The organism is Nocardia sp. NPDC006630 (genome assembly GCF_040611495.1).
GTDB lineage: Bacteria > Actinomycetota > Actinomycetes > Mycobacteriales > Mycobacteriaceae > Nocardia.
The window spans coordinates 458,183-515,012 of the sequence record NZ_JBEXOK010000003.1 but is presented as its reverse complement, the minus strand read 5'-3'; the positions used below and the strand labels follow the sequence as shown (position 1 = coordinate 515,012).

Annotated in this window: 56 protein-coding genes (2 of these 56 cut by a window edge); 31 read left to right on the top strand and 25 right to left on the bottom strand. The window is 67.2% G+C overall.

Features of this window, described 5'->3' with window-relative positions:
• The 10 genes from ABZX86_RS10480 to ABZX86_RS10435 all read right to left on the bottom strand — a co-directional run.
• A protein-coding gene (locus tag ABZX86_RS10480) for a hemolysin family protein (protein ID WP_355122613.1) crosses the window boundary here: on the bottom strand, positions 1-604 show its 5' end (the start). It extends 773 nt beyond the left edge of the window; 604 of the gene's 1,377 nt are visible here — the first part of the coding sequence; the start codon lies at positions 602-604; the stop codon falls past the left edge of the window.
• Positions 605-911: 307 nt separating this feature from the next.
• A complete protein-coding gene (locus ABZX86_RS10475; protein ID WP_355122113.1) occupies positions 912-2,348 on the bottom strand; it encodes a GuaB1 family IMP dehydrogenase-related protein in 1,437 nt (478 codons plus the stop codon).
• Between the two features lie 117 nt (positions 2,349-2,465).
• Positions 2,466-2,930, bottom strand: a complete 465-nt coding sequence (locus ABZX86_RS10470) for a hypothetical protein (RefSeq protein WP_355122111.1) — start codon at positions 2,928-2,930, stop codon at positions 2,466-2,468.
• Between the two features lie 207 nt (positions 2,931-3,137).
• Positions 3,138-3,773, bottom strand: a complete 636-nt coding sequence (locus tag ABZX86_RS10465) for a hypothetical protein (protein WP_355122109.1) — start codon at positions 3,771-3,773, stop codon at positions 3,138-3,140.
• 104 nt (positions 3,774-3,877) lie between these two features.
• Positions 3,878-5,281: a DEAD/DEAH box helicase gene (locus ABZX86_RS10460; protein ID WP_355122611.1), complete on the bottom strand. Its 1,404-nt coding sequence runs from the start codon at positions 5,279-5,281 to the stop codon at positions 3,878-3,880.
• Between the two features lie 25 nt (positions 5,282-5,306).
• Positions 5,307-6,248 (bottom strand): M48 family metalloprotease, encoded by a 942-nt coding sequence (locus tag ABZX86_RS10455; RefSeq protein ID WP_327139997.1) that lies wholly within the window; start codon positions 6,246-6,248, stop codon positions 5,307-5,309.
• Positions 6,249-6,290: 42 nt separating this feature from the next.
• Positions 6,291-6,692, bottom strand: coding sequence for a BlaI/MecI/CopY family transcriptional regulator (locus tag ABZX86_RS10450; RefSeq protein WP_327139996.1), 402 nt, complete (start codon positions 6,690-6,692; stop codon positions 6,291-6,293).
• A gap of 77 nt (positions 6,693-6,769) precedes the next feature.
• Positions 6,770-7,591, bottom strand: a complete 822-nt coding sequence (locus ABZX86_RS10445; RefSeq protein ID WP_355122609.1) for an ABC transporter ATP-binding protein — start codon at positions 7,589-7,591, stop codon at positions 6,770-6,772.
• Positions 7,592-7,653: 62 nt separating this feature from the next.
• Complete coding sequence (locus ABZX86_RS10440; protein ID WP_355122607.1) at positions 7,654-8,697, bottom strand: iron chelate uptake ABC transporter family permease subunit; 1,044 nt, start codon at positions 8,695-8,697, stop codon at positions 7,654-7,656.
• A 74-nt stretch (positions 8,698-8,771) separates the two neighbouring features.
• A complete protein-coding gene (locus tag ABZX86_RS10435; protein ID WP_355122107.1) occupies positions 8,772-9,809 on the bottom strand; it encodes an iron ABC transporter permease in 1,038 nt (345 codons plus the stop codon).
• Between the two features lie 113 nt (positions 9,810-9,922).
• Between ABZX86_RS10435 and ABZX86_RS10430 the strand changes: the two genes are divergently transcribed.
• From ABZX86_RS10430 to ABZX86_RS10395, 8 genes are all read left to right on the top strand, one after another.
• On the top strand, positions 9,923-10,630 hold the full coding sequence (locus tag ABZX86_RS10430; RefSeq protein ID WP_355122105.1) for a hypothetical protein: 708 nt from the start codon (positions 9,923-9,925) through the stop codon (positions 10,628-10,630).
• A gap of 81 nt (positions 10,631-10,711) precedes the next feature.
• The gene (locus ABZX86_RS10425; RefSeq protein WP_355122103.1) at positions 10,712-11,758 is read left to right on the top strand and encodes an ABC transporter ATP-binding protein; all 1,047 of its coding nucleotides are present in this window, start codon (positions 10,712-10,714) and stop codon (positions 11,756-11,758) included.
• Between the two features lie 37 nt (positions 11,759-11,795).
• Entirely contained in the window at positions 11,796-12,842 is a 1,047-nt protein-coding gene (locus tag ABZX86_RS10420) for an extracellular solute-binding protein (protein WP_355122101.1), read from the top strand.
• 2 nt (positions 12,843-12,844) lie between these two features.
• Positions 12,845-14,572, top strand: coding sequence for an iron ABC transporter permease (locus tag ABZX86_RS10415; protein WP_355122099.1), 1,728 nt, complete (start codon positions 12,845-12,847; stop codon positions 14,570-14,572).
• Entirely contained in the window at positions 14,569-15,489 is a 921-nt protein-coding gene (locus ABZX86_RS10410) for a DNA repair exonuclease (RefSeq protein ID WP_355122097.1), read from the top strand. Before ABZX86_RS10415 ends, ABZX86_RS10410 begins: the two co-directional genes overlap by 4 nt.
• Positions 15,490-15,516: 27 nt before the next feature.
• A complete protein-coding gene (locus tag ABZX86_RS10405; protein ID WP_355122095.1) occupies positions 15,517-16,065 on the top strand; it encodes a hypothetical protein in 549 nt (182 codons plus the stop codon).
• Between the two features lie 72 nt (positions 16,066-16,137).
• Positions 16,138-16,410, top strand: a complete 273-nt coding sequence (locus ABZX86_RS10400; protein WP_355122093.1) for a YciI family protein — start codon at positions 16,138-16,140, stop codon at positions 16,408-16,410.
• A 78-nt stretch (positions 16,411-16,488) separates the two neighbouring features.
• Positions 16,489-16,995: an excalibur calcium-binding domain-containing protein gene (locus tag ABZX86_RS10395; protein ID WP_355122091.1), complete on the top strand. Its 507-nt coding sequence runs from the start codon at positions 16,489-16,491 to the stop codon at positions 16,993-16,995.
• A gap of 236 nt (positions 16,996-17,231) precedes the next feature.
• Here the strand turns inward: ABZX86_RS10395 and ABZX86_RS10390 are convergent, their stop codons facing one another.
• From ABZX86_RS10390 to ABZX86_RS10375, 4 genes are all read right to left on the bottom strand, one after another.
• Complete coding sequence (locus ABZX86_RS10390) at positions 17,232-17,753, bottom strand: DUF6879 family protein (protein ID WP_355122089.1); 522 nt, start codon at positions 17,751-17,753, stop codon at positions 17,232-17,234.
• Between the two features lie 102 nt (positions 17,754-17,855).
• Positions 17,856-18,071, bottom strand: coding sequence for a helix-turn-helix transcriptional regulator (locus tag ABZX86_RS10385; protein WP_355122087.1), 216 nt, complete (start codon positions 18,069-18,071; stop codon positions 17,856-17,858).
• Entirely contained in the window at positions 18,068-18,574 is a 507-nt protein-coding gene (locus tag ABZX86_RS10380; RefSeq protein ID WP_355122085.1) for a DUF6879 family protein, read from the bottom strand. Before ABZX86_RS10380 ends, ABZX86_RS10385 begins: the two co-directional genes overlap by 4 nt.
• Positions 18,561-18,890, bottom strand: coding sequence for a hypothetical protein (locus ABZX86_RS10375; protein ID WP_355122083.1), 330 nt, complete (start codon positions 18,888-18,890; stop codon positions 18,561-18,563). The genes ABZX86_RS10380 and ABZX86_RS10375 overlap by 14 nt, the downstream gene beginning before the upstream one ends.
• Before the next feature lie 146 nt (positions 18,891-19,036).
• Here ABZX86_RS10375 and ABZX86_RS10370 point away from each other — a divergent pair, with 146 nt between their 5' ends.
• The 7 genes from ABZX86_RS10370 to ABZX86_RS10340 all read left to right on the top strand — a co-directional run bounded on the left by ABZX86_RS10370 (position 19,037) and on the right by ABZX86_RS10340 (position 24,499).
• Positions 19,037-19,246 (top strand): hypothetical protein, encoded by a 210-nt coding sequence (locus tag ABZX86_RS10370; protein ID WP_355122081.1) that lies wholly within the window; start codon positions 19,037-19,039, stop codon positions 19,244-19,246.
• A gap of 179 nt (positions 19,247-19,425) precedes the next feature.
• Complete coding sequence (locus ABZX86_RS10365) at positions 19,426-19,815, top strand: PaaI family thioesterase (RefSeq protein WP_355122605.1); 390 nt, start codon at positions 19,426-19,428, stop codon at positions 19,813-19,815.
• A 158-nt stretch (positions 19,816-19,973) separates the two neighbouring features.
• A complete protein-coding gene (locus ABZX86_RS10360; RefSeq protein ID WP_355122603.1) occupies positions 19,974-21,368 on the top strand; it encodes a HAMP domain-containing sensor histidine kinase in 1,395 nt (464 codons plus the stop codon).
• 56 nt (positions 21,369-21,424) lie between these two features.
• Positions 21,425-21,727 (top strand): urease subunit gamma, encoded by a 303-nt coding sequence (locus ABZX86_RS10355; protein ID WP_355122079.1) that lies wholly within the window; start codon positions 21,425-21,427, stop codon positions 21,725-21,727.
• 6 nt (positions 21,728-21,733) lie between these two features.
• Positions 21,734-22,045 (top strand): urease subunit beta, encoded by a 312-nt coding sequence (locus ABZX86_RS10350; RefSeq protein WP_355122077.1) that lies wholly within the window; start codon positions 21,734-21,736, stop codon positions 22,043-22,045.
• Entirely contained in the window at positions 22,045-23,766 is a 1,722-nt protein-coding gene (locus tag ABZX86_RS10345) for an urease subunit alpha (RefSeq protein ID WP_355122075.1), read from the top strand. The genes ABZX86_RS10350 and ABZX86_RS10345 overlap by 1 nt, the downstream gene beginning before the upstream one ends.
• A gap of 64 nt (positions 23,767-23,830) precedes the next feature.
• Positions 23,831-24,499, top strand: coding sequence for an O-methyltransferase (locus tag ABZX86_RS10340; protein WP_355122073.1), 669 nt, complete (start codon positions 23,831-23,833; stop codon positions 24,497-24,499).
• Here ABZX86_RS10340 and ABZX86_RS10335 read toward each other — a convergent pair whose 3' ends face one another.
• Positions 24,500-25,054 carry a PadR family transcriptional regulator gene (locus ABZX86_RS10335; protein ID WP_355122071.1) on the bottom strand — a complete coding sequence of 185 codons (555 nt, stop codon included), beginning with the start codon at positions 25,052-25,054 and terminating at the stop codon, positions 24,500-24,502.
• Between the two features lie 96 nt (positions 25,055-25,150).
• Between ABZX86_RS10335 and ABZX86_RS10330 the strand changes: the two genes are divergently transcribed.
• Both ABZX86_RS10330 and ABZX86_RS10325 read left to right on the top strand, forming a co-directional pair.
• Positions 25,151-25,549, top strand: coding sequence for a nuclear transport factor 2 family protein (locus ABZX86_RS10330; RefSeq protein WP_355122069.1), 399 nt, complete (start codon positions 25,151-25,153; stop codon positions 25,547-25,549).
• A gap of 52 nt (positions 25,550-25,601) precedes the next feature.
• Positions 25,602-26,012, top strand: coding sequence for a YchJ family metal-binding protein (locus tag ABZX86_RS10325; protein WP_355122067.1), 411 nt, complete (start codon positions 25,602-25,604; stop codon positions 26,010-26,012).
• 135 nt (positions 26,013-26,147) lie between these two features.
• Here ABZX86_RS10325 and ABZX86_RS10320 read toward each other — a convergent pair whose 3' ends face one another.
• Entirely contained in the window at positions 26,148-26,816 is a 669-nt protein-coding gene (locus ABZX86_RS10320) for a TetR family transcriptional regulator (RefSeq protein WP_355122065.1), read from the bottom strand.
• A gap of 121 nt (positions 26,817-26,937) precedes the next feature.
• On the opposite strand from ABZX86_RS10320, the gene ABZX86_RS10315 reads away from it, so the two are divergent.
• Together ABZX86_RS10315 and ABZX86_RS10310 are read left to right on the top strand one after the other, a co-directional pair.
• Entirely contained in the window at positions 26,938-28,404 is a 1,467-nt protein-coding gene (locus ABZX86_RS10315; protein WP_355122064.1) for an MFS transporter, read from the top strand.
• 90 nt (positions 28,405-28,494) lie between these two features.
• Complete coding sequence (locus ABZX86_RS10310; protein ID WP_355122062.1) at positions 28,495-29,385, top strand: SDR family NAD(P)-dependent oxidoreductase; 891 nt, start codon at positions 28,495-28,497, stop codon at positions 29,383-29,385.
• Positions 29,386-29,425: 40 nt separating this feature from the next.
• On the opposite strand, the gene ABZX86_RS10305 is transcribed toward ABZX86_RS10310, so the two are convergent.
• Positions 29,426-29,848 (bottom strand): hypothetical protein, encoded by a 423-nt coding sequence (locus tag ABZX86_RS10305; RefSeq protein ID WP_355122060.1) that lies wholly within the window; start codon positions 29,846-29,848, stop codon positions 29,426-29,428.
• A 263-nt stretch (positions 29,849-30,111) separates the two neighbouring features.
• Between ABZX86_RS10305 and ABZX86_RS10300 the strand changes: the two genes are divergently transcribed.
• Positions 30,112-30,357, top strand: coding sequence for a hypothetical protein (locus tag ABZX86_RS10300; protein WP_355122058.1), 246 nt, complete (start codon positions 30,112-30,114; stop codon positions 30,355-30,357).
• Between the two features lie 175 nt (positions 30,358-30,532).
• Here the strand turns inward: ABZX86_RS10300 and ABZX86_RS10295 are convergent, their stop codons facing one another.
• Together ABZX86_RS10295 and ABZX86_RS10290 are read right to left on the bottom strand one after the other, a co-directional pair.
• Positions 30,533-30,736, bottom strand: coding sequence for a DUF397 domain-containing protein (locus ABZX86_RS10295; RefSeq protein ID WP_355122056.1), 204 nt, complete (start codon positions 30,734-30,736; stop codon positions 30,533-30,535).
• The gene (locus ABZX86_RS10290) at positions 30,726-31,631 is read right to left on the bottom strand and encodes a helix-turn-helix transcriptional regulator (protein WP_355122055.1); all 906 of its coding nucleotides are present in this window, start codon (positions 31,629-31,631) and stop codon (positions 30,726-30,728) included. Before ABZX86_RS10290 ends, ABZX86_RS10295 begins: the two co-directional genes overlap by 11 nt.
• Positions 31,632-31,821: 190 nt before the next feature.
• Between ABZX86_RS10290 and ABZX86_RS10285 the strand changes: the two genes are divergently transcribed.
• From ABZX86_RS10285 to ABZX86_RS10255, 7 genes are all read left to right on the top strand, one after another.
• On the top strand, positions 31,822-32,148 hold the full coding sequence (locus tag ABZX86_RS10285) for a hypothetical protein (protein WP_355122053.1): 327 nt from the start codon (positions 31,822-31,824) through the stop codon (positions 32,146-32,148).
• Positions 32,149-32,302: 154 nt separating this feature from the next.
• The gene (locus ABZX86_RS10280; RefSeq protein WP_355122051.1) at positions 32,303-35,167 is read left to right on the top strand and encodes a tetratricopeptide repeat protein; all 2,865 of its coding nucleotides are present in this window, start codon (positions 32,303-32,305) and stop codon (positions 35,165-35,167) included.
• A gap of 26 nt (positions 35,168-35,193) precedes the next feature.
• Positions 35,194-35,580 (top strand): hypothetical protein, encoded by a 387-nt coding sequence (locus ABZX86_RS10275; RefSeq protein WP_355122049.1) that lies wholly within the window; start codon positions 35,194-35,196, stop codon positions 35,578-35,580.
• Positions 35,580-38,072, top strand: coding sequence for an Hsp70 family protein (locus ABZX86_RS10270; protein ID WP_355122047.1), 2,493 nt, complete (start codon positions 35,580-35,582; stop codon positions 38,070-38,072). The genes ABZX86_RS10275 and ABZX86_RS10270 overlap by 1 nt, the downstream gene beginning before the upstream one ends.
• Before the next feature lie 106 nt (positions 38,073-38,178).
• Positions 38,179-38,811 carry an urease accessory UreF family protein gene (locus ABZX86_RS10265; protein ID WP_355122045.1) on the top strand — a complete coding sequence of 211 codons (633 nt, stop codon included), beginning with the start codon at positions 38,179-38,181 and terminating at the stop codon, positions 38,809-38,811.
• A 70-nt stretch (positions 38,812-38,881) separates the two neighbouring features.
• Positions 38,882-39,595 (top strand): urease accessory protein UreG, encoded by a 714-nt coding sequence (ureG, locus tag ABZX86_RS10260; protein WP_327139946.1) that lies wholly within the window; start codon positions 38,882-38,884, stop codon positions 39,593-39,595.
• A gap of 141 nt (positions 39,596-39,736) precedes the next feature.
• Positions 39,737-40,387, top strand: a complete 651-nt coding sequence (locus ABZX86_RS10255; protein WP_355122043.1) for an urease accessory protein UreD — start codon at positions 39,737-39,739, stop codon at positions 40,385-40,387.
• Positions 40,388-40,477: 90 nt separating this feature from the next.
• Here the strand turns inward: ABZX86_RS10255 and ABZX86_RS10250 are convergent, their stop codons facing one another.
• From ABZX86_RS10250 to ABZX86_RS10230, 5 genes are all read right to left on the bottom strand, one after another.
• Positions 40,478-41,254 (bottom strand): hypothetical protein, encoded by a 777-nt coding sequence (locus tag ABZX86_RS10250; RefSeq protein ID WP_327139944.1) that lies wholly within the window; start codon positions 41,252-41,254, stop codon positions 40,478-40,480.
• A 185-nt stretch (positions 41,255-41,439) separates the two neighbouring features.
• Complete coding sequence (locus ABZX86_RS10245) at positions 41,440-42,435, bottom strand: hypothetical protein (RefSeq protein ID WP_355122042.1); 996 nt, start codon at positions 42,433-42,435, stop codon at positions 41,440-41,442.
• A 94-nt stretch (positions 42,436-42,529) separates the two neighbouring features.
• Complete coding sequence (locus ABZX86_RS10240) at positions 42,530-43,972, bottom strand: NAD(P)/FAD-dependent oxidoreductase (protein ID WP_355122040.1); 1,443 nt, start codon at positions 43,970-43,972, stop codon at positions 42,530-42,532.
• Positions 43,973-44,177: 205 nt separating this feature from the next.
• Complete coding sequence (locus ABZX86_RS10235; RefSeq protein ID WP_355122038.1) at positions 44,178-45,062, bottom strand: tat pathway signal sequence; 885 nt, start codon at positions 45,060-45,062, stop codon at positions 44,178-44,180.
• A 184-nt stretch (positions 45,063-45,246) separates the two neighbouring features.
• Positions 45,247-45,453, bottom strand: coding sequence for a hypothetical protein (locus tag ABZX86_RS10230; protein WP_355122036.1), 207 nt, complete (start codon positions 45,451-45,453; stop codon positions 45,247-45,249).
• A gap of 176 nt (positions 45,454-45,629) precedes the next feature.
• On the opposite strand from ABZX86_RS10230, the gene recC reads away from it, so the two are divergent.
• From recC to ABZX86_RS10210, 4 genes are all read left to right on the top strand, one after another.
• Positions 45,630-48,968 carry an exodeoxyribonuclease V subunit gamma gene (gene recC, locus ABZX86_RS10225; protein WP_355122034.1) on the top strand — a complete coding sequence of 1,113 codons (3,339 nt, stop codon included), beginning with the start codon at positions 45,630-45,632 and terminating at the stop codon, positions 48,966-48,968.
• A gap of 43 nt (positions 48,969-49,011) precedes the next feature.
• The gene (locus ABZX86_RS10220) at positions 49,012-52,869 is read left to right on the top strand and encodes a UvrD-helicase domain-containing protein (protein ID WP_355122032.1); all 3,858 of its coding nucleotides are present in this window, start codon (positions 49,012-49,014) and stop codon (positions 52,867-52,869) included.
• Between the two features lie 130 nt (positions 52,870-52,999).
• Positions 53,000-54,883, top strand: coding sequence for an exodeoxyribonuclease V subunit alpha (gene recD, locus ABZX86_RS10215; protein ID WP_355122030.1), 1,884 nt, complete (start codon positions 53,000-53,002; stop codon positions 54,881-54,883).
• A 347-nt stretch (positions 54,884-55,230) separates the two neighbouring features.
• The gene (locus ABZX86_RS10210; protein WP_355122028.1) at positions 55,231-56,715 is read left to right on the top strand and encodes an NAD(P)/FAD-dependent oxidoreductase; all 1,485 of its coding nucleotides are present in this window, start codon (positions 55,231-55,233) and stop codon (positions 56,713-56,715) included.
• Between the two features lie 17 nt (positions 56,716-56,732).
• Here ABZX86_RS10210 and ABZX86_RS10205 read toward each other — a convergent pair whose 3' ends face one another.
• Positions 56,733-56,830, bottom strand: the final stretch of a protein-coding gene (locus ABZX86_RS10205; RefSeq protein ID WP_355122027.1) for a hypothetical protein. Its footprint extends 364 nt past the window's final position; the window shows 98 of its 462 coding nt (coding positions 365-462); the start codon falls outside the window, past its right edge — the gene reads right to left on this strand; its stop codon occupies positions 56,733-56,735.

Below are 56,830 nucleotides of genomic sequence, written 5' to 3'. Positions count from 1 at the left end.
CGAGCACACCGTGCAGCGCGGACGTGCGCACCAGCGAACCCAATTCCTGCGGTGACCGGGCCGAACGCAGCTCCTCGGCCGGTTCGACACCGAGCCGCCGGACCGCCCAGTTGGCGGTGCCGTTCAGGAAATTGATCATCCAGCGGAAGGCCGTCGAGAACCACATCATGGGTCCGGCGGTCCAGCGCGCGGTGGCCAGCGGTGAGGCGATGGCTATGTTCTTCGGCACCAGCTCGCCGTAGATCATCGAGAACGAGGTCGCGATGATCAGGGCCAGCGCCAGCGAAATGCCGTGCGAGGTACCGATATCCACGCCGAACGCGTTGAAGATGGGCTCGAGCAGCCGCGCCAGCACCGGTTCGGCGATATAACCGGTGATCAGCGTGGTGATGGTGATGCCCAGCTGCGCCCCGGAAAGTTGGAACGAGAGCGTGCGGTGCGCCTGCCGCACCTGCCGGGCCCGGCGGTCGCCCTCGCGGGCGTGCGCCTCCACGGTGCTGCGTTCCAGGGCGGTGAGCGAGAATTCCGCGGCGACGAAGAGTGCCGTGCCTGCGGTCAATGCGACAAAACCGAGCAGACTGAGAACGGTGAGCAGGGCCGACACGGTCAGCACCACCCGGCCGTCTGAAGATCTTGGGGTGAGATCACTGGGGCTGGGGCAACGATGGCGCCGGGTTTGTCACCCGGCTCGGTAGAGGAGCCCTCCTGAGTGGCGCCCTCGGACGCGGGTGACAACTGGTTCCTTTCGCATGGGGTGGGCCGTGAAACGGGTCGTCACGGTCCGGCGTCGATAATGCTACCGGCTGGTCGCGCGGGTTTCCGCGCGACCGCGCCGGACACAGCCGAACCCGGCGGGTTCCACGAGGGTTCCCGCCGGGTTCGGCTGCGGAGATCTACCGGTCGATGAGCGCTTACCAGCCCGACGGCAGCGGGCGGCCCTCGGCGAAACCGGCGGCGGACTGCACGCCCAGCACGGCTTTGTCGTGGAACTCACCGATGCTGCGCGCACCCGCGTAGGTGCAGGAGCTGCGTACGCCGGAGGTGATGTAGTCGAGCAGGTCCTCGACACCCGGGCGCTCCGGGTCCAGGCGCATGCGCGAGGAGGAGATGCCCTCCTCGAACAGCGCCTTGCGGGCCCGGTCGAAGGCGGAGTCGGCGGCGGTGCGGGCGGCGACGGCACGCTTGGAGGCCATGCCGAAGCTCTCCTTGTAGCGGTTGCCGTCCCGGTCGATGCGCATATCGCCGGGCGACTCGTAGGTGCCCGCGAACCAGGAGCCGATCATGACGTTCGAGGCGCCGGCCGCGAGCGCCAGCGCCACATCGCGCGGGTGCCGGACGCCACCGTCGGCCCAGACGTGCTTGCCGAATTCCGCGGCGGCAGCGGCACATTCGGCCACTGCGGAGAACTGCGGGCGGCCCACGCCGGTCATCATGCGGGTGGTGCACATGGCGCCGGGGCCCACACCGACCTTGATGATGTCCGCGCCGGCCTCGATCAGATCGCGGGTTCCCGCGGCCGAGACCACATTGCCCGCGACCAGCGGCACACCCAGATCCAGTGCGGCCACCGAGCGCAGCGCCTCCAGCATCTTCTGCTGGTGGCCGTGCGCGGTATCCATGACCAGCACATCCGCGCCGGCATCGACAAGAGCCTTGGCCTTGGACGGGATATCGCCGTTGATGCCGACCGCGGCCGCGATGCGCAGCTGGCCCTGGGCATCGACGGCGGGCTGGTAGATGCCCGCGCGAATGGTGCCGGTGCGGGTCATGACGCCCGCGAGGGTGCCGTCGGCGTTCACCAGCACGGCAAGACCGGAGCGGCTGCCCTCGAGCAGGCCGAAGACCTCACGCGGGGAGGCATCGGCGGGCGCGCTCACAAAATTGGTGTCGGCGACGGTGCTCAGGCGAGCGAAACGGTCCACATCGCTGCATGCGGCCTCGGTGACCACGCCGACGGGCTTGCCGTTCTCGACGATCACGACCGCGCCGTGCGCACGCTTGTGGATCAGCGCGAGCGCATCGGAGACCGACTGCTCCGGATCGAGCGTGACCGGAGTGTCCGCGGTCAGCGACCGGCTCTTCACGAAGGCGATGGTGTCGGCGGCGGCCTGGATCGGAAGATCCTGCGGCAGCACCACGATGCCGCCGCGGCGCGCCACCGTCTCGGCCATGCGGCGGCCGGCGACAGCGGTCATATTCGCGACCACGAGCGGGATGGTGGTCCCGGTCCCGTCACTGCTGGACAGGTCGACATCGAACCGCGACGCCACATCCGTCCGATTCGGGACGAGGAAGACATCGTCGTAAGTCAGGTCGTAGGGCGGGTTCTGCCCGGGAAGAAACTGCACGTTCGTAGCCGCCTCATGGTTTTGACGTGGGGTTTTCGTGTTATCCATGCTTCGGTGGCAGGTATATGGCACGAATCACCCGAAGGTTATCCGATGAGGTGGACACCCTTCGTGCGTTTACCTGATGTCACGCATGCAGCGACCCAGTGTAGTCGGCCCGCTCGGGAACAGTCGGAGCGTGGGCTCCTTGCCGCCGCGGATCAGGCGCCGGCCGGAATGAACAGCGCCTCGAACGGCGGCGCCGACCGCCACGGTGGTGTGACCTATGCCCTCGGTATCGGTGACGAACAACAGATCGCCCGGCCCGAATCTGCGCTCCTCACCGTTCGAGGTGGTCACCGCAAGTACCCCGCGCAGCAGCACCACCCATTGCCGTGCGGGCGCCGGGTGCGGCGCGCTGTCGAACCCCGCGCTGCGGAGGAAGGACACGCCAGCGGCCGACGGCATCCCGCCTACCGACATGGCGGGCACACCTGCCGCGAGAGTCTTTTCGGCCAGCGCGATTTCGGCCTCGACGAAGTGGGAGCCGCCCTCGACGATGCTGTCGATGCGGGTGTAGTGCAGAGTCTGCTCGTTATTCACGAGGACGACTGTGCGGGATCCGACCAGGGGGTGCGATTCCCTCTGGGGAATAGCCAGTGGCGCAAACCAAGTGGGCGGCATTGTGCCGACCGGATTGCCAGCTGTTTGCTCCAATGGATCGGCGGCAGCTGGCAATTGGCGTGTCGGCGTTGAATTCAGGTGTGTTGATGGCGATTCGCCCGGTGCCGGGCGCGTCGGGTAATCGGCTCAGAGTGAGCCGTTTTCGATGTCGCGCTTGAGGGCGGTCTGGTAGGCGCGGTGTGAGGATGCGCCGTTGTCGGCGGTGAACTGGATCAGGGCGGGGTCGGCGAGGAAGGTGATGTGCTCGTTGACCGTGGTGGTGCCGTCGCCGTTGTCGGTGAAGGTGATCAGCTGGTGGGTGGTGATATTCGGGATGTCCCAGCTGTCGGAGGTGTAGTAGTGCTCGGCGGCGTGGATGCGCTGCTCGGCCTGGGTGTGGCCGGGGAATGTGATCGGCCCCATCGGGATGTCTTCCAGCGCTGTGAAATCCAGTACCTGCGCATCGCCGTCATCGCACGTGCGATGAACGATCTCATCCTTCAGGAACGGGTGGCGGCCGAGGTCGTTGTGCAGATTCGAATACACCGACCACACCTTCGGCAGTGGGGCGCTGATCGTGATCGGCAGATCGACCACCACCGAGGAGCGCGCATCGGGCTTACCCTCTTCGGCTTGATACACCGCCCAACTGGCCTGCCACTCGGCCTTGTAGCCATTTTCCGAGTCGACGCACGAGGGCGACGGCGCGGTATCCGCTTGCGCCACAGGCAATCCCACACTTGTGCACGCGACGGCCAGTGCACACCCCATCATGAACTTCACGCGGCGGACTTTACCCGTCGGTGAATGCACCGGCAGCGCGAAGGGCCGCCGGGCTCAGAGCTGCTCCGGGTGGTAATTCGATGCGACAGTGCGGGGTTCGGCGGTCAGCGGCCCTTGCGAGTGGTATTGGTCTTGCGCTTCTTGGAGTGCTGACGACCACCGGTGCGGGGATCAATGCGGTGGCGGGGGCGTTCGGGAGGTGAATCGGTCGCGGCCGCAGCGGCTTTGGCGGTCGCCGCGATGGTGGCCGGATCTGCGAGTGCGTGGCCGGAGGGGCGGCGGGCACCGGTGATCTCGGCGAGGCGGCGGTCCGCGGGGCGGACTTCAACATCGGTGACGGAAACGCCTGCGCGGCGGGCCAGATCGGCCGCTTCCTGCCGGTCGTCCGGACTGACGATGGTGACCACCGTGCCGGAGGCGCCGGCGCGCGCGGTACGGCCGGTGCGGTGCAGGTAGTCCTTCGGATCGGCCGGGGGATCGACGTGCACGACCAGTGAGACATCGTCCACGTGGATGCCGCGGGCGGCGATATCGGTGGCGACCAGCACCGGCCAGGTGCCGTCCGCGAAGGCCGCGAGGGTGCGGGTGCGCTGGTTCTGGCCCTGGCCGCCGTGCAGTGCGGCGGCCGCGATGCCGACCTCGCGCAGTTTGCGGGCGAGCTTGTCCGCACCGTGCTGGGTGCGCACGAACAAGAGGGTCCGGCCCTTGCGGGCGGCGATTTCCGTGACCACCGGCCGCTTTTCGATCCGCCGCACATGCAGCGCGTAGTGCGCGATATCGGGAAGGTCGGTATCGGTCTCCGCGACAGCGGAATTCGAGGGTGCGGGCGTATTGGGCTGAGCGACCACCGCATGACTGACGGGGGAGCGCAGGTAGCGCTGCACCAGGGCATCGATGGCCTCGTCCAGCGTCGCCGAGAACAGCAGCTTCTGCGCTTCGCCGGGAACCCGATTGAGCACCGCTGTCAGTTGCGGCAGGAAGCCGAGGTCCGCCATATGGTCGGCCTCGTCGACGGTGACGATCTGCACATCCGAAAGATTCACGGCGCGACGGCCGATCAGATCGGTCAGACGCCCGGGCGTGGCGATGAGCAGATCGACGCCGCGACCCAGCTTCTCGTCCTGCGTCTTGATCGCCAGACCACCCACGGCCGAGGCGAGCCGCAGCCCGAGCGACAGCGACGGCTCATCGAGCGCGGTCTCGATCTGCAGGGCCAACTCTCGGGTGGGCACCAGGATCAGCCCGCGCGGCCGCCGCGGTGCGGTGGGCGCACCCGAGAGCCGTACCAGCATGGGCAGACCGAAGGCGAGGGTCTTGCCGGAACCGGTTGCGGCCCGGCCCAATACGTCGTGACCAGCCAGAATGTCCGGAATAACGGCAGCCTGGATGGGGAACGGGGTGTCGATGCCGTTGCGCCGCAACGCCTGCACCAGCAGCGGCGGCAATCCGAGATCGGCAAAGCGCCGGGCGCCAGCGGCAGAGGAGGCGAACCGCGGGGCCGCGACCACCGAATCGGGAGTGGTGCTGCGCGGCTCAGGCACGGTTCAGCAACCGGGTGAGCTCCTGCAACCACGGAATAGCCACGGCCATCGTGGGCACCACGAGGATGGCGGCGGCGGCCAGATAGGCCACCGCGGCAATGCGCATATCGCCCATCGGCCCGGCCAGCCGCTGAATGCGGATCAGCGTGGTCGGCCCGCCCACCGCCATCGCGCCCTGCGGCGCAGGCGAATTGGAACAGGCGACCAGCGCACGCGCCAGCGGGGTCGGCCCGGTGACCTTCACGGCGGAGTCGTCGGCCAGCAATTCGATCAGCAATTTCACCGAATCCAGTGCGGATTTGGAGCGCACCACCCGCGGGAACGCCTCATGTGCGGCGGTGAACGCCTCCAGCACCAGGTCGTGGCGGGCTCGCAGATGCGAACGCTCATGGCTGACGATTGCGGTCAACTCCTCATGGGAAAGATTGGTCACCGTGCCCTGACTGAGCACGACGCGGCGCCGAATGCCGGGCAGGCAGTAGGCGATCGGTTCGGTGGCGGCGAGCACCCGGATATCGGCGGAATTGCGCGCCACCCCGCTCTGATCGAGCAGATCGACCAGCATGCGGTGGCGGGCCCGCCGGCGACGGGTGTGGATTCCGACGCGCACCACCGAGAAAATGAGGCGCGCGCCGACGAGCAGGGTGAGCGCGAAGACCGTGACCAGGGCCAGCCACAGCGGCAGGCCGAGCGCGGCGATCTCCTTGCTCGGGGTGGTGGTGGGCCGGCCGTGGGCTCCGGGCACCAGCAGTCGGCTGGCGATGGCGAGTCCGGAGCCGAAGGCGCTCAATACCGCGGCCAGGGCGATGGCCTGCCAGAGCACCAGCGCCGCACGCGGACTGCGATAGGGCCAGGTCGCTCGGCTGAGCAGCGCTGGAACCGGTCCCGCCAGCAACAAGGCGAGACCGGCGAAAACCGGCGCTGTTACGTCCATTCCTCAGCTCACTGCGTTGTGGGGCCTGGGCCGAGGCTGAAGCTACAAGGAGTCTTTCGGCTCCTTGCGTGCCGCCTCGGTGGCTTCGAGCTTAGCGAGTGCATCGCGCAGCGCGGCAGCCTCGTCGGCTCCGACCTGTTCCACGAAGTGCACGAGCGCCGCCCGACGGCTCCCGACTTCATCCGCCTGCTGCAGTGCGTCGAACATCAGACTGGCGACGAGTTCGTCGCGCGTATGCACCGGGGCGTACCGGTGCGCGCGATCATCACGCTGCTGGAGGACGAGATTCTTCTTCGCGAGACGCTGCAGAACGGTCATCACCGTGGTGTACGCGAGCTCGCGGCGCTGAGCGAGGGCCTCGTGCACCTGCCGCACCGTTTGGGGTTCATCGGCCGACCACAACTGGTCCATGACCGCTTTCTCGAGTTCACCAAGACCTGCCATCCCACAAGTTTACGGAGACAACGACACGAATGCGTACTACAAGTCGTCGTAACCGGTCGGTAGCTGTGTGGTATTGGTCATAGCTGGGCCGGGGAAACGGCATCCTGGCCGTCGGCGCCGTGCACATGCCTTGTGCCGATCGGCACAATCATCGGCCGGCCGGAAACCGGATCCTCGAGCACTTCGGCGCGCAGACCGAACACCTGCTGCAACAATTCGGCGGAGATGATGTCGCCGGGCCTGCCCTGCGCGACGATGCGGCCCGCGCACATGACGATGAGCCCATCGCTGTAGCGGATCGCCAGATTCAGATCGTGCAGCACCATCACGACGGTGCGGCCGAAATCGGCGTGCAGGCGGTCGACCAGATCCAGCACCTCGAGCGAATGCGCCAGATCCAGATAGGTGGTCGGCTCGTCCAGCAGCAGAATGTCGGTGCCCTGCGCGAGTGCCATGGAAATCCAGGCGCGCTGCCGCTGCCCGCCGGAGAGCTCGTCCAGCGTGCGATCCGCCAGATCGGCGATACCGGTCTGCTCCAGCGCGCGGATCACCTCCGATTCGTCATCGGCCGACCACTGCCGCAACCAGGACTGGTGCGGATGACGGCCGCGCGCAACAAGATCGGCGACGGTGAGGCCCTCGGGGGCGATCGGGGTCTGCGGCAGCATGCCGACGATGCGCGCGATATCGCGGGTCTTCATGGACGAAATGGCCTTGCCGTCCAACAGGATCCGGCCCTCGCGCGGTTTCAGCAGTCGCCCCAGCGAGCGCAGCAGGGTGGACTTGCCGCAACCGTTGGGGCCGATGACGGTGGTGATCACACCCGGTGCGATATCCAGCGACAGTCCGTCGACAATGACGCGGTCGCCGTATCCGAGGGTGATGCCGGACGCTTCCAGCCGGTGCCCGGGGGTCGAAACCTGGTGATCCGCAGCGTGTGTCACGGTCTTGCTTTCCGTTGTCACAGCGTCGCCTTCCGATTGGTGCGCACTAGCAGGTAGAGCAGGAACGGGCCGCCGATGCCCGCGGTGATCACACCGACCGGCACGTCGATGGGAAATATGGTGCGGGAGATCAGATCCGCGCCCACCACGGCGATCGCGCCGACAAGGGTGGAGGCGATGATCGGTTCCCCCGGAGTGCGCAGCAGGCGGCGCGCGATCTGCGGCGCGGCCAGGCCGACGAAGCCGAGCGGTCCGGCCGCGGCGGTGGCCAGGGCGGCGGCGATGACGGCCGCGGCAAGCAGAATCGCCTGCTGCGTCTGGATTCTCACACCCAGGATCCGGGTGGTATCGGTGCCGAACCGCAGCGCGGCGAGCGTCCTGGACGATACCGCGGCGACTGCAAGCGTGAGGGCAAGACCGATGGCGGCGGGTACCAGGGTGGACCAATCCGAACGGTCCAGCGACCCGGTGAGCCACAGCTGTGCGTGCGCCGCATCGCTGAGCGTGGCACGGGTGAGCTGCCAGCTCACCACCGACAGCAGTGCGGCATTCACGCCGATCCCGATGAGTACCAGGCGAAATCCCATCACTCCGCTGTCCCCGGTGGTGGTGCGTCCCCAAGCCAGCAGGTAGATGACGATGGCCGTCAGCAGCCCGCCCGCCAGCGCGGCGGCTGGAACGCCCAGTGCCGCAGCCACTCCGGTCGCGCTGCCGCCGGTGCCGACCATGACCGCGACGGCGCCGCAACTGGCGCCCGTGGTGATTCCGAGAATGTCCGGGCTGGCCAGTGGATTGTGCAGAATCGACTGGGTGATCGCACCGGCCAGCCCGAGCGCGGCGCCGACGACGACCGCGGTGAGTGCCCGGGGGAGTCGCGAATCCATGATGACGAATCGCTGGGCGCGCGAACCACTGCCGGTGAGAACATCCAGTACCCGGCCCAGCGGAATCTGGAAATCGCCGGTGGCGATGTCGAGTGCGAACAGGGCCAGCAGTACGGCGATCAGCACCGCGATGATGAGCAGCGCACTGATGCGGAGCACCGTCGAGAAGCCGTGCATGCGCACTGCCGGTCGTACCGCGCGCACGGTGCGGGCGGGCGGGTCGGGCGCAACCGTAGGGGGCGTCGGAACAGTCACAGGCTCACCAGCTTTCGGCGGCGTACCAGCAGAATGAAGAACGGGGCGCCGAGCGCGGCCAGGGTGAAACCGGCCTGCAGTTCGCCGGGGCGGGCGATCAATCGGCCGGTGGTGTCGGCCAGCAGCAGGACGATCGCTCCGAGTAATCCCGAATAGGGGACCAGCCAGCGGTAATCCGGTCCGGTAATGCTGCGGGCCAGGTGCGGAACGATCAGGCCGAGGAACGCGATCGGCCCGACGGCGGCCGTGGCCCCGCCCGCGAGCAGGACGACCGAGGCCAGGCCGAGTGCCCGGCTGCGCCCGAGGTTCACCCCGAGCCCGCGTGCCACATCGTCGCCGAGTCCGAGCAGATTCAGGCCCGGAGCGGCGATGAGCGCCAGTGCCGCACCGATAACAAGGAACGGGAGGACCTGCCGGAACACCGACGCATCGTGCCCGGCGACATCGCCGACCACCCAGTACCGGTAGCTGTTGAGCGCTGTTTGATCGAGCAGCACGACGACATTCGTCATGGCTTGCAGAAAGGCCGTCACGGCCGCGCCGGCCAGCACCAGGCTCAGCGGGCTGGCCTTGCCGCCGCCGAGGGCGGACACGCCGAACACGACCGCGCCTGCGATCAAAGCGCCCGCGAAGGCGAACCAAATGAACTGGGCCGGGGCGGTGAGCGCGAAGAGGTGGATGCTCAGTACGGCCAGAAAAGCTGCGCCGGCATTGATTCCGAGTAATCCCGCGTCAGCCAACGGATTTCGGGTATAGCCCTGAATGAGAGCCCCCGCCATCCCCAGTGCCAGACCGGTGATGAGCGCGAGTCCGGTTCGTGGTAACCGCAATTCGCGCACGATCTGTCCGGCAGTTCCGTCGGCGGGGCATGACAGCGGTAACCCCGCCGGACAGGTGAGTGCGTCGAATACAGCACCGAGTGGCAGTGCACGCGATCCCAGAGCGATGCTCGCGATCACGGCGCACACCAGTAGCACGGCGAGTAGGACCAGTCCGGTCAGACGTCGCCGTCTGGTGGTGGCTACGGCGGGCACGGTGACGAACCACTCCTGTTGTGTTGATTGCTCTCGTTAGCTTGGTAAGCCTAACCTACCTTTTACCTCGTTGCGTACCCACTGGCCTGATTTTCGATGAATGAGGAGGTTCGATGCTCGAACCCGTAACCGTGTGCACGCCTCGCGATTCCCGGATCGCCTTCGGCCGGGCCAGCGCCCGCCTGCGCGGTCTGCAACCGGAGCACCCGCGCGTCTATGCCGTCGCCGTCATGGCTGAACAGGGCAAACGGCGCTGGTGGCGATTGGCCGATGGAATTCGCGAGGGTCGCATCGAACTGATGTACCGCCGGCACGTCGCCGAGATGGCCCATGCCGAGATCGCCGCCGAGGTGGTGGCCACCGCGCTCATCCACGCGGTGGTCGGCCGCGTGATGGCCATGCTGGTCTCCGAGGGCCGGGCCTGGGATCCGGGCCTGGAGAATCTGTGGATCCACACCGACAACGACGGCGGAATCGACTGGGCGGGCCTGGTGGACACCACTATTCGCGTGGTGGACGGCGATCGCCTGATCGGCCAGCCGGGTGTGGTCGCGCTGCCGTGTGAACAGGCGCTGTACATATGGCTCGCGCATCGCTGCGAGCCGGGGCTGGCGCTGGTGCAGGAGGCGATGGCGCGCTGCGCCGGGCTGGGTGTGCGGCGCTTCTGGTCGCTGGTTGCGGAGTCGATTGTCGGTGCGGCGACCTATGTCCCGGCGCTGGCGGGCACGTCCTCGTCGGAGGGCGCACAACGCGGCCAGGCCATGCTGGCGGCGCTGGAGGATCGCGGTCTGCCGGTGCGCCGGACGTGCTTCGTCCGATAACCGGCCGGTGACCGTAGAAGTCACTCACAATTCACTAGACCCGCCCCATCGAGACAGAATCACTGCTTACCGTCACCGCCTATGTCGGAAGCGGACCATATCGGAGCTCGGGTTGTGGTGGAGGGACTGTCCCGCACCTACGGTGACGGGACGGGGCTGCAGCCGACCGATCTGGTGATCGAGCCCGGTGAATTCCTGTCCGTCCTCGGCCCGTCCGGCTGCGGTAAGTCCACCCTGCTGCGGCTGCTGGCCGGGCTGGACGAGCCGCAGCGGGGGCGGATCCGATTCGGTGACCAGACGGTGTGCGATACCGCGTCGGGGGTGTTCGTTCCCCCGCAGGCGCGGCGGCTGGGCATGGTGTTCCAGGATCTGGCGCTGTGGCCGCATCTGACGGCCGCCGCCAATGTCGGTTTCCCCTTGCGGGTTTCGGGCGTCGCGCGGACCGAGATCGAGACGCGGGTCGCCGATGCGCTGGCGCGGGTCGATCTCGCCGGTGCGGCGGGCAAGATGCCGCACCAGCTTTCGGGTGGTCAGCAGCAGCGGGTGGCCATCGCGCGCGCCCTGGTGGCGCGGCCCGCGCTGCTGCTGCTCGATGAGCCGCTCTCCGCGCTCGATGCCGCGCTGCGCGAGCAGCTGCGCGCCGAAATCCGTTCGCTGACCACGGAGTTGGGGGCGACGACGGTATTCGTCACCCACGATCAGGCCGAGGCGATGAGTATGTCCGATCGCATCGTGGTGATGCGGGCCGGTCGTATTCTGCAGGTCGGCCGGCCCGAGGAGCTCTACCACGGGCCCGCCGATACGTTCGTGGCCGGATTCGTCGGCACCTTCAATCCGCTGCCGAGCGGGGGAGGCGTGCGCGCCGAGCGCGTGCGAGTGCTCGCGGACGGCAACGGGACCGGGTCGGCGAATGGTGTTCTCGCGCATCGCAATGGCACTCCCGCGGAGGCCCTCACGGTGCCCGCGACCGTTCGCTCGGCCGTGTTCACCGGCGGCAACTACCACCTGCACTGTGAGGTCGCCGGAGTCGAGCGGCCCTGGATCGTCCCGCACCCCAGCGCGCACGCACCGGGCACCGAGGTGCGCCTGACGCTGGACGCCGCCGATGTCATCGTCCCGGCCTCCTGAGCTTTCGCTGTACCGCTTTTCGAAAGGAATCATTCCGATGTCTCTGTCTCGCCGCGCCTTTGCCGCGGCCGTCCTCGCCTCGGCCCTCGTGGTCGCCGGGTGTGGTTCGGCCGACGACTCCGCTCCGGCTGTCAAGCCCGCGGCGACGTGGACCGCTCCGGCCGGGCTGTCCGGGGATCTGACGCTGTACTCGGCCAATCCGCAGGAGCTCACCGACGATCTGGTGGCCGCGTTCACCAAGGCGTCCGGGGTGAAGGTGAAGACCTTCGGCGGCGAAACCGGCAAGATCACCGCGAAACTCGATGCGGAATGGCAGAACCCGCAGGCCGATGTGGTGTACCTGGCCTCCTGGACGCCGGTCGCGAAGTACGCCGCCGACGGTAGGGCGCTCGTCTACAGCCCGCAGGACGCGGACAAGATCCAGCCCGGCTGGGCCGATAAGGGTAATGCGTTCACCGGCCGCGACGGTTCGGCGCTGACCATCGTCGTGAACACCAAGGCCGCTCCTGGCACGCCGAAGGACTGGTCCGATCTCACCGCGCCCGAATACAAGGGCAAGGTGATCATGCCGGATCCGCGCGAATCCGGTACCGCCGCAGACCTGGTCACCGCCATGACCATCGCCTGGGGCAAGGACAAGACCTGGGAGCTGTTCGACAAGCTCTTCGCCAACGGCATGGTGGTGCACGGCGCCAACGGCCCGGCGCTCGACGATGTCACCGCGGGCTCGCATGCGGTGGTGTTCGGCGGTGTGGACTACTCCGCCTACGCGGCCATCGACAAGGGCGAACCGCTGCAGGTGGTTTCCCCGGCCTCCGGGACCACCATCACGCCGCGACCGGTGTTCATCGTCAAGGATTCGAAGAACCCGGCCGCCGCTAAAGCGTTGGTGGACTTCATGTTCTCCCCGCAGGGGCAGGCGATCTCCGCGGCCCGCAAGATGATTCCCGCGCGCACCGATGTGCCCGCCGCCGCCGGTACCCGCTCCTACGCCGACGTCAAGCAGCTGAACTTCACCTGGGATCAGGCCAAGGCCAGTGGTAAGGACGCGCTCGCGGAATTCACCAAGCGGTACCTCGGCTGATTGTGAGCACCGATATCGACTCCGGCGGAACCGATCTCGGCTCCGCCGGAACGAAGTCTCGATTCCGTTTCGGCGCAGGGGTTTACGCTCTGCTGGCGTTGCTGCTCGTGGCGGTGGCGGCGCCGCTGATCGCCATGCTGATCCGGGCCGTCACCGGGTACAACGGCGACCCGTCGGCGCTCGGGCAGCTGCTGCAACCGGCGAACCTGCGGATCGTCGGCAATACGGTGCTGCTGGGCGTGCTGGTGGTCGTCATCTCGACCGCCATGGCGGCGCCGCTGGCGTTTCTCATGTCGTGGACTCGGCTGCGGCGGCATCGTTGGATCGATATCGCGGTCATGGTGCCGTTCCTGACGCCGCCGTATGTGGCGGCCATGGCGTGGCTGGATTTCACGCGCATCAATGGGCTGGGGGAGCGGTGGCTCGGAACGTCCGGTGGCGCTCTGGTGCGGTCGGTGGTGGAGTCGCCGGTCGGCATGGCCGCGATCATGTCGTGCGAGATCTTCACGTTCCTGTATCTGCTGCTGCGTAATCGCCTCGATGCGGTGCCGGCCTCGCTCGACGAGATGGCCGCGGTCGCCGGGGCCTCGGCCGGGCAGCGGTTCCGGCTGGTGCTCGCGCCGCTGCTGAGCCCTACCTACGCGCTCGGCGCGCTGATCGTATTCATCCGGGCCGCAGGGGAATTCGGTACTCCCGTCACGCTCGGCAACCGGATCGGGTTCCCGGTCCTGGTGTCGGAGATCTACGGCAATGTCACCATCGACCCGCTGAATTTCCCTCGGGCCGCGGCGTTTTCGACCGTATTGCTCACCATGGGCATGACGGTCTGGGGTCTGCAGCAGTGGATGAGCCGGCGGGAAGTGCCGTTCGGCGGCCGGGTGGCGCGCCGGACCCGGGTCGATACCGGCTGGTGGACGGTGCCCGGCTGGGTCTGGATCGGGCTGGTGCTGCTGATATCGGTGCTGGTGCCGTACATTTCGATCATTCTCGGTGCGATGACCGTGCTGCGGTCCAAGCCGCCGTCGATGGACAATCTCACCTTCGACTATTTCGCGCGGGTGCTGCGACCGGGTCGCGGGCTGGATGCGCTGCAGAACAGCATCACGCTGGCGCTCATCGCCGCCACGGTGGCGACGGTGCTGGCGGTGGCGTGCGCCATGGTGATCGCCCGGCGGCGGGGCGCCGAAACGCGAGCTCGGACCACAGCGCGGCGTGGCATCGATCTGCTCGGCATCGCCCCCGACACCGTGCCGACCATCGTGCTGGTGATCGGGTTCATCTTCCTGTGGAATGCGCCCTGGCTGCCGTTCACGCCGTACAACACTCGCGCCATGGCGGTGCTCGCCTATGTCGTCATCACCCTGCCGGTGGTGCTGCAGAACGTGAAGGTGGCCTACGCGGCGGTCGACGACAAGTTCCTCGAGGCGGCAGCCGCGTCCGGCGCCACCGCGTGGCAGACCCTGTGGCGCATTACGGTTCCGCTGCTCATGCCCGGCATCGTGGCGGGCTGGCTGCTGGCATTTCTGCTCGGGGTGCGCGAGGTTGTCGCCTCCTCCATGGTGCGGCCCGCTTCGCTGCAGTTGCTGTCGCCGTGGATTCTCGGCCAGTTCGATCAGGGTCACCGCGCCGAGGCCATGGCCATGACCGTGATTGGCGTCCTCGGTTCCACGGTGGTGCTGGTCCTCCTGGAGTGGTGGCGAAACCGTATGAGTGAGAACCGATCCCGATGATCCGTCTCGCGCACCTGGCCGATCTGCACCTGGGTGCGCGATTGCGTGCGGTGCCCGAGTATCCGGGCTGCCCGCCGATCGACCCGGTGCAGATCGCCTACGACGCCTTCGACGCCCTGCTTCGTCACATACTCGATGGCCGCTACGAAGGCGTGCTCATCGCGGGCGACCTCTTCGACCGCCACGAGGCGACTCCGCGCGCCTTGAACGCGGCTAATGCGGCGTTGGCCGATCTACACGATGCGGGCATCCCGGTAGCCCTCATCTGGGGCAATCACGATGCCGAATCCCCACTGCCCGAACAACTTCGACCACCGCCCAGCTGCTGGGTGGCTCCGATCGAGGCGTCGGCCACGCACCGCTGGCCGGACATCGGCATCGCGGTGCACGGCCAATCCATCGGTGACCCCGACGAACTGCGCGACCTTGCCGCCGATTACCCGGAACCTGCCGAAGGCTGGACCAATATCGGGCTGCTGCACACCAGCCTGACCGGCGGTAGCAGCCGTCGTCCTTGTGCGCCGACAACGCTCGCCACGCTGACCGGCTACGACTACTGGGCCCTGGGCCACGTACATCGCCGACTACAGCTCACCGGCAACCCGGCGGTGGCGTATGCCGGAAACCCCTACCCGGCCCGAAAGACCGAATACGGCCCACGCGGATTCCTCGAATTCCGTCCGGCCGAACCCGCCACGGCAATTCCGATCGACACCTCGCCCGTAGTCCGTGAAATCCTCACCGCCGAAACCGAATCCGATATCTGGAAACGATTCGCCGACTACGTCCCGAACAACCGCACCGTCATCTGGACGCTTTCCGGTCCGCCCGAACTTCTCGATTCCGCCCGGGAAGCCGCCCGTCACTACCCCGGATTCGCCGTCGCGGACGGCCGAGCGAAGAACATGCCCGGTTAGGTCCCTGATCGTCGGTACTGTGCGGGTATGGGTTCGCCTGCCGCTCGTAGTCCGATCATCACCAGCCACCCGATTGTCGACGCCGTCCTGGACCGCTACCGCCCGCAACTGGGCGATGAATACGACGCCTACCGCAACCACGTGCTGCGCGGGTTCAACTACCAACTGCGACTACTCGGCGGCGACTCGCTCCCCGACTCGGCCGCCCTCGCCTGGGCGATCCACGACCTGGGTGTCTGGACAGCGAAAACAATGGACTACCTCGAGCCCTCGGCAGCCCTGGCAGACGAGTTCATCGACAAGTTCGCTATCCCCGACCCCGACCTCGTGCACCGAATGGTCATGGACCACCACCGCATTCGCCCGGTACAGGAAGACCGCCTCGTCGAAACCTTCCGCATCGCCGACCTCGTAGACGCCAGTCGCGGCCTGCTCCGAAACCAAATCCCCCGCACTACAGTGCATTCCGTCGTAGCCGAACTACCCTACGAACACTTCCACCGAATCGTGCTCACCGGCATCATCCGTCACACAGCACGCCACCCACTCCATCCCGCACCGATGCTGCGCTGGTAGTCGCTGGAGCGCGGCTGCGCAGTAGTGTCTGGAAGCTATCGCGGTCCCGGTGCGCCGAGAGGAAGTCAACCCATGAAAGCCGTCGTGTTCTACGAATCCGCAGACGATCTCGCCGACAAGGCCCCTCAGCATTTCGCCGCGCACGTGGCCCAATACCAGCCCTACATCGACCGCGGCGACCTCCTCATGATCGGAACCTTCGCCGACCCCCAGCAAAACGGCTCCATGGCCATCTTCACAACCCGCGAGGCCGCCGAACAATTCGTAGCGAACGACCCCTTCGTCCTGCACGGCGTCGTCAAGAGCTACCGCATCCTGGACTGGAACGAGGCCCTCGCCGAGTAGCTCCGTGCCTCTCGTGTGACCGATTGTGCCGATCGTTTGCTGAGCCCTATACGCCCGCGTCGACAGCGCGGATCGTTCATGGTCCACGAACCTTCCAATAGCAGTGTGTTTGCTCGTGGTAGGTCGAGTTCAATCGACGAAGGATTACTCGTGTCAGCGCTACGACAAGGCATTTTGGTCGCCGCAGCCATCGCTGCGGGCGTGGTACAGATTTCAGCCTGCGGATCGGCGACAGAACCTTCGTCCGCGACGCGGACGAGCATTGTCGCAGCGGTAACTACTGCGGTTCATGTCATGAGCCCGCTGTCCACCACGGCGACGCCGAACAGCACTACAGCTACCACAGAAACTCTCCTCACGACATTCGCTCCAGCGCTCCGGCAGCCCGAAATCACCACCGTGCCAGAGGTTCCGCTCCCGCCCGCGCCACCACCGGCAGTCGTGCCGACAACGGATACGCCCTCGGCGTACTACAGCAGTTGCGCGGAGGCGAGGCGAGCCGGCGTCGCCCCTCTGCGCAGAGGTGACCCTGGCTATCGGCCGGGGCTCGATCGCGATGGGGACGGCATCGCATGCGAGAAATGAGCCCCACCTTCATGGTGACCCCGGCTGTTTCACAGGCGCCGCCGCAGAGGACTTGCTTTGTTAGGTAAGCCTGACCTACACTCGGAACCGGCGTTGGGACCGAGTGAGTGTTCCGGAGGGCTGCCGCGAACCCCCGGTCCATTGCCGCGGCGGGTTCCCCTACCAAGGGGAGCCCGCCGCTTCGTATTCCGAGCACGCATGCGCAACTGGGTGATCGTGAGCCCAGCCGTCACCGCTCACTTCTTGATTCGGTACTCCGCGTGCGGTGTCGCCAAGCTCCACACGCGATCACGGACACGGCGGCAGTACCCACTGATTCTCGGGTCTTTGGTGACGGCAAACCCTCCCAGGGTTTCGTCTGGCCGGAATGCCGTGAATGCCACGGTGTTGTCGTCGAACAGCCACCAATCATCTGCGGTCAACTCGTCAGGATCGATCACATGGCGTGGCAGCCAGCGGATTTCCTCGCCGGAGTCGACGTTGCTTCCGGTTGTGGCGTAGAGGAATCGCGTGTAGTCGGTGTGGGGTTCGGTGACCACTCGGACACGCTGCACTGCCTGCCCCGATTCCGTGACCTCACGAACGAGGTCGTCCCAGTGCAACCACTCGGGGTCATATTCGAACTCGCCGGTTTCGAGGAACTTCGCCAGCGCTTCGGCTTCGTCGGTAACCGCGTAGCTGTCCTGAACCTCCAGATGAAAAGCGCGCCTACATCGCCTGAGCAGCTGTTCTTGTTCGTCAGCAGTGAGTAGATACATCGTCCGGGCGGACTCCTTTCCATCCGATACCTCGACAGTCCGTTCCTCGGTTGGCGGATCAATTGGCTCTGGAGTCGAGGATCTTGCGGACGAGTTCTCTCGCTACCTCGCCGTAAGAAGCTTGCTCGGCGAGTCTGGCGAAGGTCTTTTCATAAAGTCTGCTTCGGTGAGCGAGTGCGCCCCGCTCTCGATTCGGGAAACCTTCGACGCTGACCACCCGGCTTGTTCAGCGAGTTGATAGGCGCCTAGGTGTGCCGCGAACCGGAGGTCACGGAGTCGAGCCCCCAGATCGCGGCGACCTTTGCGAACATCTGTCACGTCACGTAGTCGTTGTGTCGAATAGCCTTACCCCAAAGCTGATCACGCAGTTGGGCACAGTGGCCGGCGATGGCCGGATCATCGCTCGCAACCCATCCCGGCAAAGCGGTGCCATCCTGCTCGAAGACAGTCCACGCGACGGTGCGGTCATCGAACAACCACCAATCATCATCGGGTAGCCCAGAGGGTGCATCAGCCCGGGGGAGCCAACGTATGTCCTCACCGGCAGCGAGACTGCCTGGGGTAGTGGACAACGCGAATCGAACGTAGTCGGTGTGGGGTTCGCTGACTACGCGGACACGTTGCACCGCCGTGCCTGTGGTGGTGACCTTCCCAACTAGGGTGTACCACTGAGCTGTAAACGCCGGGTCGAGCGTCTCTCCGGCCAGGAACCGTTGTAGCGCTTCGGCTTCCCCGGGTACATCGGTGTAGTCATCCCGCACCTCCAGGTGGAATGCGCGTTGATGATTGCCGAGGGCCGCAGCTAGTTCATCGAACCCCATTCGGCGCATCAGGCCTCCGTTCTGCGGTCACGGACACTTCTACGACGGTTTCGTGGGCTGGTGGCCGCACCTGATCCAGAGCTTCGATATCGGTGACCGAATCTCCGGTGAGGGTGAAAGTGCCGTGCCCACTGTCGTACAGGGTGGCACCGAGGCAAGTACCCGGCTGTACAAACCTGATCAGCCGGTGTGGAATCTCGATGGTGTCGGGTTGGCCGGTTCGCCATCCCTGAACGAGATAGTTATCTCGATCGCTGCGGTACAAGGTGGGAGATTGTCCGTTGACGGAGTCTCCGCCGAGTCGTTCGAGCTTCATGGGAGCTTTCCCCTACAGGGGCTGTAATGCGTTGGAAGCCAACATGTATCGGGTACTTGCGCAGTGATGTGTCGGGGATGGCGCACATGTGGGATCAGACCCGAATCCGGAGGCTTGCAACGCGTCTCGGGTATGACTTCGCGGACATGGTGATCTATGACCCGAGGTTCGGTCGGCCACCATTGGCGCGACTGCGGGCGCAAGCCAGCCGGTTGGATGCCGAGGCGGTCATAGTTCCTACCCCGGAGCACTTCGAGGGTGGGGAGATACCGAGGGCGCTGGTGCAGCAACTCGACGTCATTACCGTGGACCCTGAAGAGACCTATGCGCGGCGCGAGATGCTGAGCAACTCATAGGGGCTACCGGCGGCTGAGTAGTCCCGTTCCGCACCCTGAGATTCCCCGGACTCGCTCTGCCGGTCGCCGCGAATAGGGGGCTGGTTAAGCTCCAATGTATGAGTGCTGATGAGCATGTGACCACGGGTGTTGACGACTTCTCGTCGCTCAAGTCCATGGCTGATGTGACGCCCGAGCTGATGAACAAATTCAGTGAGGGCTTCTTCACCGATACGTTCGGGTTGAAGCTCACCGAGATGACCCCGGATCAGGTGACCGCGGAGTGGGTCGTCACCCCGCAGCAGTTTCAGCCGGCGGGGATTGTGAACGGTGGCGTGTACTGCACGGTTATCGAGACGCTGGCGAGCATCGCGGGCAGTGTGTGGCTCGGCGATCGAGGGACCGTGGTCGGGGTCAACAACAACACCGACTTCCTGCGTGCGGTGCGCGAGGGCGTGCTGCGCGGTGTGGCCACGCCGGTGCATCGGGGTCGCTCGCAGCAATTGTGGGTCGTGGTCATTACCGACGAGCAGGATCGCACGGTCGCGCGCGGCCAGGTTCGGTTGCAGAACCTCAGTCCGCAGGGCTGATTCGGCCGCAGCTCTCAGTTGCTTCTCAGTCGCTGTGGGCAGCATGGAGGTATGCGCAATTCTGGTGCTCGCGGCATGCGCTCGTGAGTAGAACCGTCCCACACCGTCCGGTGGTCGCCGGGCTCGGGAACGCACCGGAATCCGATCCGCTCCCGCAGATGCCGTCGGCCCGCTCGGTCTCGCTGCGCTGGCGGGTCATGCTGCTGGCCGCATCGGTGGTGACGGTCGCGGTCGCCTTCACCTCCATTGCCGCCTATGCGATGGTGGCGCGCTCGCTGTACGCGGATGTGGATTCGCAATTGCGGACGCGGGCCTCGGTCATGATCGCCAACAATGTCGACAGCATGAACTATCTGGAGGCGCTCACCCTCGGGAGCTTGTTCTCGAACGATATCGGTGTCGCACTGATCTATCCGGACAGCAAGTCCGAGGGATATGTGATCGGGCAGGATGCCGCACCGCCGATCGGCAGCCAGGAGCTGGCGGTGGCACACGGGGATATCGCCTACTCGCTGCGCACCGTCGGCAATCAGCGGGTGCTCGCGGAGCGCACGCATTCAGGCTCCACGCTGGTGATCTCGCAGCGGCTGCAACCCACCCAGCGGGTGCTGGATCGACTGGCGTGGTTGCTGTTCGTGGTCGGCGGCTGCGGAGTCCTGCTCGCCGCCGCTGCCGGAACTGCGGTGGGCCGCACCGGATTGCGGCCTATTGCCCGGCTGACCGCGGCGACCGAGCGGGTGGCTCGCACCGATGACCTCACGCCCATCCCGGTGACCGGCGATGATGAACTCGCCAGGCTCACTGAGAGTTTCAACACGATGCTCCGTGCGCTCACCGAATCTCGGGAGCGGCAAAGCCGTTTGGTGGCCGATGCCGGCCATGAGCTGAAGACGCCGCTGACCTCATTGCGTACGAATATGGAACTGCTGATCGCCTCGTCGCGTCCGGGTGCCCCGAGCATTCCGGACGAGGACATGATCGAGTTGCGCTCGGATGTGATGGCGCAGATCGAGGAATTGTCCACGCTGGTGGGCGATCTGGTGGACCTCGCTCGCGAGGACGCCCCGGACACCGTCTACGAACAGGTCGACATCAGCGAAGCGGTGGACCGCGCCTTGGAACGCGTACGCAGACGCCGCGCCGGAATCGACTTCAGCGTCGAACTGCGGCCCTGGCTGGCCTACGGGCACGAGGCCAGTCTCGAGCGCGCCATCATCAATGTCCTCGACAATGCGGCCAAGTGGAGCCCCGAGGGCGAACAGGTGCGGGTCGGCATGCGCGAGAACGACTCGGGCCTGATGGAGCTGATCGTCGACGATGCGGGCCCGGGCATTCCCGCCGCCGAGCGTGAACTGGTCTTCGAACGGTTCTATCGGGCGACGACCTCGCGCTCGATGCCCGGTTCGGGTTTGGGGCTGGCGATCGTCAAGCAGGTGGTCATGAACCACGGCGGCACCATCGCGGTCGAGGCCTCCGACCGGGGCGGGACGGTGCTGCGCATTGTGCTCCCGGGCGAACGCGGCACGCCCGCGGTGTACGAAACATCGAGGTAATACGGCTCGTGCCAGAATGTGCGACGACCCGCCCGCAACCTCGGTGAGGAGCCCGAATGCGACTGTCGCCGCACGAGCAGGAACGCCTGCTCCTGAGTTATGCGGCCGAGCTGGCTCGGCGACGGCAGGGCCGCGGGCTCAAGCTGAATCACCCCGAGTCGATCGCGCTCATTGTCGATCATGTGCTCGAGGGAGCGCGCGACGGCCGGACCGTCGCCGAGCTCATGGCCTCCGGGCGGACCGTGCTCACGCGCGCCGACGTCATGGACGGCGTGCCGGAGATGATTCACGACGTCCAGGTCGAGGCCACGTTCCCGGACGGCACCAAGCTCGTCACCGTCCACAATCCGATCGGCTGATACACCGTGATTCCTGGTGAATACCTCTGTGCCGAGGGCACGATCGAGCTCAATGCCGGAGCCGAACGCATCGAACTCGACGTCGTGAATACCGGCGACCGCCCGGTCCAGGTCGGCAGCCATGTGCACTTCCCGCAGTCGAACTCGGCCCTGGACTTCGATCGCGACGCCGCGCACGGCCGCCGCCTCGATATTCCGGCCGGCACCGCGGTGCGCTTCGAACCCGGTCTGGGCCAGCGGGTTTCGCTGGTCCCGCTGGGCGGCAATCGTGAAGTGCACGGAATCAGCCTGACTCCTCCCGGAAAGCTGGATGCCTGATGGCCGAACTCTCCCGCGCCCGGTACGCCGAACTCTTCGGCCCCACCACCGGCGATCGGATTCGCCTGGCGGACACCGATCTGCTCATCGAGATCACCGAAGACCGCAGTGGCGGACCGGGACTCGCCGGTGACGAGGCGGTCTTCGGCGGCGGCAAGGTGCTGCGCGAATCCATGGGCCAGGCGCGGGCGACCCGCGCCGAGGGGACTCCCGATACCGTCATCACCGGTGCGGTGATCGTCGATCACTGGGGAATCATCAAGGCCGACATCGGTATTCGGGACGGGCGCATTTGCGCGATCGGCAAGGCCGGTAACCCCGACACCATGACCGGGGTGCATCCGGATCTGGTGGTCGGGCCCTCGACGGAGATCATCGCGGGCAACGGGCGCATCGTCACCGCGGGCGCCATCGACTGTCACGTGCACTTCATCTGCCCGCAGCTGCTGGAAGAGGCGATGGGCGGCGGCATCACCACCCTCGTCGGCGGTGGCACCGGTCCGGCCGAGGGCTCCAAGGCCACCACTGTCACGCCGGGCGCCTGGCATCTGGGCCGCATGCTCGAGGCCACCGACGGATGGCCGATGAACATTGTGCTGCTGGGCAAGGGCAATACCGTGCGCCAGGAAGCCATGTGGGAGCAATTGCGCAGCGGCGCAGCGGGTTTCAAGCTGCACGAGGACTGGGGGACCACCCCGGCGGCCATCGACGCCTGCCTCACTGTGGCGGATGCCTCGGGTGTGCAGGTGGCACTGCACTCGGACACCTTGAACGAGGCCGGATTCGTCGAGGACACCCTGGCCGCCATTCGCGGCCGGGCCATCCACTCCTATCACACCGAGGGTGCGGGCGGCGGGCACGCGCCCGACATCATCACTGTCGCAGCGCATCTCAATGTGCTGCCCAGCTCCACCAATCCGACGCGGCCGCATACGGTCAATACCCTCGACGAGCATCTGGACATGCTCATGGTGTGCCATCACCTGAGCCCGTCCATTCCGGAGGATCTGGCCTTCGCGGAGAGCCGGATTCGGCCCTCCACCATCGCGGCGGAGGATCTGCTGCACGATATGGGCGCGATCTCCATGATCGGCAGCGACTCCCAGGCCATGGGCCGCATCGGCGAGGTGGTCATGCGCACCTGGCAGACCGCGCACGTGATGAAGCGGCGTCGCGGCGCGCTGCCGGGAGACGGTGCGGCGGACAATAATCGGGTGCAGCGGTATATCGCGAAGTACACCATCTGCCCGGCGGTCGCCCACGGTCTCGATCACGAGATCGGGTCGGTCGAGGTCGGCAAGCTGGCCGATCTGGTGCTGTGGGAACCGGCGTTCTTCGGGGTGCGCCCGCACGCGGTGCTCAAGGGCGGCATGATCGCCTGGGCCGCCATGGGTGACGCGAACGCCTCCATTCCGACTCCGCAGCCGGTGCTGCCGCGACCCATGTTCGGCGCATCGCCCGCGGTGGCGGCGGGGACCTCGTTGCACTTCGTGTCCGAGCAGGCCATCGAGGACGGACTCGCCGATCGGCTCCGGGTCAATCGGAAGCTGGTGCCGGTGGCCAATGTTCGCAAGCGGACCAAGGCGCATATGCCGCGCAATGACGCCATGCCGCGCATCGAGGTCGATCCCGACACCTTCACCGTGCGCATCGACGGCGAGGTGTGGGCGGAGGAGCCGGCCACGGAACTGCCGATGGCGCAGCGCTACTTCCTGTTCTGAGTCACCCGATCACACCGAATTAAAGGGAGGCCACCCGCGCTGCGCGGGTGGCAGACTGGCCGGTATGACGACATCAGACTGGGCCGAAGTTGATCGTTATCTGGTGGACACCCTGGTGGGAGACGGGGATTCGGCGACCTTCGCCGCGAATGCGGCCGCCGGGCTGCCCGCCATCGATGTATCACCGCCGCAGGGCAAGTTCCTGTACTTGATCGCCAAGTCCGCGCGGGCGCAGCGGGTGCTCGAGATCGGCACGCTCGGCGGGTACAGCACCACGTGGCTGGCGCGGGCCGTGGGCAAGCAGGGGCAGGTGCTGACCCTGGAGTACGAGCCCAAACATGCCGAGGTGGCGCGGGCGAATCTGGATCGCTCCGGGGTGGGGGACCGGGTCGAGATCCGGGTCGGCGCCGCGCTGGACAGTCTGCCGGTGCTGGTCGAGGAGCACCCGGAGCCGTTCGACCTGGTGTTCATCGATGCCGACAAGGTCAATAACGCGAACTATGTGCAGTGGGCATTGCGGCTGACCAAGCCGGGTTCGGTCATCATCGTCGACAATGTGGTCCGCAATGGCGGCATCGCGAATGCGGATTCGCCGGATGCGGCCGTGCGAGCCAGCCGCGAGGTCATCGAATTGCTCGATGCCGAACCGCGATTGGAAGCCACCGTGCTGCAGACCGTCGGCGGTAAGGGCTGGGACGGATTCGCCTATGCCCTCGTGACCGACGGCGAGTAATCACTCCCGCGCGCCCGGCCCGCCGTCGGGATGCGCGGCGAGATCCTCCCAGAAGTCGACGTACGCCTGCTCGTGGCCGATGCCCAGCCGCAGGATGCGCGCCCGCGATACCGCCCGTTCGCTGTCCTCCGGATCGATCTCCGCCTGTAGTTTCCGGTAGAGATCGAGCCAGCGGCGGTGTTCGGCGGCCTGCTTGTGTGCCAGTGCGACAACGTCTCCGGGACCGCCGAGATCGGCGAAGAAGAGCTTCACCTGCGCCGGATCCCGGGTCTCGGGCGGCGGTGCGCTGGGATCGGCCAGCCAGCGGGTCAATTCGGCGCGGCCGGCGTCGGTCAGATGGAAGACCCGCCGACGCCGGCCGCCGGTCTCGGCTTCCTCGTGCAGCAATCCCTGCTCGGCCAGCCGCGGCGGGATGCGATACAACTGAGCATGCGGGATCGGCCAGAAGTATTCGACGCTCTCCTCGATCCGGGCCTTGAGCTCGTACGGGGTGAGCGGCCCGTGCCTGGCGATCAATCCCAGCACTATGTGGTCCTGGTGGCCGACCTCCGTCATACCGCAGCTCCTTCGCTCGCCCCATTGACACCGTATCGCTGAGACTATAGCTTAAGTGCTGCGAGACCGTATCAAAGAGACTATTGAGGAGTGTGGATGCGCGACTTCGGCATCGAGCTGTACGACCGGTGGACCGATCTGTGGAACGGCGAGCTGTCCGCCGAGGAGATCATGGCCCCGGAATTCACCCTGCGTTACGCCCAGCCCGGCGCGACCGTCTACGACGATATTCACGATGCGAAAGCCTTTGCCGCGCAGATCGACACCTTCCGCGCGCAGCTTCCCGGCGTGCGATTCGCACCGCAGGGTCCCGGCGTCGTCGACATGGACGACACCCGAACGGGATTGGTAGCCCGGCCCTACGGTGTGCAGTTCACCGGTCGCGATGGCACACTCACCGAGCTCAGCGGCACCGACATTCTGCGCGCCGAGAACGGCCGAATCGTCGAGGTCTGGTCGGTATCGGGCGGTCTGGTCGGGCGCAGCTTCTACTGAGCACGCGGTACCGCCGGTCGAATACGTGAATCGGGCGCGGACAATGGACCGCATGGCGAAGCATCGCAAACCCCAGCCGATTCCCGCGGCCTGCCCCTGCGGGCTACCCGCGAACTATGTGGATTGCTGCGGCCGTCTGCACCGCGGTGAGGCGCAGGCGAAGACCGCCGAACAGCTGATGCGCTCGCGTTTCAGCGCCTTCGCGGTCCGCGACGAGGCATATCTGCTGCGCAGCTGGGACCCCGGCACGCGCCCCGCCGATGTCGACTTCGATCCCGGAATGCTCTGGGAGCGACTGGAAATCCTCGAGGCCACCGGCGGCGGACCGTTCCACACCGAAGGCACCGTCGAATTCCGCGCCCACTACCGATCCCACGGCACCCCGGGCGACCTCCACGAAAACAGCCGCTTCCGCCGCGACGGCGGCGCCTGGGTCTACCTCGACGGCATCATCGAGAACTGAGCTATGGCGGGGGCGGTTGCGTGCGTTCGATCGGCGCACAGGCGGTGCGCGCTTGCAGCGTGTGCAAACTTGCGGCGAATGTCGCCCATCGGTGTTCATTCGATGCTGCGGCGCTGGATGTTTCGGGGTGTGGCGCTACCGCCGGGCGCGGGATTCGAAGCCGTCGCAGAGGGCGCTGAGGCCGGAGTCGAGGAGGGCTTGGGGGTCCAGTAGGTCGTCGCCGCCGGTGCCGTGGAGTTCGATGAGCGCGGGCGGTGCGGGCCAGCGGGGTTCGCCTTCGAGGAGGGCGGTGAGGCCGGAGGATTCTTCGGGTTCGCTGTCACGGCCTATGAGCAGGCGGGCGCTGACGTGTTGCAGTGCTACCCCGGCGATATAGCTCCAGACGGACAGGGACATGCGGGTGGCTTCGCGGGTGCTGACGCCGAGTTCGTTGAATCCTTCGACGAGCCAGTTCAATACGAGCAGGCTGTTCTCGCCGAAGTTGTAGCGCGGGACCGCGAAGGTGAACAGGACCCAGGGGTGTTCGCGGTACAGCCGCCAATCCACCTCGGCGGCGATGCGCACGCGATCTCGCCAGGTCCAGTCCTGTCCCTCGGCCGAGGGGTAGGGGTTGCGGCGGGACACCTCGTCGGTCATGGCGGCCAGCAGTGCGTCTTTATTGGGGACGTGGCGGTAGAGCGACATGGCTCCCGCGCCCATGCTGTCGGCAATGCGGCGCATGGACAGGGCATCGATTCCGGACTCGTCGGCCAGGGTGATGGCGGCGTCGACGATGGCGGCCCGGGTGAGCTTGGCCTCGGTCATCGGACGAATTATTTCCTTTCACGCACCGGTATGCGTACACTGTACTCTGACCGTGCGTACGACGTACGCGCACACGTTCTGCAAAGACTTCATTCGAATCGAAATCAGCTGAGGATAGGTGATGACCCGCACTCTCGCGCGCCCTGACGCGACGACTTCGCGCCGCGCCTGGTTCGGACTGGCGGTACTGCTGCTGCCGGTACTGCTGGTGTCCATGGACATGTCGGTGCTGTACCTGGCCATGCCCACGCTGACCGAGGCGCTGGATCCGTCCGCGACTCAGCAGCTCTGGATTCTCGATATCTACGGCTTCATGATCGCCGGTCTGCTCATCACCATGGGCAATCTGGGCGACCGGATCGGCCGGCGCAATATTCTGCTCATCGGTGCGACCGTCTTCGGACTGGCCTCGGTGCTCGCGGCGTTCGCGCCGAGCGCCTCGGTGCTGATCGCGGCGCGGGCGCTCATGGGTGTCGGCGGTGCGACGCTGCTGCCCTCCAGTCTTGCCTTGATCTCCACCATGTTCCCCGACGTGCGGGCGCGCGCCACCGCCATCGGCGTCTGGACCGCATTCTTCGCGGGCGGCTCGGCGGTCGGCCCGATCATCGGCGGCGTACTGCTGCACCACTTCTCGTGGGGTTCGGTCTTCCTGATCAATACGCCGGTGCTGGTGGTCCTGCTGGTCTTCGGGCCGCTGCTGCTGCCCGAGCATCGCGCGGCGGGTCGCGGGCCACTGGATCTGCCGAGCGTGGGCCTGTCCATCGGCGGCATTCTGCCCATCGTCTTCGCCATCAAGCACTGTGCGGCCGAGGGATTCGATCTTCCGGTGGTCGGCATCGGACTCATCGGTGTCCTGCTGCTCATCGCCTTCGTGCGCAGGCAGCGGCATCTCACCGAACCGCTCCTGGATCTGAGCCTGTTCCGCAACGGCTTGTTCTCGGTGGCCATCGGGTCCAGCACGATCGGCATGCTCGCCCTCGCCGGTATGAGCTATCTGACCAGCGTCTACCTGCAGTCGGTCACCGGCCGCGACGCGCTCGGCGCTGCGCTGCTGGGTATTCCGATGGCCGTGGTGGTCTTCGTCTGCTCGGTGAGCGGTGCGCGGGTCGGGCGCCGGCTGGGCATCCGGACCGCCTTCGTGCTGGCGCTGGGCCTGGCCGCGCTGGGCAATCTCATGCTGCTCGGTGTCGGCGTGGACGGTGGTATCGGCTGGTATGTGGCCGGAACCGTGGTGGCCGGTGCCGGTTTCGGTATGGCGTTCACGCTGGTGTCGGAGGTGGCGGTGGCTGCGGTGCCGCCCGAGCGCGCCGGATCCGCGGTGGGCATCTCCGAGACCAGTTTCGAACTCGGCAACGGTCTGGGCCTGGCACTGCTGGGTTCGCTTGCGGCACTGGTCTTCCGGTCCGGCGGTGACTTCGGGCCGACGCTGGGGGACACCCTGACCCATGCCGATGGCGACACCGCGCTGATCGATTCGGCCCGGGACTCCTTCGTGCACGGCATGCATGTGGCCACCACAGCCGGCGCAGTGCTGCTGGCCGGTATGGCGGTGATCGCCGTGCTCAGCGGTCGAAAATCGCGCTCGTGAAGTCGGACGTCCGGTATCGGAAGTGCCTCGCGCCCTGGGTATTTCCACTCAACCCCAGTTATGGACCGGTCGGGCGGTTACAGTCGAGGCGTGGGTGAGAACTCGACGCCGGAGCCCGACGATCAGGCCGGTTCGAACGGCCGTCCCCTCGCGGAACGGGTCGCGACCAGGCTCTTCTATCCGACCACCCGACCCCGCGACAAGGCCCTGCGCGATGCGGTCGCCGGCCGCGTGGTGCTGGTGACCGGGGCATCACACGGTATCGGCAAGGCTTCGGCGAAGAAGCTGGCCGCGGGCGGCGCGACCGTACTGCTGGTCGCGCGCACGCTCGACGATCTCGAACAGGTGGCCGCCGAGATTCGTGAGGAGGGTGGGACGGCGCATGTCTATCAGGCTGATCTCACCGAGATGGATGCCGTCGACGAGCTGGGTCGCGATCTGCTCGCCGAGCACGGTCACATCGATGTGGTGATCAATAACGCGGGCAAGTCGATTCGCCGTCCGATCGACGAATCCTACGATCGCTTCCACGATTTCACGCGCACCATCGATATCAATTATCTCGGCCCGGTGCGCCTGCTGCTGGCTCTGCTCCCGAGCATGCGGGAACGCCGGGAGGGGCACATCGTCAATATCTCGACCTGGGGAATCCGCATGCCACCGGCGCCGCGCTGGGCTGCGTACGGCGCCTCGAAGGCCGCCTTCGATATCTGGCTTCGCACCGTGGCCACGGAGATCGCGGTCGACAATGTCACCACGACGTCCATCTATATGCCCCTGGTCCACACCCGGATGAGCGCACCCACCGACTTCTCCGGCGTCCCCGGTCTCACCGCGGACGAAGCCGCGGACCTGGTGTGCCATGCCGTCGTTTCACGTCCTCCGGAAATCTCCCCGTGGTGGACGGGCCCTGTGCAGGCGTGGAGCGATCTGCGGCGCGGTGCGGCGCAGCGCTTGATGGAACGCGGTTTCCGCCGCTGAATTCTGGCCCCGAGTGGTTTTCGGGCGCACCGATATCGCGTCAGGATCGGACGTAGTCGAATGACCGGGCGTTCTGGTCGAGTGAGGTGAATGCGGTGACTTGGGAACCGGGGGCGGCGCAGGCGAATGTCATGCTTTTCACCGCTGCGGTGGCCGCCCGGGCGTCGGCGGAACCATTGTCCGACATGCGCATGGCGGCGGTGAATCCGCCCGTGGGGATTATCGCGTAGATGCCGGAGCCATTCCCGTGTCGATCGCTGCGGAAGGTTATGCCGCCCGCGCCGTCGAATTGCAGCACATTGAACGCGCCTTCTTGCGCGGTGAACTCGCCTTTGACGTCGCTGAGGTCGGTGCCGCATCCCCCGGTGGCGGTGCTCGCGGGCGCGCTGCAGGTCAGCGCGGCGCAAGCGCCGATCGCCAGTACCACGAGCGCGGCGGTTCTCGAACCAGGTCCAGCCGTCATGCCGTTCCCTTCCCGGTCAAGATATCGCCATTCACTGAACCTCACGGACGTTCGAGTTCCCGTGCGACACGCCGGGAGACTGCCGAAAACCTTTCATTGCCACGTCAGCGGCGTGTTCGAGTGAAAAGGGCTTGTTCCGCCGGTCTGCGGCCTTGTACCGCAACGGAATTCATTGCTCCCACAGCGAATTGATCCATTCGTGACATTCCGTGCAGGTGTCGGTTCCCTCGAATTGTGTTGAGCTGGTTGTACGGTCGTACCCCATGACGCAAAAGCAGCTCATCGGCCGGCTTGTCGCAGCGTTCGCGTGTGCCGCCGTGGTCACATTGAACCCCTCTGCCGCATGGAGCTCCGGTGACGTAGGAGCTCCGCCCCCCGCCGCCGGTCCCGGCGGTTCCAACCACGGATCCACCCCCGCCGGCGGTGGTGCCGAACACCCGGTCCCCGCCCCCGAACGTATCGTCCCCGTACCCCCGCCGTCGGGCGGCCTGCTCTGCCCCACCCCCTAAACCTGATCACAACCTGCCGGTCCTTCGGAGAGCTGCGCTCCGTCCGTTTGCTGGATTATGCACTCGCTCAGCAGGATTCGATGTGGCATCCTCGAGTGCCTGATCGCAAGACCCGATGCCCGGCCCAGTGATCTGGGCTGGGCATTTCTTGATTCAGGAGTGCCGATCGGCGGGGCTACCGGCTCTCGGCGACTTCGACGATGAACGGCAGGAACGCTGACCAGTCCCCGGAGGCGAAGGTCAGGGCTGGGCCGGTCGGGTTCGTCGAGTCGCGGATGCCGACCCTGCCCTCGTCCAGCCAGGCCACTTCGACGCACTGGCCGCCTGATTCGCTGTGGCTGCTTTTGAACCAGTGCGCTCCGGGCAGGTCAGTAATCACGTTCGTGCTCCTTCGCTACCCGGCGCAGTAGGTCTCGAGTGTCGTTCTCGCTCAGGCACGAATCTCGAATGCCGGAGGCGAGTTCATCGTAGCGCTGGATTTCGTCGGGCTTCTCGAGGTAGACGTCGCTGCTGGGTCCGCCCTCGAGATAGACGATGGGCGGCTCGACCGGTTTGCCGCGACTGTCGATGCCGAAGTCGAGGAGGACGAATTGGCCGTGCAGAATGCCCCAGGTGAGGCCGGCGTCGTAGGGGTGGATGCGGATGGAGACGGTGGGAAGTTTGCCGATTTCGGCGAGGTGGCGTAGCTGGGTCGCCATGACTTTGCGGTTGCCGATGACTCGGTGCAGCGCGGATTCGTGCAGGAGCACTTCGATGCCGAGCCGCCCGGATCTGCGGGTGACTATGTGCTGTCGCCGCATTCGCACTTCGACGCGGCGTTCGATGTCCTCGGATGTGCCGTCACGGTAGAACGCGCCGATCAAAGCCCTTGCGTAGTCGCGGGTTTGGAGTAGTCCGGGCACCTGTTCGTGATAGAAGACCAGGTGTCGCGCCGAGGCCTCGAGTCCGATGTACATATTGAATTCATTGCTGAACAACCCGCCGAAGGCGTGATACCAGCTCTTCGATCTGGCCTGTTCGGCGAGTTCGATCGCCTGGGTGCTGTCCGCCGGATCCACACCGTAGACCTCGCACAATGCCCGCACATCCTGCTTCTGAATGCGTTGATTGCGCCCGGCCTCCAGCCGCTGCAGTGCCGATTTCGACAGATCCGCGAGCTTGGCCGCCACCTCGATCGTCAGCCCGTCCTTTTCCCGTTCCTCGCGTAGCAGGCGGCCGAGTTGCCGTCGGGGGAGTGTTGATGCCGCCCCGTCGTCATCGTCATTGCTGGTCATCGGTTCTACCTTCGGTCTGCGGACTCGAATCAACCGTGTTCAGTCAGTGATTCCGTTGTACCGCGTACGTGGGTCGGGTCGTGGGTGAATGGGCGGATTCTCCCCGGGATCCCATTTTCGCTGAATTCGCAAGGGTGCCAATGGTGTGCTGGTTCCACCGCACTTGCCCGAATCACGGGAGGTTCCAACGATGTTCGGCTCCGAGATGGACAGCACGAGCGAGGTCGAAGTTCGTGTGCTTTGTGAAGTGATCGAGGCGGTCGACGGGTGGCTGCGGGAGTACGAGCGGGCCGGGCGGCCGGTCAACGCACCGCGGGCGCAGGTGTACGCCAGTGTTATCCACGCTGTTCTGGCCAGTGCCCGGGCCGGGGGCTACTACGGGCCCGGGAGTCTGGCGAGCGCCCCGCTGCTGGACGCGATCCTCGCGGGCCCCGAGATAAATTCCTGGGACGATGCGGTCCTGGCCGTGCTCATGCCGAGCGTCGAGAGCCGGGAGGTCGTGGAGGGCACGATCTGAAAGATCAAGGGTGACAAGCTCGCTGCGTACGAATCGGATCGGTCGCGCCTGTCGGGGGCCATGGGTAGCATGTGCGGCGAACGGGTCGGCGGGGCGTTTTCGATCACTGCATCACAGTGGCCACCGCGATCCTGGGGAGGAGAGTGGGGGCGCTGTGGTGACTAGTGAGCTGCACGACCGGGCGGCGACCGGGGACGCCGCCGCCATGCACGATCTCGGTTATGCCTTGGAGAAGGCGGATCCGCCCGATCTGATCGAAGCGTCGGAATGGTACGAGCGGGCGGCGGCGGGCGGTCATCGCTGTGCCATGAACGATCTCGGCAGGCTGGCCGAGAACAAGAGCCCGCGCGATGTGCGGGCGGCGCGCGAATGGTACGAAAGAGCTGCCGCGGCAGGTCATGTCGATGCGTACTTCCGGCTCGGCTTTCTGCTCGCGGAGCTCGTCGAACCACCCGACCGGATCGCCTCGCTCGAGTGGTACATCAAGGCCGCCGAAAACGGCAGTAACACAGCCATGTACAACCTCGGCCAGATCTACAACTACTCGGTCGATCCGCCGGATTTCGCAGCAGCGCGGCGCTGGTACGAGCAGGCCGCGGCGGCCGGGTACACCGATGCGCTGTTCAAGCTCGCGTACATGCTCGCCGAACGCGTGAATCCGCCGGACTATCGCGGCGCCCGGCAGTGGTACGAGAAGGCCGCCGAAAACGGCAGTGCCGCAGCCATGTACAACATCGGCCAGCTCCACCGGTACAACCTGGAGCCGCACGATATCGCCACCGCCCGCACCTGGTACGAGAAGGCCGCCGCGAGTGGTCATGCGGACGCGCCGTTCGCGCTCGGGGTGCTCGCCGAGGCCGACGGCGATCTGGGCGGCGCGGTCATCTGGTACGAAAAGGCCGCGGCCGCAGGGCAGGCCGGCGCGATGAACAATCTCGGCACGCTGTTCCAGAGCAAGCTGGCGACGCCCAATCTGCCCGCCGCCATCGAATGGTATGAGCGCGCCGCCGTGGCCGGGGACCCGAATGCGCGCAGCAATCTCGCGCGCATACCCGGAACCGCCGCTGCCACAGCGGAACCCAGGCCCGAACTCGTGCGCACCGTACTGCCGGAGCGCATCGCGCGCGCGGTGAGCCCGGAGGCGCCGGCGGGCGCCTCGGCCACCTCGGTCGGCGTGGCAGCGGTGCTGGAGGCCTTCGTGGACGATGCGGCATACGGGCGCAACCCCTTCCGGCTTGCGGGGCTGCGCACGGACGCCGATTCACGCAAACTTCGCAATCGTGTCACCGAGATCGAGGCGGCCGAACGGCTCGGTGCGCCGCTGGCGCGTACGGGAGTATTGCCGGTGACGCCGCTGCCGGATCCGGCCGATGTGAAATCCGCGCTCAACCGCCTGCGCGAACCGGTGAATCGTCTTGTGCAGGAACTGTTCTGGTTCTGGCCCGCCGACGGCGCCGATCCCGCAATGGATTTGCTTGCCCAGGGCGATAGCGTCGGCGCGGAACGCATCTGGGTGGCTCAGGCGGACGGCGACGGCATCGCGGCGCACAATCTCGCGGTCCTGCGGCACGTCCAGGCGCTGGAGACATCGCGCGGTCGGGCACCCGAAACCTGGCTGGATGCGCTGACCGCCTGGGATGCCGCACTCGGCGATGCCGCACTGTGGCAGCGCCTGCGCGCCCGTGCCGCGCGCATCGACGATCGCAGGCTGGGTGAGCTGGTGCTCGCCGAACTACGACAGGCGGTTCCGGTCGCGCTCTTGCGCATCCACACCGAGCTGATCGTGCGTGCCGCGGACGACAACAGCTCCGCGATCGCCGATGTCCATCTCGAAGTGCTCGATCAGTTCGCCACGCAGACGGCCCGGTATCCGAGCATTTTCGGCGCCGCGGTGATCGGCGATGCCCGCGATGCCGCCGTCCGGAAGCTGGCCGCCCGCCTGAAGTCGATCACCGATGAGGCGTTCGATACCGGTGTGAAGCGGCCGGGGGAAGCCAATGCCACGGCGCACCGCATGCTCGATCGCGCCCGCGTTCCCCTGCAGGTGATCGACCGGCTGCGCCCACCACCCGATCCGGTCGGCGCGGGCGCCCACGACGATCTGGTGCAGACCGCGATCTCCTGCGATATCAAGTATTTCAACGAGACCAAGGACGCCGCGGCGAGCGAAGCCCTGCTCGAGCGGCTCGGCCCGGTGGCGACCACGACGGCGACCCGGTCGCGGATGGCTGCCGAATGGGGCAGCACCGCGATGTCCCGCATTGCGGAGTTGATCAGCATCGCGCGCCGCGCCCTCGAGGTGAACGAGGGTTCCGGTGCGCAGACCGCGCGCGACCTGCTCGATCGGACCCGGCTGCCGCTCGCCCGGGTCCGCGCCGTCCACGGTCCCGACGGTGAGCAGACGGCGAAGTGGCAGGACGCGGTCGCCCGTACCGCCACCTCGTGCACGGTGGCGTACTTCAACAAGTCGAGTGATCTCGATACCGCCGAGCAATTGCTGACCCGGATCCGGCTGCTGCCGCGGGGCCGGGATGCGACCGAGTTCGTGCAGGAGCAGTACGCCGCACTCGGCCGAATTCGGCAGCAGCGCACTGCGGCTGCCCAATTGGAGAACAACTGCTGGTATTGCAAGACCAGGCCGAAGGCGGCCGACGGTCATATCCGGGTCGGCCTGCATCGCGATGTGCAGCACACCGTCAACGGCAAGAAGTGGCGGGCGCTGCATATCGATGTGCCCCGGTGCGCTGTCTGCAAGGAGGAGCACCGCCCCGCGGAGCAGCAGCGGACGACCACCGGCGCGATATGCGCACTCTCGTGGCTGGTGGCGTTCTTCGGGCTGCTCATCGGTCTCGGTGCGCACCCGGTGTTGATCGTCGGCGGTATCGCCCTGGTGGTCGCCGTGATTTCGTCGATCATGCTGGGTTCGATGGACAAAGGGGTGCGGGAACACACCATGCGGTTCCCGCACATTACGGACCTGATCGAGCAGGGGTGGAAAAAAGGCGAGCGGCCGGCGTAGCCGTCGCCCGACAGTGGGAGATGTTCATGGACGGCAAGGATTTCCGGCCGGTACTGGTGGAATTGGCGACGGGGGTGTGGCGGCTGCAGGGCAAGCTGGCCGCTGATTATCCGGTTGCCGGGGAGGATCCGGCGAAACTGCTGAGATCGGTGACGCGGCAATTGGAATCGATGGCCGATGCGCTCTCCGATGCGGGTGTGCAGGTGCAGTCACACACCGGAGAACCGTTCGATCCCGGCCAATCGGTGCAGGTGGTCGCCTTCGCACCCTCGGAGTCGGTGGCTCGCGAGACCGTCGTCGAAACCATCACGCCCACGGTGTATCTCGACGGCCACATCGTGCAGATGGGTCAGATCATCGTGGCCACACCGGACACCGGCACGACACACGACATCTCGGAGGACAATCAATAATGGGCCGATCGACGGTTGATTTCGGAATCGATCTGGGCACCACCAACAGTGCCGTCGCCGTATTGCGCGGCGTCGACGCCGATGTGATCAAGAACAATGAGGATTCCGACACCACCCCGTCGGCGGTGTGGATCGATCGCCGCGATCAGCTGCGGGTGGGGCGCGCGGCGAAAGAGCGCAGTGAATCCGATCCGGACAATACTGCCGCCGAGTTCAAGCTGCGCATGGGTACGGCGCGCGAATCGGTGAGCTTCGCGGCCAGTGGGCGCGGGTTGAGTCCGGTGCAGCTGTCCGCGGAAGTGCTCAAATCGCTGCGGGCCGATGTGCGGCAGCGCCTGGGCGAGGATATCGAGGCCGCGGTGGTGACGGTGCCCGCCGCCTTCGATATGAGTGCCTGCGATGCGACACGTGCGGCCGCAGAGGCTGCGGGACTACGGTTTTCGCCGCTGCTGCAGGAGCCGACCGCCGCCGCGCTGGCCTACGGCTTCCAGTCCGCGGACGAGGACGCCCGCTGGCTGGTCTACGACCTCGGCGGCGGCACCTTCGATGCCGCTGTCATCCAACTGCGGGACGGCGAATTCACGGTCCTCAACCATCGCGGCGACAACTACCTCGGTGGCAAGCTGATCGACTGGCGGATTGTCGAGGAGCTGCTGATTCCGGCGGTTCGCGACGAGTTCGGGTTCACCGATCTGGCCCGGGGGTCGGCGCGCTGGCGGGCCGTGGTCAATAAGCTCAAGCTCAATGCCGAGAAGGCGAAAATCCAGCTGTCGCGGTCGAATTCGGCCGATATCGAGATCGAACTGGATGATGGCGACGGGCGCCGGGTCGAGTTCTACTACGAAATGCTGCGTGCGGATGTGGAGCGGTTGACCGAACCGCTGATTACCCGATCGGTGAACCTGTGCCGAAAGGCTGTGGAGGAGGCCCATCTCGGGCCGGGCGATATCAGCAAGCTGATCCTGGTCGGTGGCCCGACGCTGTCGCCGTATCTGCGTGAACACCTCGGCGACGAGCGGCGCGGATTGCGTATTCCGCTCGACTTCAGTCAGGATCCGCTGACCGTGGTCGCGCGTGGTGCCGCGATCTTCGCTGGGACGCAGCGTATTCCGCAGACGTCGGCGCCGGTTGCCGCGCCCGGCGGCTTCACCGTGCAGCTCGAATACCAGCCCGTCGGGCCCGACCGTGAGCCACTGGTCGTCGGCCGGATCGCCGCTGCCAACGGTGATGTGCCGAGTGGTCTCACCATCGAGGCGGTCAATGCCCAGGCGCGGCCGCCGTGGCGCAGTGGCAAGGTGGCCGTGGGTGAGAACGGGGTGTTCAGCACCACTCTGTGGGCGGATACCGGGCGCGCCAATACTTTTGAGCTCGAGCTCACCGATTATGCGGGGGACCGGCGGGCGCTCGAGCCCGCCACGCTGAACTACACGGTCGGCGCTGTGGAGACCCAGCCGCCGCTGATCCACACCATCAGTGTCGGGCTGTCGGACAATTCGACCGTGCGCCTGATCGAGCGCAATACGCCGCTGCCTGCCCGCGCCCGCAAACGCCTGCGCACCTCGGTGGCGATTCATCGCGGCGCCGCGAAGACCGGATTCATTCGAATCCCCGTGGTGGAGGGCGAACATGCGCGCGCCGACCGCAATCGCACCATCGGCTGCCTGGATATCACCGCCGATCAGATCGAACGCAGTGTGCCCGAGGGCAGTGAGATCGAACTGACCCTGGAGATCGACGCCTCACGCATCATGGTCGCCCGCGCGTACCTGCCGTATCTCGATGCCGAATTCGAGAACGTCATCGACCTGCACACCGAAACCCTCCCGGATGCCGGCGATCTGCGCCGGCACACCGAGCAGGAGCTGCGGCGGCTGGAGGAGGTCCGGCAGAAGCACGCCAAGGTCGGCAACCCGACCTCCGGGCTGCTGCTGGAACGTCTCGAAGAGGAGAAGACCGCCAGCGACACGCAGCAGCTCGTCGCCGCCGCGGCCACCGATCCCGATGCCGCGGTCGCCGCCGAGCAGCGCCTGCGCGATCTGCGCGCGGCCATCGACGAGGCCGAAGACGAACTCATGTGGCCGAGTCTTGTTGCCAGAGCGAAGGAAATGCTCGGCTACGTCCGCCCCCGCGTGGACGAGGCCGGTGATGAGGTCTACCGCCGTGAATTCGATCAGCACGAGGTCGCCATCCGCCAGGCCATCGACAGCCGCGCCCCCGACCTGCTCCGCCAGCGCACCTCGGAACTGCTGGGCCTGTGGCGCCGCCTGCTCGACCGCACCGGCGAACTTCAGGTCATCATCTTCGAACGCTTCTGCGCAGACCGCCACACCATGACCGACCTGGTCCTGGCCGACGACCTGATCACCCAGGGCCACACCGCCGTCCGCGCCAACGACCTCCCCCAACTCCGCACCATCAACACCCGCCTCCGCCACCTCATGGAAGAACCCCCCGCCGACCCCGACCCCTTCAGCACCATCCGCGGCGCCTGACGGCCGGTCGTTCCAGCCGCCAGCCTGCTACCTGGACCAAGGTTGAGGTCAAGCGTCCGCTAGGGGCGGCTTAGGATCGAGCGATGCGAAATCCGGAGGTGTGTCGATGAGTCTGGCCATGCTGCTCACCCTGGCTGATTCCCGGCTGCCCATCGGCGGCCACGTGCATTCCGGCGGCGTGGAGGAGGCGGTGTCCTCCGGGGTGGTCCGCGATGTGGCGACGGTGGAGCTGTATCTGCGCCGGCGCATCCGCACCTCGGGAGCGGTGGCGGCATCGCTCGCCGCGGCGGTGTGTGCGGGCACCCTGGAACCCGCCCGTGCCGAGCTGGAGGCGGATGCGCGAACCCCGTCACCCAGCGCGCGCACCGCCTCCCGCGCACAGGGGCGTGGCCTGCTCCGACTGGCGAAACAGGTCTGGCCGCAGGGCGATTGGACCGGAGTCGGCGCCCGCCCGCATCTGTCGACGGTATTCGGGGTGGTCGGCGTGGTTTCCGGGTCCGCGCCGGAGGAGATCGCGGGGGTTGTCGTCTACACGACCATGACGGGCGCGGCGACGGCCGCGCAGCGTTTGCTCGCGCTAGATCCGGCCGCGGTCGCCGCGTGCACCATCCGACTCGCCGAGGTCTGTGATCGCACCGCACAGGAGGCGACGAAGGCGATGATATCCCTCTCGGACCCACTCCAGGACGTGCTGGCCGAACGCCATATCAAGCGGGATATGCCCCTGTTCGCGTCCTGACCAGCGGATCGAGGGCAGGTAACAAGCCTTTTACGTGCATCGGCCAGGATGACTGCGGAAAGGAGCACATATGCCACCCCACCTCATCGACGGTGAACCGCACGATCATCACCACGACCGGCCCAAGCGGGCGCGCACACCCGGGGAGCCGGTGCGCATCGGCATCGGCGGACCGGTCGGTTCGGGTAAGACCGCGCTCGTGGCGGCACTGTGCCGGCAGCTGCGCGACGAGCTGTCCCTGGCCGTACTGACCAACGACATCTACACCACCGAGGATGCCGACTTCCTGCGCCGGCACGCGGTGCTCGCGGATGAGCGCATCACCGCGGTGCAGACCGGCGGTTGCCCGCACACCGCGATTCGTGATGACATCACCGCGAACCTGGACGCCATCGACGATCTCGTCGAGGCGAATCCGCCCCTGGACCTGATCCTGGTGGAGTCCGGCGGCGACAATCTCACCGCCACCTTCTCCTCCGGCCTGATCGACGCACAGATCTTCGTGGTGGACGTGGCCGGCGGCGATAAGGTCCCGCGCAAGGGCGGCCCGGGCGTCACCTTCTCGGACCTGCTAGTCATCAACAAGACCGACCTCGCCCCCATGGTGGGCGCGGATCTGGCTGTCATGGACCGCGATTCGACCAAAGTGCGTGAGGGACGGCCGTTCGTCTTCACCTCACTCACCGAGGACCCGGCCGCCACACCGGTACTGACCTGGGTGCGCGAACAGCTGCGCCTGGCCGCCGAGCAGGATGCGACGGCCGGTGCCGCACACTCGCACTGAGCTGCGTGCCGCACGGCCGATTGAGCTGCGTGCCGTGCGACTGACTGAGCCGCCTCTCGCGGGGCCGACCGAGCTGCAACTCGCGGGGCCAACCGAGCTGCGCGCCACACGGGTCGGCCATGGGCACTGAGCCGGTGCGATATGCGCACTGAGCTGCGAATCACCGCCGTCGCCGGGACCTTGCCGCAGATTCACGCGGTCGGCGGTCTGGCGGCGCGCCGCACCGGAGTCGATACCGTGCACCTGATCGGTACGGCCGCAACGCCATTGGGCGGTGACGAGCTGGATATTCGGATCACGGTCGGCGCGGGTGCGCGCCTGCTGGTGCGCTCGGTGGCGGCCACGATTGCGCTCCCGGGCCGTCAGACCCGGAAATCGCTGGCGCACTGGCACTTCGAGGTGGCGGCGGGCGGGGAGCTGGATTTCGATCCCGAGCCGACCGTGGTCGCCGGAGGGGCCGAACACGAGACGCTCACCACGGTGCGGTTGGAAGAGGGTGCGAGACTGCGGCTTCGGGAGCGCGTGCAGATCGGTCGCACGGGTGAAGACCACGGTTTCTGGTCCGGGGAATTGCGCGCCGATATCGGCGATCTGCCACTCCTGCGGCACCGCCTGGATCTCGGTGCGGACGCCGCGACCGATGACGCGCTGACCGGCCCGCGAGCACTGGAGAGCGTGCTGACCTATCCGGATGACCGCCCGGCGGAGACCACCGGGATGAATGCGGCGCTGCTGCCGCTCGCGGCGGGCGGAACCCTGTTCACCCGCACCGCAATTGCCCTGCGCGTGTAGGACATTCAGCAACACGGCGGGAACCGGACCTCGCGCCCGGTTCCCGCCGTGTGTATCAATCTGCTGCAAAAAGCTTGTCGCCGAGCGTAATCAGTCGCCGACGACCCGAGGCGGTGCGTTGTACGCATTCACCGCGCCGACCATGGCACCCACCACGGCGCCGGCCGCGGCTGCGGGTACCTCGATGACCGCCGCACCCGCGGCAGCACCGAGCGCCGGACCGGCGACGAGGCCGACCGGGAACAGCGGAAGTCCGACCACCAGGCCGAGTGCGGCGCCGACGGTCGCCGAGGTGAGCGCGATGGGCACGGCCGATCCGGCTCCTGCCATCGCTCCCATGGCCGCGGTGCCGACGGTCTGGCCGGCAATGCGGTCGGAACGGCTGCGCTCCATGCCGATCGAATCGAGGAAGGTGGCGAGATTCGCCTCGGTCGTGGCGGCCTGGTCATTGATCTGGATCGCCTGTTCGCTGTCCATCCCGGCCGGGATGTCGAACGAGGAGTCGCCGAACCGGAACTTGCCCGGGAGCGGCGCGATCGGCGGCACGGCGGCCACGGGGACGGGTGCGTGCAGCACGCCGACCGGGGCCAGATAGCTCTTGTCCGGGGCCTGACGCGACCACTGGATGGAGCTCTTGGTGTCACCTGGGATGTGCATGCCCTCGTAAGGGCTGACATTGGGAGCATCCGCCGCCGGCCACTGCTTGGACGTATCGTCGTGTGCCGTCACCGAATTGGATGTCTCCGGTGCGGCATTGGCGGTACCCGTTCCGACGATCGCCAAGACTAGCGGAACGGCACCCGCTGCAACTACGGTGCCGACCTTGGTGCGATGCGGGTTGAGTGCTCTGTGCTTACCTGCGGCCATTCGCGTCCTTTCCTCCGAGGGTGAACATCGACGCCCAGCATTCGGACCCGTCGGTCAACTGGATTGGTCGGTGAACGGAGTCGCGTAGAACGTCCGCATTGCCGAAAGTTAGCTAACTGCTTGGTAGTTCACGAAAACGGGGCCGGAATCCCAGTTGATGGATTCCGGCCCCGACAAATCGATCATTACTCGGCGGTTGCTACTCCGGGAGCCGCCGCATCCGCCGCCGGCGCGGTCGCGGGAGCCAGCACACCGTTCACCGCACCCACCGCCGCACCGACCGTGGCGCCGAGGGTCGCCGCGGGCACCGCGATGAGCGACAGCGCCGCACTCGCGCCGATGGCCGGGCCGACAACCCACCCGGCCGGAGCGAAGGGCGTGCCCGCCATACCCCCGATGACGCCGCCCAGCACTCCGCCGGCGACCTCCGCGGGCGCGGCGACGCCCACACCCACCGCCGCACCCACGGCAGCGGTGCCGACGGTCTGCGCGGCGATCCGGTCCGAACGGCTCGGCTCGAAGCCGGCCGAATCGAGGGTGCGCGCGAGATTCGCCTCGGTCCGGGCCGAGTAGTCATTGACCTGTGCGGCCTGCTCGGGTGTCAGGAAGGCCGGGATATCGATTTGCGTATCGCCGAAGCGCAGCTTGCCCTCCGGGGCTGCGATCGGGGCGACGTCGGCCGCGAGCGACGGGTCGGGCATGTGCAGACCCTGCACATCGACCGCCGCCACCGGGCCGTTCGGGATATCGCGCACCCCGGTGGCGGAGTTGCGGCCGACCCGCACCAGCGGTGCGGGCACGCCCGCCGCGTCGACCAGGGGGTCGGCCGCGTCCGTCACCGGGTCGATGACCGGTGCGGCTTCGGACGACCCGCCGTCGGCCGGGGCGCCCACGGGTGCCGCGGCGGTCTCGGCCCACGGCCGCGCGCCTTCCGACACCATCGGGGGCACCGGCACATTGAGCTGGCCGAAGGGGGAGTCGAGGACGAGTCCGGGCTGTGCGGGGGTCGTGGGCTGGTTCTCGATCACGGCGGACGGATTGTCGTCGCCGGCAACCGGATCCGCCGCAGCGGTTCCGGCGGTGGCGAGAGCGGCGACGAGGGGGAGTGCTCCCGCGAGGGCGAGGGACCCGATACGGCGGCGATGCGAGGAAACCTGATCAGCCGGTTGGCGTTTGCCCATGGATGACCTTTCTGAACGAATGTCGACGGACGTCGGACATTCGGATCCGGTCGGCGTGCCGGATTGGTCGGGTCATGGGCCCTTGACGGTGTGGTCAGCCGGCGCGGGTCTCCGTGGCCGGGGCCGCCTTGGCGTTCGCCGCGGATTTGCCGCCGCCGGAAGCGGATTCGCCGCCGATCTGCTTGTGCAGTTCGCGCGCTTCGTCCGGATCATCCAGTGCTTCGAGTGCGAGCCGGGCGAACACCCACTGCTCGGTGGCGGCCATCTGCCCGCGGTGGCGGCCCAGGAAGGAGGTGAACCACTCCAGCACCGTCACGAAGCGGCTGCGGAAACCGACCAGGTACCACAGGTGCAGCGCCAGCCACGCGAGCCAGGCGAAGAAGCCGCTGAACTCCAGCTTGCCCACCTGGGCGACCGCGTAGAAGCGCGAGACGGTGGCCATCGAGCCCTTGTCGAAGTACTTGAACGGCTTGCGCTCCTCGGGCTTGTGCCCGGCAATGCCGTCCTTGATGGCCTTCGCCGCGTACGTACCGCCCTGGATCGCACCCTGCGCCTGCCCGGGCACACCCGGTACGGACATCAGATCGCCGACCACGAAGACGTTCGGGTAGCCCTTGATGGTGAGATCCGGTTCGACGATCACGCGTCCGGCACGGTCGACCTCGGTGCCCTCGGAGTGTTCGGCCAGGATCTTGCCGAGGCCGCTGGCCTGCACACCGGCCGACCACACCTTGCAGGCGGATTCGATGCGCCGGGTGCCGTCGCCGTCCTTGATGGTGACGCCGCGCGCGTCGACATTGGTGACGATGGCGTTGAGCTGGATCTCCACGCCCATCTTCTCCAGCCGCTGATGCGCCTTGCCGCCGAGCTTCGGGCCCATCGGGGCCAGCACCGCGCCCGCGCCCTCGACGAGAATGACGCGCGCGTCGCGGGTGTCGATATTGCGGAAGGTGCCGTCCAGCGTGCGGTCCGCGAGTTCGGCTATCTGCCCGGCCAATTCGACGCCGGTGGGTCCCGCGCCGACGACCACGAAGGTCATGAATCGGTCGCGCGTCTCCTGGTCCTTGGCGAGCTCGGCCTCCTCGAAGGAGCCGAGAATGCGCGCGCGCAATTCGAGGGCATCGTCGATGGTCTTCATACCGGGCGCGTAGGTGGCGAACTGATCGTTGCCGAAGTACGACTGCTGCGCGCCGGCGGCGACGATGATGCTGTCGAACGGGGTGACGGTGTCCTGGTTCAGCAGCCGCGAGGTGACGGTGCCGCCCTTCACGTCGATGTCGTTGACATCGCCCATGATGACCCGCACGTTCTGCTGTTTGCGCAGCACGATGCGGGTGGCGGGCGCGATCTCACCGACCGACAGGATGCCGGTCGCCACCTGGTACAGCAGCGGCTGGAACAGGTGGGTGGAGGTTTTGGAGATGAGCGTGATGTCGACGTCGGCCTTCCGCAGGTGCTTGCAAGCGAAGAGGCCGCCGAACCCGGACCCGATCACCACCACGCGGTGGCGCTGTGCGACGGAATTATCGGCGTTCATCTAGTCCCTGCTCCTAGCCAGACGGTGAAACCCAGACGTGAAACTACGACACTTCACGTCCAAGGGTAGTGGGGCGTGAGGTTCGACGACGAATCAGGATCATTCGGAAACCGACTTAAAGGACATCAGGTCTGAAAATACAATACGAAGGGGAGTTCGGGGCGCCAAGACATGCGCGCTCGGCGCCCGCGAACAACCCGCTGGCTCAGCGCCCCGCGAACAACAGCTGCGCGACGTGCGTGGTGGTCTCGGACCCGTCGGTGTAACTCCCGTCCGGGCCCTGCTCGGTCATGATGGCCAGGGTGTAGCGCTCGCCCGGCCCGGCGAAGCCGACCGAATTGACGACCCAGCCGCCCTGCTCATCGGACCAGCCGTTCTTCAGACCCGGCTGCATGGCCGCGCCCGCGCCCCAGACGCCCCAGTGCTGATTGGTGTCGACCTTGCGCATGCGGTCCACCAGGTAGGCCCGGTCGTCCGGATTCATATGGTTCAGGACGTTGTCCATGAGCCGATCGAGATCGCCGGGGGTGCACTGCTGGAAGCCCCAGTCCGGGAAGAGCTTGACCTGCTCCAGCGAGGTGGTGGGCGGCAGCGGGGTGAGCCCGCTCATGCCGTTGGCGCGGAACGCGTTGTTGAAGGACATGCGATCGACGCCGGCGAATTTGTTCCAGAGGATGTCGGCGTCCGCGTCATTGGAGGTTGCCAGCATGCCCTCCATGGTGGCGCGATCGTCGGGACCCAGCGTGATGGCGCCCACACGGGCGCGATTCAGCAGATCCTCCGCGATTGCGAGTTTGATGGTGGACGCGGTCCAGAACATGGTGTCCGCGTTGCCATTCCGGTACATGCCACCCGAGACGCGGTCACGCATCACATATCCGGTGACGCCGGGCCGGCCGGCGAGATAGTTGTCGACCGCGGCTATTCGATTGCTCATATCGCAGTCGAATCCCTGCAGGCAGCCCTGCATGAGGACCGGTTTGGCACCGGCGGAGGGGATGAATGCCGGCGCGGCGGGAATCAGTGCCGCGGCGGCGAGGAGGCAGGTGGAGGCGGCCACGCGGGAGCGCCGGGCCTTCGGGGAACGCACGGAGGGAAACAATAGACACCGCAATGCCTGTTTTGCACGTCTTGAGCTGGTTTGCCCCGTGTGCTATCGAAATGCCGCTGTCACAGGGGGTTTCGTTGTCCGATTCGGCGAGTCCGCTGCTGGAGCCCTGGCGCGCATGCGCTTTCGCTGCGGCGCGCCCGGATTCGAGACTCGCCCGAATCGCTCAGCGGAATGCGGCGGTGAGTTCTTCGGTGCGGCGGCTGTTGAGGCGATAGCAGTGTTCGAACGCCTCGGTGTGGCGATCGCGCGCCCAGCTCTGCAGCACGACGCTGCGACCGTAGTACCGGGAATTCACCAGCTCCCAGCGTTCTCCGACCCGCCGGACGGTGAACCCGCGTCTCGGGATCATGGGAATCACAGACGCAGACATCGCGCAACCAGCCTTTCGTGATGGACCAACGATCTCCCCGAAATGCACTGTCGCATACCACACTAGAAATTCGGAGTGGCGCGCCCTAGCAAATCACGGGCGTGTGGTGGGTGTCACGCGGCCGACCGTGGAGCCAGATGATTGCATATCGTTCGCTGGCTGTATAAACACAGGTCGTGCACATTCATCGTGCGGAGCGTGCTGACACGCTTGCCGACGCGCTCGCCGGGCTGCTCGCGGATCCGCTCGGCGATCCGTTCACCCCGGAAGTGGTCGCTGTCCCCGCCAAGGGCGTCGAGCGCTGGCTGCAGCAGCGGCTGGGCGTGGTGCTCGGCAGCGCCGCGCACGCCGACGGCGTGGCGGCCAATATCGATTTCGCCGATCCGGCCGCACTGGTGGCCCGGGTACTGGCGGAGGCGACCGGACTGATTCCCGACGAGGATCCGTGGGCGCCCGAGCGGGTGGTGTGGACCTTGCTGCCGGTGCTCGACGCCGCGCTGACCGAACCGTGGAGCGCGGTGCTGGCCCGCCATCTCGGCAACGGTGATGCGGGCGGGCATCGGGTGGGCCGGCGGTATGCGACGGCGGCGCGCATTGCCGAACTCTTCGGCGGGTATGCGATGCAGCGCCCGGCCATGATCACGGACTGGGCGGCCGGTTCCGATACCGACGGCGCGGGCCACCAGCTGCCGCCCGATCTGCTGTGGCAGCCCATGCTGTGGCGGCGACTGCGGGCGGCGGTCGGTACGCCGAGCCCGGCCGAACGACTCGACGCGGCCTGCGCGCGACTGCGGGCCGAGCCGGATGCGGTCTCGCTGCCGGAACGGATTTCGCTCTTCGGCGTGACCCGATTGACCACCGATCAATTGCAGGTGCTGTCCGCCCTGTCGGCCGGGCGCAGTGTGCACCTGTGGCTGGTGCATCCCAGCCCGGCGCTGTGGACCAAGCTGGCCGATGCCGAGGTGATCCCGAATTCAGGTGTGCGCGTGCGGCATCCGCTGCTCGCCGCGCTCGGCCGCGATGTGCGCGAGCTGCAGCAGCGCTTGGCCGCCTACGACCACATCGACACCTATCATCCGCAGCCCGAGACCAGCGGCGCCCGCACCCTGTTGTCGGAATTGCAGGGCGCCATCCGGCAGGACCGCTGGTCGCTCATGCCCGAACCGGCGCTCGCCGACGGCAGTATCTCCGTGCACTCCTGTCACGGTCCGGCGCGGCAGGTCGAGGTGCTGCGCGACGCCCTGCTCGGATTGTTCACCGCGGACCCGACATTGGAGCCGCGCGACGTCATCGTCATGTGCCCGGATGTCGAGAGTTACGCGCCGCTGGTGCGGGCCGCCTTCGGACAGTGGTCCATCGACGGGACCCAGCCCGGCCATCCCGCGCACGGATTGCGGGTGCGCCTGGCCGACCGCGCCCAGCGGGCGGTGAACCCGCTGCTGGATGTGATCGCCACGCTGCTGGAGCTCGCCGACGGCCGGGTCACCGTCACCGAAGTTCTCGATCTTGCTGCGACCGAACCGATTCGGCTGCGCTGCGGTTTCGACGATGACGATATCGAGCGGCTGCGCGAGTGGTCGGCCGAGACCGGGGCGCGCTGGGGGATCGGGCTGCGCCAGCGCCAGGCCTTCGGGCTCGGTGACTTCGCGCAGAACACCCTCAATGCCGCCGTCGACCGGATCCTGCTGGGTGTGGCCGCGGGCGAATCCACCGAGGACTGGCTGGATCTGGTGCTGCCGCTCGACGATGTCGACAGCAATGACATCGATCTGGCCGGGCGGTTCGCGGAGTTCGTGGATCGGCTCGCGGTCTGCCTGCGCGATCTGCGCGGGCCCACGCTCGCCGAACCGGCCGGGTCCGCGCGGCCCGCCGCCGAATGGGCGACCGTGCTGGGGCGTGCGCTCGATCTGCTCACCGACGTGCCCTACAGCCAGGGCTGGATGGCGGTGCAGGCGCGGCGCGAGCTGGCCGCCGCCACCGAGCACGCCGGGCAGATTCCCTTGCGGCTCACCGATATTGCCGCGCTGCTGGCCGCGCGACTGGCGGGGCGGCCCTCGCGGGCCAACTTCCGCACGGGTGAGCTGACGGTGTGCACCATGGTGCCGATGCGTTCGGTACCGCATCGCGTGGTGGTGCTGCTGGGTCTGGATGACGAGGTGTTCCCGCGCGCCGGCGGTGCGGACGGGGACGATGTGCTGGGGCGGCACCGCTTGCCGGGTGATCGTGATCCGCGCAGTGAGGACCGGCAGTTGCTGCTCGATGCCATCATGGCGGCGGGAGAGCGACTTGTGCTGTTGCACACCGGATCCGATCCGGTCAGCGGCGCGCATCGGCCGCCCGCCATTCCGCTGGCCGAACTGCTGGACACCGTGCGCGCACACGTCGGTGCGCCGGCGCTGGATCAGGTGATCACACGGCATCCGCTGCAGCCCTTCGATCGCCGCAATTTCCGGGCCGGCAAGCCGTTCAGCTTCGACGGTGTCGCACTGGCCGGTGCGCTCGCCGCGCAGCAGGCGCCCGCACCGCGGCCGCCGTTCCTGGCCGCTGCCCTGCCCGGCAGCGAGCGCAGTGATGTGGAACTGGCCGATCTGGTCTCCTTCGTCGAACATCCGGTGCGGGCATTCCTGTGGCAGCGCTTGGGAATTCGAGTACCCGAGAGTGCGGAGGAGATTGCCGACCGCCTGCCCATCGAGCTGGACGGGCTCACCAAATGGGGTATGGGCGAACGGATGTTGAACGCCAGGCTCACCGGCGTCGATCCGAATGCGCTGCGCGCGGCCGAATGGCGGCGCGGGACGCTGCCGCCGTTCGCGCTCGGGGCGGCCGTGCTCGACGAGGTGGAGACCACGGTGGACCGGCTGGTGCGGGTCGCGCAGCCGATGCACGAGATTCCCGCCCGCACCGTCGATATCGCGGTGGACCTGGGCGACGGCCGCCGGCTCACCGGTACCGTGCCCGATGTGCACGATGATGCGCTGCTGCGGACCACCTTCTCCCGCCTCGCCCCGAAACATCGCATGGCGGCCTGGGTTCGGCTGCTCGCGCTCGCCGCGGCCGGTGATCATCAGAGTTGGCGGGCCATCACCATCGGCCGGGGCAAACATGGCCGTCCCGCATGGCAATCCACCCTCACGGCCCCGAATGCCCCTGCGGCCCGGGCCTTCCTGCGCGATCTGTGCGCACTGCGGGACGAAGGCCTGACCGAGGCGCTCCCCATCGCGCCCGCCGCCTCGGCCGCCTACGCGGAACGCCGCTGCCAGGGCGCGTCGCCGGACGAATCGCTGATCGCCGCCGAGCACGAATTCGACGGCGGCAAGGACGGTCCCGGCCGCTACGGCGAACACACCGACCGCTACCTGCGCTACGTCTTGGGCCCCACCCCGCGCTTCCACCAGCTCACCGGCGCCCTGACCACCGCGCCGACCGCCATGGAGGCTGAACCCACCCGCTTCGGCGAACTGGCGCGCCGCCTGTGGAACCCCTTGCTCACCAACGAGAATCAAAGCCAGCCATGATCACCCCGCACCCGCGGTCCGCCCCCGAAAACGAAAGGCGCGGATGACCGACGACCTGTTCTCGATCGCCGACCCGGACCTCGACGTCCGTCCCACCACCCGCGCCCGCCGCAGCGGTGACGCGGCGGGCGGCGAGTCGCGCGCTGCCCGCACACCGGCGGGTGACGACGGCGCCGATCTCTTCAGCCTGGTCGAGGATGTCACGCCCGAGAGTGGCGGGGCCGCCGAGCGGTCGGCGCGGGATGAGACAGGCGGGGTGAGTGCGCGGAGCGGACGAGGGCAGCCTGACCCGCACGGCGATGCGGTGGGCAATCCCGTGGCGTCGCGGGAAGGCAGTGGTCGAGCGGGCGAGATGACCGGCCCGGGCCGGGAAGACGCCGAGGACGCACCGGATCTGTTCGGAGCTGCCGCGCGCGCTCTGCCCGGGTTCGCCGATCCGGCGCCTGCCGCAGGCGGTATGGATGCCGATGCGGACCTGCCGCGATCGATGGGTGACGGTCTCTGGGCGGCAGCGGAATTGTCCGGATCGGCCGAAGGTTCGGCGGGTTCGAATACCGATGCCGTGGACGGCGATCCGGGCGACGGATTCCAGCTGACCGGGCCGTTGCCGGTGGGGACGACGGTGCTGGAGGCGAGTGCGGGGACGGGTAAGACGTACGCCATTGTCGGGCTCGCGGTGCGGTTCGTGGCCGAGGCCGGGGTGGATATCTCGGAGTTGCTGCTGGTGACGTTCAGCCGGGCGGCCACGCAGGAGTTGCGGGAGCGGACGCGGGATCGGTTCGTCTCGGTGGCGGCGGCGCTGGCCGATCCGGAGCGGGCGCAGGCGCAGGGTGATGAGCTGATTCGGCATCTGGCGCAGGCGAATCCGGGGGAGGTGGCGGCGCGGCGGGAGCGATTACTGGCGGCGCTGTCGGATTTCGATGCCGGGACCATTGCGACCACGCACAGTTTCTGCCAGCGGATGCTGGACGAGCTGGGCTTGGCGGGGGAGCAGGACCCGGGGGTGCGGTTGGTGGAGAACGTCGACGAGGTGGTGTCCACCGTCGCCGATGATCTGTATCTGAGCCGGTACGCGCGGGATATCCCGCCGTTCAGTCCCGCCGATGCGCAGCGCCTGGCCGCGGCGGCGGTGGGGGACGGCGCCGCCATGCTGGTGCCGGAGGCCGAGTCCGAGGACGATCCGGCGGGGGAGCGGGTGTCGTTCGCGAAGGCGGCGCGCGCGGAAACCGCACGGCGCAAACAGCTTTCGGGGCTGCGGGACTTCGACGATCTGCTGGTGCTGCTACACGATGTGCTGGCCGATCCGGAGCACGGGCCGCGCGCCTGCCAGCGCATTCGGGACCGGTTCCAGGTGGCGCTGGTCGATGAATTCCAGGACACCGATCCGCTGCAGTGGGACATTCTGCGGCGCGCGTTCCACGGGCACACCACGCTGGTCCTGGTCGGCGATCCCAAGCAGGCGATCTACGCCTTCCGCGGTGCGGAGGTGCTCAGTTATCTGGATGCGGTGGCGCACGCCGACTCTCGGCGCGAGCTCACCACCAATCGGCGCAGTGACGCCGGACTGCTCACCGCCCTGGAACATCTGCACGGCGGTGCGGCGCTGGGGCACAAGGAAATCACCGTGCACGCGGTAGCGGCCACCCGCCCCTACACGCGGCTCTCCGGAGCTGCTGAATCGGTGACGCCCTTCCGGCTGCGATGCCTTCCGCGCACCGGTGCGGGACCGCTGAACCGTTCGGGCTATCCGACCGTCGGGCGCCAGCGCGAGCGCATTGCCGCCGATGTGGCCGCGGATATCGTGCGCCTGCTGGAATCAGGGACGCGCATCGAGGCCGGGACCGCGGGCGAAAGGCCGCTCGGGCCCGGCGATATCGCGATCCTGGTGCGCAATCGCAATCAGCTCGACCTGGTGCGCAAGGAGCTGGAACTGGCCGGGGTGGCCTCGGTGCTGGCGGGCGGCGCGAGTGTGTTCGGCACGCCGTCGGCCACCGAATGGCTGTGGGTGCTGCACGCTTTGGAGCAACCGCACCGCGCCGATCCGGTGCGCCTGGCCGCCGGAACCGCATTGCTCGGAATTGCGGCGGACGAGATCGATTCCGGCGGAGCGGATCTCGTCGGACGCCTGAGCGCCGAACTGCGGGATTCGGCACGGCTGTTCGCCCGCGCCGGGTTCGCCGCAGTCTTCGAGAAGATGAGCGCGGAAACACGGCTGGCTCCGCGACTGCTCGCCCTGGAGGGCGGCGAGCGGCAGCTCACCGACCTGCGCCACATTGCCCAATTGCTCGACGATGCCGCGCTGCGTGAGGGTTTGGGTCTGAGCGCGCTGACCCGCTGGCTGGGTGATCGGGTGCGCGATCCCGCGTCCGGCAGTGTCGCCGATCGCAGCCGTCGGCTGGACCGTGATGCCGCGGCCGTGCAGATAGCCACCGTGCATGCCAGTAAGGGACTCGAATTCCCGGTCGTCTACCTGCCTTTCGCCTGGGATGCCGCGAAGCTGCGCAATCCGCCGACGCTGCTGTTCCATGATGAGCAGGGCCGCCGTGTGCTCGATGTGGGCGGGCCGGACGCGTCCGGTTACGGCACTCGCAAGCCGCGCGCCGAGGCCGAGGAGGCCGCCGAGGAACTGCGCCTGCTGTATGTGGCGCTCACCCGTGCGGGCGCGCAGGTGGTGGCCTGGTGGGCGCCCGCGTTCGATACCCAGACCGCGCCGCTGCACCGGATGATCCTCGGCCGTGAGCCCGGCAGTCCGGCGGTGGCGGACAAAGTCGCGGTGCCCGCTGATTCGGTGGTGCTCAAACGTATTTCGGAGTGGGCGTCGACCGCTGAACCCGGTGTGATCGCCGTCGAGCCGGTGCGCGAGATCAGGCGGGCCCGCCTGCAGCGCGACCATGCGGCGTCGCTGCCCGAAGCCCTGGCCGTCGCGCATTTCGACCGCACCCTGGATCAGGAGTGGCGGCGCACCTCGTACTCGGCGCTGACCGCGGGTGCGCACGATGCCATGCCCGCCGGTGATCAGCCCGACGGTGGCGGGGTCAGTGACGAGCCCGAGACCCCGAGCGTGCTCGAGGACACCGTCGACGTATTCGCCACCGCCGCACCGTCGCTCATGAATGCGCTGCCCTACGGTGCGGAATTCGGCACGCTGGTGCACGAGATCCTGGAGTACGTCGACACCGATGCGGCCGACCTGGCCGCCGAGATGCGGGCCCGCTGCCGGCATGCCGTCGCCGAGCAGATGTTCGACGCCGATCCGGAGGTGCTCGCCGACGCACTCCTCGCGGTCATGCACACCCCGATCGGATTCGGTTCCCTGGCACAGATTTCCGCCCGCGACCGGCTCAGCGAACTCGATTTCGAATTGCCCCTCGCCGGTGGCGACAATCCCACCCCGACCCGGGTGACGGTGCGCCGCATTGCCGAACTGCTGCGCCGCCACCTCCCCGCCGGCGATGTCTTCGCCCCCTACGCCGACCAACTCGCGCATCTGGACGACACTCCGCTGCGCGGCTACCTCACCGGCAGTATCGACGCCGTATTGCGCACCCCCGGACCGTCTTTCGTCGTGGTCGACTACAAGACCAACCGTCTCGGCCAAGGCGACCTCACCGTCGCCCACTACACCCACGAGCGCATGGCCGCCGAAATGATGCGCTCCCACTACCCGCTCCAGGCCATCCTGTATTCCGCCGCCCTGCACCGCTACCTGCGCTGGCGCCTCCCCGGCTACAACCCCGCCCAGCACCTCGGCGGCATCCGCTACCTCTTCGTCCGAGGCATGATCGGCCCCGACACCCCGGACGGCTGCGGCGTCTTCGACTGGAAGCCGCCCCCCGCCCTCGTCGAGGACCTGTCCCTCCTGCTCGCAGGCGAACTGACGAACCCGGAGGCAGACCGTTGAATCGCACCGATAGTGGGCGCAGCCCGGACCTGGCTGTGACGGTCTGTGAATCTGCCACCGCCGATCTGTTGTGGGCGGGTGCGAAAGAGTCCGTTCGGAACTCGGCGGACAGCCGACGGGAGATAGCGCGATGACGTCGATTCAGTTGGCGCAGCGGGGGACCGGGCTGTTGCAGACGTTCAATGCGGCCGGGGTGTTGTCGGCGGCGGATCTGCACGTGGCCTATCGACTGGGACGGTTGGGTCAGGAGAATTCGGGGGCGGTGCTGTTCGCGACCGCGCTGGCGGTGCGTGCGGTGCGGTCCGGATCGGTATGCCTGGAAGTGCGGCGGATGCACGAGATCGGCGTGGATGCCGAAGGGACCGAGGAGTCCTCGATCGATCCGGCGACGCTGCCGTGGCCCGATGTGGACGAGGTGATCGCGGCGCTGCGCAAGAGTCCGCTGGTGTGCGGGAGCCCGGCGGGGCCACTGCGACCTTTGCGATTGATCGACCCACCCGGATCAGACGCCGGTCCGCTGCTCTACCTGGATCGGTACTACCGGCAGGAGGAGACCATCCGGCAGGCGCTCACCGAGCGTTCCACCACCCAGCCCATGGTGGATGCGGAACTGGTTCGGCGCGAGCTGGATCGGCTGTTTCCCGGTGAGGGCGGGCCGGGAGAGCCGCCGGATCGGCAGCGGCTCGCGGTCGCGCTGGCTGCGACGCAGTGGACCACCGTGGTGGCCGGTGGCCCGGGTACCGGCAAGACGCACACCATCGCGCGCGTGCTGGCGCTGCTGGTGGCGCATCAGCAGGCCATGCCGGGGGCGCCCGCGCTGCGCATCGCGCTGGCCGCGCCCACCGGCAAAGCCGCGGCGCGACTGCAGGAGTCGGTGCGCGAGCAGGCCGGTGACATCGGCCTGCCCGAGCTCACCGCCGCCACCCTGCACCGCCTGCTGGGTTGGCAGCGCGGTGGTGCGAGCCGGTTCAAGCACCACGAGTTCAACCGGCTGCCCTACGACGTGATCGTGGTGGACGAAACCTCCATGGTGTCCCTGACCATGATGAGCCGGCTGCTGCCCGCCGTCCGCCCCGATGCCCGCCTGGTGCTCGTCGGCGACCCGGATCAGCTGGCCTCCGTCGACGCCGGTGCGGTGCTCGCCGACCTCGTCGCCGGACCGATTGCGGGCCAGGCGAATCCGGCGCTGGAGCAGATACTCGGCGGCGAATTGCGGGATACCGCAGGCCATCCCGATGCGCTGTCGGTCCGTGAGCGAGAACGATTGCGCGGCGGCATCGTTCGCCTCACCCGCGGCCGCCGCTTCGGCGGTCGCATTGCCGAACTCGCGGTGGCCGTGCGGGCGGGCGATGCGGATACCGCCTGGGAACTGCTGGTCGCCGGTGGGACCGAATTGACGCTGCACGGTCCGGACGACACGACGGAGGTGCGCACGGATGTGCTGCGCGCGGCCCGGGCCGCCACGGACGCGGCCGAGGCCGGTGATGCCACCGCCGCACTCACCGCCCTCGAATCGCACCGCCTGCTCTGCGCACACCGCCAGGGCCCCTACGGTGTCGAACGCTGGGATCGCCTGGCCGCGAGCTGGGTGGTCGCCGCCGGCATCAGCACCGATCCCGGCCCCGGACACTGGTATCCGGGCCAGCCCCTCCTGGTCACCGCCAACGACCACGAGGCCCGCATCTACAACGGCGACACCGGCGTCATCGTCCGCGCCCCCGACGGCACCCTGCGCGCCGCCCTGCAACGCGGCACCGAGCCCTACCTGGTGCACCCCACCCAATTCCCCGGCGTCACCACCGTCTACGCCATGACCATCCACCGCAGCCAGGGCAGCCAATACGACACCGTCTCGGTAGTCCTCCCCGGCCCCGAATCCACCCTCCTCACCCGAGAGTTGCTCTACACAGCCATAACCCGCGCCCGCCGCCACGTCCGAGTCCTCGGCACCGAAGAATCCATCCGCGCCGCCATCGGCCGCCGTGTCCTCCGCGCCAGCGGCCTGCGCGCCTAGCCGCTGCCTCGAGAGGGCTCCGGCGGTGGCAGTGCACGGCGTGTCGCCACCACCAGAGCCCACTCGGCGAATGGACCGGCGCGGGAGAAAGATCACCAGGAAGTGGGGGTGGGGTGTTCTCGCACGATGCCGCCCTCAGTTCCTGGTGATCAGCTGTCCGGGTCGATATCGGGGCCGGAGGGCCGGGTGGGGCGTCGGGCGGATTCTTCTCGGGTTCGTGGGCTGCTTCGGCCCTGCGCCGGTGCCGCGGTGGATACGCTGGAATTCAGGGTGCGGAGGCACCGGCCGGGCTGCCCTTGCGAATGTGAGCCGCGAGCGCCGGATTCGGGCGAATCGAAGGAGTAGCGATGAGCGGCACGCCGGAGCACGTCGATGTGCTCATTGTCGGGGCCGGACTCTCCGGGGTGGGGGCGGCATATCACGTGCAGCGGGCGTTTCCGGGGCGCACCTATGCGATTCTGGAGATGCGGGAGGCGATCGGGGGGACGTGGGATCTGTTCCGCTATCCGGGGATTCGGTCTGATTCGGATATGTTCACGCTCGGGTATCGGTTCCGGCCGTGGCTGGGGGACAAGGCCATTGCCGATGGGGGTTCGATACTCGAGTATGTGCGGGACACGGCCGCCGAGGGCGGGATCGACAAGCACATTCGGTATCGGCATCGGGTGGTGCGGGCGGAATGGTCTTCGATCGACGATCTGTGGACGGTGACCGCCGACCATGACGGCGAATCGGTGACCATGACCGCGAACTTTTTGTTCAGCTGCTCCGGCTACTACCGGTACGACGAGGGCTACACCCCGGATTTTGCTGGTATGCAGCGCTTTCGGGGGCCTGTGGTGCATCCGCAGCACTGGCCGCAGCAGTTGGAGGTGGCGGGCAAGCGGGTGGTCATCATCGGCTCCGGCGCGACGGCGGTGACGCTCGGCCCGGCGCTGACCGAGCAGGGCGCGCAGGTGATCATGCTGCAGCGCTCACCGTCGTACATCATCTCCATGCCCGCGCGGGACGCCATTGCCGATCGGCTGCGCCGAATCCTGCCCGCCCGTGCGGCATACGGATTGGCGCGCGCCAAGAACGTCGGCTTCAGTACCGCGATGTACCAGATCTCGCAGCGCTATCCGAAGCGTATGCGCGCCTGGATTCACGGACTGCAAGAGCGTTGGCTCCCTGCGGGTTACGACATCGACACGCATTTCAATCCGCCCTACAACCCGTGGGATCAGCGACTGTGCCTGGTGCCCAATGGCGATCTGTTCCGGGCCATCCGGCACGACAAGCTGGAGATGGTCACCGATCGCATCGAGACCTTCACCGAGACCGGCCTGCATCTGGAATCGGGCCGCGACCTCGAGGCCGACATCATCATCACCGCAACGGGTTTGAACCTCGTGGCCTTCGGCGATATCGCCCTGACGGTGGACGGTGAACCCGTCGAACTCCCGAATGCCATGGCCTACAAGGCCATGATGCTCTCCGACGTCCCCAATTTCGCCTTCATCATCGGCTACACCAACGCCTCCTGGACCCTCAAGGCAGATCTGGTGTGCGAGTATGTGGTTCGCCTGCTCCGCTACATGGACTCGCACGGCTACGCCAAAGCCACCCCCGTCCGCGACCCGTCGGTCGGCACGGCCCCCTTCCTGGACTTCGAGCCCGGTTATGTCCTGCGCGCCCTCGATCGCCTCCCCAAGCAAGGCGACCGCGCCCCCTGGAAACTGCATATGAACTACCTGCGCGACCTCCCGAAACTTCGCTACGGCAAGGTCACCGATCCGGCCATGCGCTTCGAGCGCGCGAGCGAACCTGATCGGGTATCGAGCGCTCCGTAGCGGACCATCCTCGACTGCTAGCTCCGCGGGATGGCGCGAACAACCCGCTCGCGTGGAGCCAGCAGACAGAGCAAGGCCAGGACGAGCCCGCCGCCGACCAGGTACAGACCCCAGC

Bases quoted from the DNA above. Each gene is read 5' to 3' on its own strand.
- ABZX86_RS10455 (WP_327139997.1), bottom strand. From the start codon at position 6,248: ATGGACGTAACAGCGCCGGTTTTCGCCGGTCTCGCCTTGTTGCTGGCG.
- ABZX86_RS10450 (WP_327139996.1), bottom strand. From the start codon at position 6,692: ATGGCAGGTCTTGGTGAACTCGAGAAAGCGGTCATGGACCAGTTGTGG.
- ABZX86_RS10440 (WP_355122607.1), bottom strand. From the start codon at position 8,697: ATGCACGGCTTCTCGACGGTGCTCCGCATCAGTGCGCTGCTCATCATC.
- ABZX86_RS10430 (WP_355122105.1), top strand. From the start codon at position 9,923: ATGCTCGAACCCGTAACCGTGTGCACGCCTCGCGATTCCCGGATCGCC.
- ABZX86_RS10425 (WP_355122103.1), top strand. From the start codon at position 10,712: ATGTCGGAAGCGGACCATATCGGAGCTCGGGTTGTGGTGGAGGGACTG.
- ABZX86_RS10420 (WP_355122101.1), top strand. From the start codon at position 11,796: ATGTCTCTGTCTCGCCGCGCCTTTGCCGCGGCCGTCCTCGCCTCGGCC.
- ABZX86_RS10410 (WP_355122097.1), top strand. From the start codon at position 14,569: ATGATCCGTCTCGCGCACCTGGCCGATCTGCACCTGGGTGCGCGATTG.
- ABZX86_RS10405 (WP_355122095.1), top strand. From the start codon at position 15,517: ATGGGTTCGCCTGCCGCTCGTAGTCCGATCATCACCAGCCACCCGATT.
- ABZX86_RS10400 (WP_355122093.1), top strand. From the start codon at position 16,138: ATGAAAGCCGTCGTGTTCTACGAATCCGCAGACGATCTCGCCGACAAG.
- ABZX86_RS10395 (WP_355122091.1), top strand. From the start codon at position 16,489: ATGGTCCACGAACCTTCCAATAGCAGTGTGTTTGCTCGTGGTAGGTCG.
- ABZX86_RS10390 (WP_355122089.1), bottom strand. From the start codon at position 17,753: ATGTATCTACTCACTGCTGACGAACAAGAACAGCTGCTCAGGCGATGT.
- ABZX86_RS10380 (WP_355122085.1), bottom strand. From the start codon at position 18,574: ATGGGGTTCGATGAACTAGCTGCGGCCCTCGGCAATCATCAACGCGCA.
- ABZX86_RS10375 (WP_355122083.1), bottom strand. From the start codon at position 18,890: ATGAAGCTCGAACGACTCGGCGGAGACTCCGTCAACGGACAATCTCCC.
- ABZX86_RS10370 (WP_355122081.1), top strand. From the start codon at position 19,037: ATGGTGATCTATGACCCGAGGTTCGGTCGGCCACCATTGGCGCGACTG.
- ABZX86_RS10365 (WP_355122605.1), top strand. From the start codon at position 19,426: ATGAACAAATTCAGTGAGGGCTTCTTCACCGATACGTTCGGGTTGAAG.
- ABZX86_RS10360 (WP_355122603.1), top strand. From the start codon at position 19,974: ATGCCGTCGGCCCGCTCGGTCTCGCTGCGCTGGCGGGTCATGCTGCTG.
- ABZX86_RS10355 (WP_355122079.1), top strand. From the start codon at position 21,425: ATGCGACTGTCGCCGCACGAGCAGGAACGCCTGCTCCTGAGTTATGCG.
- ABZX86_RS10345 (WP_355122075.1), top strand. From the start codon at position 22,045: ATGGCCGAACTCTCCCGCGCCCGGTACGCCGAACTCTTCGGCCCCACC.
- ABZX86_RS10340 (WP_355122073.1), top strand. From the start codon at position 23,831: ATGACGACATCAGACTGGGCCGAAGTTGATCGTTATCTGGTGGACACC.
- ABZX86_RS10335 (WP_355122071.1), bottom strand. From the start codon at position 25,054: ATGACGGAGGTCGGCCACCAGGACCACATAGTGCTGGGATTGATCGCC.
- ABZX86_RS10330 (WP_355122069.1), top strand. From the start codon at position 25,151: ATGCGCGACTTCGGCATCGAGCTGTACGACCGGTGGACCGATCTGTGG.
- ABZX86_RS10325 (WP_355122067.1), top strand. From the start codon at position 25,602: ATGGCGAAGCATCGCAAACCCCAGCCGATTCCCGCGGCCTGCCCCTGC.
- ABZX86_RS10320 (WP_355122065.1), bottom strand. From the start codon at position 26,816: ATGACCGAGGCCAAGCTCACCCGGGCCGCCATCGTCGACGCCGCCATC.
- ABZX86_RS10315 (WP_355122064.1), top strand. From the start codon at position 26,938: ATGACCCGCACTCTCGCGCGCCCTGACGCGACGACTTCGCGCCGCGCC.
- ABZX86_RS10305 (WP_355122060.1), bottom strand. From the start codon at position 29,848: ATGACGGCTGGACCTGGTTCGAGAACCGCCGCGCTCGTGGTACTGGCG.
- ABZX86_RS10300 (WP_355122058.1), top strand. From the start codon at position 30,112: ATGACGCAAAAGCAGCTCATCGGCCGGCTTGTCGCAGCGTTCGCGTGT.
- ABZX86_RS10290 (WP_355122055.1), bottom strand. From the start codon at position 31,631: ATGACCAGCAATGACGATGACGACGGGGCGGCATCAACACTCCCCCGA.
- ABZX86_RS10285 (WP_355122053.1), top strand. From the start codon at position 31,822: ATGTTCGGCTCCGAGATGGACAGCACGAGCGAGGTCGAAGTTCGTGTG.
- ABZX86_RS10275 (WP_355122049.1), top strand. From the start codon at position 35,194: ATGGACGGCAAGGATTTCCGGCCGGTACTGGTGGAATTGGCGACGGGG.
- ABZX86_RS10270 (WP_355122047.1), top strand. From the start codon at position 35,580: ATGGGCCGATCGACGGTTGATTTCGGAATCGATCTGGGCACCACCAAC.
- ABZX86_RS10265 (WP_355122045.1), top strand. From the start codon at position 38,179: ATGAGTCTGGCCATGCTGCTCACCCTGGCTGATTCCCGGCTGCCCATC.
- ureG (WP_327139946.1), top strand. From the start codon at position 38,882: ATGCCACCCCACCTCATCGACGGTGAACCGCACGATCATCACCACGAC.
- ABZX86_RS10255 (WP_355122043.1), top strand. From the start codon at position 39,737: ATGCGCACTGAGCTGCGAATCACCGCCGTCGCCGGGACCTTGCCGCAG.
- ABZX86_RS10250 (WP_327139944.1), bottom strand. From the start codon at position 41,254: ATGGCCGCAGGTAAGCACAGAGCACTCAACCCGCATCGCACCAAGGTC.
- ABZX86_RS10245 (WP_355122042.1), bottom strand. From the start codon at position 42,435: ATGGGCAAACGCCAACCGGCTGATCAGGTTTCCTCGCATCGCCGCCGT.
- ABZX86_RS10240 (WP_355122040.1), bottom strand. From the start codon at position 43,972: ATGAACGCCGATAATTCCGTCGCACAGCGCCACCGCGTGGTGGTGATC.
- ABZX86_RS10230 (WP_355122036.1), bottom strand. From the start codon at position 45,453: ATGTCTGCGTCTGTGATTCCCATGATCCCGAGACGCGGGTTCACCGTC.
- ABZX86_RS10220 (WP_355122032.1), top strand. From the start codon at position 49,012: ATGACCGACGACCTGTTCTCGATCGCCGACCCGGACCTCGACGTCCGT.
- recD (WP_355122030.1), top strand. From the start codon at position 53,000: ATGACGTCGATTCAGTTGGCGCAGCGGGGGACCGGGCTGTTGCAGACG.
- ABZX86_RS10210 (WP_355122028.1), top strand. From the start codon at position 55,231: ATGAGCGGCACGCCGGAGCACGTCGATGTGCTCATTGTCGGGGCCGGA.